Genomic DNA, 57,671 nt, shown 5'->3' on the forward strand with positions numbered 1-57,671 from the left:
ATGATATTGCCCGCTGGTCAACTATCACGGTTGAACGTGGACTGGATTATCCTTTCGCCCGGAACTTCACCATGAATATCAGTACCTCTTTTTAATTAATTGAAATGTATCATCGATGAAAAATACATATATTTTATTCGCTCTCCTGACCATCCTCCTTATTACACAGGGAGGTTGCAAAAAATGGCTGGATGTGAGCCCGAAAACACAGGTACGGGAAACGGAAATGCTGAAAGATGAACAAGGCTTTAAAGACGCCATTACCGGGCTGTATATGAAGATGACAGATGCTTCTATATATGGTCAGACACTGACCATGGGATTCACGGACATCCTGGCTCAGCGCTACAATACGGCCACCACTACCAGCCCATACTATAACATATCATCTTACAATTATACCAGCGCAACTCCTAAAGCCATCATTGCCTCTATATGGACCAATATGTATGGCGCCATTGCAAATGCCAATAATATTCTGAAAGTAATAGACAGCAAAAAAGAAGTCTTCTCCGGCAACAATTATGCAAGAGTAAAAGGAGAAGCACTGGGATTAAGGGCGTTGATGCACTTTGACCTGTTGCGCATGTTCGGCGCAGCACCCGTAATATCAACACAAAAAAAATCTATTCCCTACATCACCACCTTTAGTGTACAGGTATCTCCCTTGCTCTCTGTACAAAATGTAATAGATAGCTGTATGAGAGATTTACGCGCGGCCGAAGCATTACTATCTACAGACAAAACTATCCGGGAAGCCTATGACCAGGACGCCTTTCAGTCATATACCAGGAATCATATGAACTACTGGGCTGTAAAAGGACTCGAAGCCCGCATATTACTATACAACAATGATAAAGTAAATGCCATGGCGGCAGCGCTGGAGGTCATTAATAATCATGAGCAAAACTTCCCATTTACAGACAAGGCCAGTGCAGCGGCAACATCGAACAGAGACCGCTCCTATGCCCGGGAACAGTTGTTTGCCCTCAGTGTATATAAAATAAAAACGTATGCGGATGCTTATTTTGTTTCTGATGGCGCAGGCGCTCCGGCGCTTTCTATCACCAGCAAAACTTTCAACACCCTTTACGAAACTGCCCAGGGTGGTAGCTCTGATATCCGGTTCAATTACCAGTTTACCACTATTGGCGGTGCTGTAGCTACTTCCAAATATTCATTGGATAATATCTTCGCCAACTTCCTGATGTATAATATGCCGGTGATCCGGTTGTCTGAAATGTATTACATCGCAGCGGAAGCAGCAACATTGCCCGAAACAGGTGTTGCCTATCTGAATGAAGTTCGCACCCATCGGGGCCTGATGGCCCTTCCGGCAAACATCTCAGCGGATATACTGCAAGCGGAAATACTAAAAGAATATAAAAAAGAATTTTATGCAGAAGGTCAATTGTTCTACTACTACAAAAGGTTAAATGCTGCGAAAATAGGGGGTAGTTCAATGATTACTAATGACGCCATTTATATTTTCCCATTACCGGATAATGAAATTGAATTCGGAAATCACTAATTATTAAATCATTACTGATGAAACAACTACTCAAATATATCGGTGGATTACTACTGGCCGTATGTAGTTTATCTGCCTGCAAAAAAAGTAATCCACTTTCGTTTAGTGCGGCAGATATGGTATATATCTACAAAGCACCATATACGCTCAATACTGATTCAATCGTATATTCTTTTGCAATACGGCCGGATAGTTTAATCCAGGATACCATAAAAATCCCTGTTCGCATTATTGGCATGGCCTCATCCAAAGACAGAGCAGTTGCTATCAGGGTGGTAGCAGATAGTACTACTGCTACAGCCGGTATCGACTACAAATTGCTGCCCTGCAATATTCCGGCTGGCACTTATTCGACCAATCAGCCGGTAGTAATATATCGCACCGCCGGCATAAAAACCAAATCAATCAATATACTGCTGGAAGTAGTGGCTTCCCCGGATTTTCTGCCAGGGGTACCAAATTCCAAAGGAAGTACAACAGTGGCAGGAGGTACCACACATTACCGGATAAGGATCAACGACTATCTCACCAAACCAGATAACTGGGATACCTGGCTGACCTACTTCTTTGGCACTTACAGTGCAGTAAAATTTAAGTTTATCATCAACGCTACCGGTCTGAGTGTCATCCCCTCTGATCTTCCGTATGGCATATATTCCGTTTACAGTACGTTGTGTAAACAACAGCTGGAAATATATGAAGCGGCCCATGGTCCGTTGATAGATGAAAACGGAGACCCCGTTTCTTTTGATTAATTCAATTCATTATTGCTCTTCAAAATCAGTATATGCGCACAATAATAATTCCAGCCATCCTGCTAACCGTATGCTGGGGGATGCTAACAGGCTGTTACAAAGACAAAGGAAATTATCAGTATCATGATCTGAATAATATAAGCACCGATTTATCAGACACCACCATCTCCGTATTTCAACTGGATACCTTGCGTATCCATCCCGATGTAAAACAATCTATTCCGGACAAGGAAGGACTGTCTTATGAATGGGTAATGTACGCGAAGATAGGAGCTCCACTTACAAGGCGTACACTGGGCAACAGCCGCAACCTGGATGCACAGATTATTGAAGGTCCCGGCCCTTACATACTGAACCTCTTTATCACAGATAAAAGCACCGGGGTTACCACCACCATTGAGCAACATATAAAAGTAGTGAGTGCGCTGAATGAAGGATGGTTGATATTGGAAGATAGTACCACGCAGGCAGATATCTCCATCATTACACCAGTGGATGTTGCTTTTCATCACATTTATTCACGCGTCAATCCCAACATACCACTGCCACCAGGCACACACCATCTATATGTATTCAACAGACGGAATAGTCAGATCATCTATATACTTTCACCCGCTGGCGGTACACAGGTAGACTATTCCACTTTTATGGTCATTGGAAGCTTTAAAGACTGGTTCTTTATAACCCCTGCTGCCAGGCCCCAGCTATACCTGCCTTTTATGGGCGGTGAAGTGCTGCTCAACGATGGCCACCCATTTGGCATGTCGCTCATGGTGCCACCACCTTATAAGCTCAGCCTGGCTCCTTCCGGTAATTACTATATGGCGCCGTTTGACCTGACTTCGCCATATGGGCCGATATTCTACGATACCATTTCACAACGATTTATCGCCCAGGACTCCTATACTTTTGATCTGATACCATTTCCCAATAGCGAGGCTACAGATGCGTTCAATATGAATAAAGTAAATAAACACCTGCAGTATGCGGAAAATGGACCCGGATTTGATCAGAGTTACGCTTTCTTCAAAAACAATAACAATGACTCGATGTTCGTGTACACCTTCACCAACAGTGGTCCTTACAGTACCCCAGGCACAGCAGCTCCAATAGGTTTTGCTCCGGGAATAAAAGATGCCGGCGTTTTCCGGATGTCGAAACTACTCCCGCATCTGTATTATGTCAGCAACAATAAAATATACCTGTATGATATTCCTGCGGCAACAGCAAGGATAGTATACTCCTTTCCGGCAGGAACGGTTGTACGTAGCATGAAGACAAGTAAAGATAACGGTCAGCTTGTAGTAGCTACACATGAAAATGCAGAAGGCAAGGTATACTACTTCACCATAGGCGCCACGGGCGATTTTGAGGGAAATACCTACCACAAAGTGTTCGGAGGTTTTGGTATTATTAATGACATCATTTATAAAGCTGCCCCCTGATAACCCTATATAAATAAGCTGCCCGGAATTTATATTCCGGGCAGGTTTCTATTCTGAAAATGCTGCAGTCAAACAGCATTCGTAACGCATCAGGTTTTTGCATCCTGGTATTTTTTACCTGCATCTCCGGTATGGAAATCAAGTATAATCACAGGTGGCAAATCATATAATTTCAGTGGTATATGCAAATGATATTGGTTTTTGGACACTTCTTCCAATTGTAGTGTCTGACCATCACCACCCATAAAAGCAGCTTTATCCAGCACCATTCCTTTAGGTGCGGTAATTTTCAGCAACCCATTAATAGGTGTATTAAAAACAATCATGTTCAGTTGATTCGTATTCTTCTTCCCTGTAAAATAGCCCCAGTCCTGCTTATTCATTTCTACATAGTCGCAATCGTAAATAGATTTACCATAGCGTGCCATCCATTTACCGATGGTAGTAGCAATGTCCTGTTCCTGCTGACGGAAAGTACCATCTGCTGCAGGTCCGAAGTTCAACAGGAAGTTACCTCCCATAGAAGTGGCGTTGGCCAGCATTTCCAGCAATTCCACCGGTGTTTTAATATGACTGATGGTCCAGTCTTTATGATATCCCCATTGGTTTTCCGGGATCGTCATACAGGCTTCCCAGTCCCATTTTGTAACAGCCAGGTCATTAACAGGATCTGGTAAGCGGCGCTCATATCCGGATTCATAATCACCCATCAGTTGTCCATTGGAATCTTTGTGGCGTTTACCAAAATCATCTGCACGCAGGCGGCTGTTAACGATCACGCCTGGCCTTACTTCCTTCAGCATCTTTTCTATTTCGTATGTCCAGCGGCCATTCTTTTTCACGGAATTATCCCATGTACCATCAAACCAGAAGGCTTTTACGGTTGGATAATTAATGGCCAGCTCCTTTAACTGGCTGCCGGCAAACGTCAGGTAACGGCTGAAAGCAATACTATCTTCCGGCGTTTTAATATCATAACGCCAGTCGGGATGATGCCAGTCCAGCACCGAATAATAAAAATTCACGTCTATCCCTTCTGCGTTATAAGCGGTCACCAGTTCTTTCAGGAGGTCCTTTTTATAAGGAGAGTTCCCCACATTAAAATCAGTGTACTTGCTGGGCCACATGCAAAATCCTTCATGGTGCTTGGTAGTAATGGTCATGTATTTCACCCCCATATTTTTGGCCATACGCGCCCATTTTTTTGCATCAAACTGCACCGGGTTAAACTGGTACATCAGTGAATCCCATACCACGTCAGGCACATTGGCACTGGATTTCAGGAACTCCGCTGCGTAGTTGTATGTTTTGCCATTCCATACACCACCTGGAATAGCATACAGGCCCCAGTGAATAAATTGTCCGAAACGATTGCTGCGCCATTTGTTCATGGCATCATCCGTGCGCTTGCTGGTGTACTGTGCACCATACTTCAACGGTATTGCGCGCCCGTTACTCTCCTGTGCGCTCACCTTCAACAGAGGCAGCAACAGGGCTATGCCCAATAATATTTTCTTCATGTTCATAAATTTTCACAATAATGCCTACCAGCCCGGATTTTGCAATAACAGGCTACTCTTATTCACCTCGTCATAAGGGAACGGACAGAAATACATTTTTGGATATAGAAATACTGCATTCAGCGCAGTAATGCGTTGATAACTCCAACTGTTATTCTGTTCCCKGGTAACCATTACACCCTGAATAGGTATATTCTCCGTAGATTCCGCTGTTTTCCAACGGCGTGTATCATAATACCAGTGGCCTTCGTAGGCGAATTCCACTTCATACTCACTGCGGATGATCCTCCGCATTTCCAACTGGCTTAAGCCTGTGGCAAGACCATAGTTGTTGTCTGCCCCTGCTTCAATACCTGCTCTTTTTCGGATCCGTTTCACGATGTCATAAACTTCCGTTACCGGGCCGCTAACTTCGTTCATGGCTTCTGCATAACCCAGCAAAATTTCTGCATAGCGGATCACCGGGTATACCCTGCTTTGTGTGCTATAGCTGCCTGTACTATCATTGCTCATTTTACGCGAATAGTAGCCCGTTTTGGTAGAATAGGCCTGCAATCCATCGCCGGTAAGTGTTCCTTGCCATGTTTTATAAATATCTACCGGATCCATTTTCTTGGTGCTGTTGCTATACACCAATGCCTGGTTGTAAATAATTGTATTATAAAATCGCGGATCCCTGTTATCATAAGGAAAACGGGCATCATAACCAGAAGCAGGATCACTGGTGCTTTTCCCGTTTTTCATGCCAAAAGCATCTACCAGGTTCTGACTTGGATTACTCCATCCCGATCCACCTCTTGATTTTGGGAACCAGGCGCCTTCGAGATTTGTATTGTTGCCCATCATATAAGGCATGATATACTCATTATTTTTACGCAGCAGGAACAGTTTCCAGAACCCATATCCCGGGCGGGATTCAGGGCTATTATTTTCATAGATACCATAAAGGCCCTGATCCATCAGTACCTTACACGCAGCTGCTGCTTTCTGCCACAGATTTACATCATAGGTAGCACTGTAACAAATCAAAGGCTGCAATGCGGCATCTGTAGTAATGGGCTGCCCATTGTATAACGGACTAGCAGCCGTTACCAGCATACGCGCTTTCAGCGCCAGGCACATACCGCTGGTAATACGACCATAGTCTGCCGGCAACTGATCCACTACTGATGGCAGATCTACTGCAGCCTTATCGCATTCTGACACAATGTAATTGATACAATCTTTGTAGCTGTTTCGCTGATATTGTATGGGTGCATTAAGATCGCTGAAGATAGTATCACCTACCAGCATCACACCGCCATAATAACGTACCAGCTGAGCATAATACCAGGCACGTAAATAACGCGCTTCTGCCTTTGTGCGCTGTTGCAGGCCAGCGGAGAGCGGCGAGCCACTTACCTTTTTCAGATACTGATTGGCGGCTCTGATTTTGGTGTAATAGGTTTTATAATAGTTATTGCTGAAATAATTCCTGGAAGTACTGGCGCCGGTAATAAACGATGCCTGCGGATCACTGTAATAAGACACGGAGTGCGAGGTCATATCTTCCATACAGGCATAATCATTACCAACGGGCGAAGTAATCAATGTGTAGCGGTTATGGATCAGGTCCATACCGGTATAAGCATACAAGTCATTCAGGAAGTTAAGCGTCTTCACACTATCTGCAAATACAATTTGTTCTGTTAAACTTTCTGTTTGTCTTTTATCAAGAAAGCTATCTGACTTTTTGCAGGCGGCAAACAATCCCATTAGCAAACCCGCTGTCACCATATATTTAAAAACTTTCATCATCGTCATAATTTTTAGTAGAGGTGATAATAATCTGCTTACAATCCCACCTGCAGGCCCAGGTTATAAATCCGTTGCTGAGGATACTCTCCCACAGAAGACGACATCGCCGACTCCGGATCTATGGCTACTGGCAGCCCGGTATATACGAGTGCCATGTTGTAACCATTGGCATAGATCCGGATACTTTTCAGCACTTTATTTCTCAACCGGGAAGCAGGAACGGCGTAGCCAATTTCAAAATTTTTCCACCTGATATAATCTCCTTTTCTGTACCAGTAGGTAGAAGACTGTGGACTGCCTTGTCCATCAGCAAGCGCAGGGAATACATTGTCTGTACTGTTCCATGGTACCCAGCGTCCGAGGTTATAAGGCGTGGTTTGTCTTTCAGGACGGCTATACGCTAAACTACCCCGTTGTATATTGATCACATAATCAAATGAACCCTGGAACAAGGTGCTTACGTCAAATCCTTTCCAGGAAAAGCCGAAGCCCAATCCAGCCACATATCTTGGTTGATTTACACCCATCGCAATTTTATCGTCATCGTTAATAATGCCATCGCCATTCTGATCTGCAAACTTCATGGCGCCGGGGAAGAGGTTTTGCATAGGTACGCTGGTGATCAGCTTCGGGCTTTTCATCACGTCTTCTATATCCGTGTAATAGCCGTTAAACTGGTAGCCAAACGCCTGCCCGATTGATTTACCGGTGCTGGCCAGCCATGGATAACGAACGTTGGGCTCATCGCGGAAAAGGATTTTATTTTTGGCAAAACTTACCTGTCCTCTGACAAAATATTGTAGTTTATTAATGCGGTCTTTATATTCTACTTCCAGCTCATACCCCTTGTTACTCACACGTCCGAGGTTCATGGGTGGCAATCCCACACCCCAGGGCTGCGGTACTGTACCGCGGGTAGAGAGGATATCATGACGGTAGTTATCAAAATAATCAGCCACAATGCCCAGTTTACCATGCAGCATTTTGATGTCTACCCCAATATCTGCTTTCCGTTCTTTTTCCCAGGTAACTTCACTATTACCCAGATCACCTTCTACGATACCACTTACGCCGGTAGGTACTTCTCCGAAGTTGTAGCCCTTGCCTCCATTGTAAATTTGCTCATACAGGTACTTATACGCCCCGATTCTATCGCTGCCCACTACACCATAGGAGCCACGCAACTTGAAGGCATCAATGAACCGGATATTGTCTTTAAAGAACGACTCTTCGCTGATGTTCCAGCCCACCCCCACAGCAGGGAATAAACCATATTTTTTACTGCTGGCAAAACGATCAGACCCATTATAGCCGGCGTTTACATCCAACAGGTACTTCAGTTTATAATTGTATCCTATCCTGCCGGTAACACCACGGAAATTATTGGGAATACCCGCATTTACCACGCTGGCACTATTGTCCCAGTCATTACTGGTATTGGTAATCTGGTTCACCAGTAACAGGGCGCTGAGGTTATGATCCCCAAAGCTACGTGCATAGTTCAGAGATGCCTGGATATTAACTTTCCTGGCGCTACCACGATACCCGCCACTGCTGCTAAGTTTGCCCATTCTATACAGGTTGTTCACCACTGGCTTATAGGCTTCTGCCACCTGGTCGTAATAGTAAGTGAGTATTTCATTATTGGAACGGGTCAGCGATCTGGCAAAGTCATAATCACTGGCTACCGATAACAGCACATTCGCAGACAATCCTTTTGTAAGCGCATCCAGCTGTTGTGTTGCGGACGTAACAATATTAAAATTATTTTCGTAGGAACGTTGGTAGCCGGAGTACTGTAAAATAGCCAGTGGGTTACCTTTGGTACCGGAAGACAGTGTACCGCCCAATGATCCGTTTTCATTATAAATAGGATACCCGAAAGAAGACAACTCTCCATTCCACAAATATTGGAATGTATTACCACCCCCGTTAAAAGCTTTGTCATTAGGCTCATTGGTAGTACCAAAACGGCCGGATAAATCTACACGGATATGCAGGCTTTTGCTGGGATCTATATCAATATTAGAACGGAAGTTATAACGGTTATAGAAGTAGTTGCTGTTATATCCTTCACCGGAAGAAAAGTTTTTATAGATTCCCCCTTGCGTAATATATCCCAGGGAGATAAAATATTTGATGAGATCTGATCCCCCGCTGATATCAAAATTGGTTCTGTTCTGCAGACTATAATCCCTCATCAATACCTTCCACCAGTTTACATTCGGGTGGTTGTAAGGATCGCTGTTATCCTTGTAATAATCAAGGTTATTATTGGCAAAAAACTGCGGATACTTCACGGCAGGATCCCGCAGACTGGTAGTTTCATATTCACGTAACAATCGTAAAGTAGTATATCCGTCATTCATTTCAGGTGGGCGGGTAGGCGATAGCATACCTGTTTCATTACGCACCGTTAACAGCGGTTTACCTGACTTACCACGGCGGGTAGTAATTACCAGTACACCGTTTGCACCACGGATACCGTATACTGCTGTAGTAGATGCATCTTTCAGGATAGACACACTCTCTATTTCGTTGGGATCCAGCTGGTTTACCTGATCATAGGTAAACTCAATATCATCTACAATGATCAATGGATTGTTGGCTGAGTTATTATCCGTATTATTATAGGAACTGATGCCCCTGATCTGAAAGGCGGCACCATCTTTACCAGGTTGTCCGCTGCGTTGTTGCGTGAACAAGCCTGGCAGGCGTCCTGCGAGTGAATTCTGCAAACTCGCAGAGGGGCTTTGCCGGATCTGTTCACCGGAAATAGAACTTACTGCGCCGGTGGAAGTGATTTTTTTCTTGGTACCAAAGCCTACTATTACTACTTCTTCAAGCCCCTTTGTATCCTGTTGTAATATTACATTGGAAGATAGCTTACTGATAGCTATTTCTTTTTTCAGATAACCAACAAAAGAGAATATCAATATACCTGACTTTCCTTTCGGCGTAAGTATATAATTGCCGCTTTCATCTGTAGTAGCGCCATTTGCAGGAAGATCTTTTTCATAGATGGTCACGCCAGGTAATGGCTGTATTCCATCTGTAACAGTACCTTTTATAGTAGTCCTTTGCTGTGCTTTACCGGGTATAACGCTACACAACAGGAGCAGCAACAGCAGGTAGTTTAATATTTTTTTCATGAGATGCTGTTAATGAGTTTTACCAATTGGGATTCTGACGCATGTTGTTATTCGATAACATTTCCTTGTAAGGAATCGGGAACAGGTACATACGATCGGGTAAAAACTTCGTCCCACTTACTTCTACACGTTTGTAGGTCATCGTATTATCTGTTGACTTTATCACCTGTACTCCATGCAGCGGACGGTTTAATACCTGCTCTGCTATTTTCCAGCGGCGGATATCCCAGAAACGTTGTTCTTCAAAAGCCATTTCTACCCTGCGTTCATGTTGTATATGTGTACGCATTTGTTCTTTGGAAAGTCCAGCGGGAAGTTGATATGGATTAAGTTTTGCTCTTTTCCGGATCAGTTCCAATGCATCGTATACTTCCTTTACGGGGCCATCAGCTTCATTGCGCGACTCTGCATAGTTGAGTAATATTTCGGCATAGCGGAAAACCGGAAAGCTATGTTCTGCATTGGAATAACTGGCAGCGGTACCTGCGGTGCTGAGGAACTTCCGCATATAGTAACCGGTACGTGTTTCAGCACCATTGGAATTGCCGAAGCCGGCAGGCCTATCCAGGCCACCATCAAAAGTTTCTACTGTTCTGCCCAGCCATGACATACCGTTATGAAAGATGGTCAGATAAAAACGGGGATCACGGTTAGCATAAGGTTTTTGTGCATCATAACCGGCGCCCGTTTCGGTAATCATTTTTCCATTGGACATTTCAAACTCGTCCACCAGCTCCTGTGTTGGATTTGTTTTGCCCTGATCTCCACGTTTGGATCCAACCGGGCCGTTAAGTGCTTCTACACTACTATTGGGCGATGACATATACGCCAGGATGACCTCTGAATTTTTACGTTTCATAAATGGGTCATCTATAGCGCTTGTCAACGAATAAATACCCAGGTCCATTACATCTTTTGCAGCCTGCACTGCTGCCAGCCACTTTTCACGGTTGCCTGCCGGGTTGTTTATTGGACTGGCTGCATACAGTAGCAGCCTGGACTTCAGTGCCAATGCAGCGCCGCGGGTGGCACGACCAAAATAGGCAGTGGCATAGCTGGCCGGTAAATATTTCTGAACAGTATCTGCTTCCTGTTGGATATACTGTACACATGCTTCATAACTATTACGGGCAAACGAAATATTATCGTTCAGCGTAAACACCTTATCACCAATTAACGGTACACCACCCCATCTTTTTATTAATTCAAAATAAAAGACAGCACGTAACAGGCGGGCCTCAGATTTCCATTGTTCCTTAAGGCCCGCTGTTTTTAATGGTACCTGGTCTATTTTTGAGAGAAAAATATTGGCTTTGCGGATGCCACCGTACAGGGCATCCCATCGATCATCCGGCAACACATAAGGGCTCCACTGTCCCACAGAAAAGTATTGTACCTGGTCGTCTGTATTGGAAGGAACGGCATCATCTGTACCAGCATCCAGGATATTCGATCCAATACGGTTATACCCTTGCGGTAAATCACTATAGGTGTTGTAAAGAAATTGTTCTGCATAAACGCCCAGCGAATCGAGTTTGTCAAACACCAGGTCTTCGTTCACATATTCCAGCGGTGCTTTCTCTACCACATTCTTCTGACAGGCTACAAGCCCTGCCATCGCTACAACAAGAAGCAGGAGGATACATTTTTTCATCATGAAAATAGCTTTAAGGTTTACAGGCCAAGGGAAATTCCCCCGTTAATGATTCTCTGATTGCTAAATGCACTCATGCCTGATTCAGGATCAAACCAGTCCACCTTTTTCCAGGTAAACAGGTTGTAGGCATTTACAAATAATCGCAGGTGACTCACGCTGCTGTGGGATAGAAATACTTTTTTGAAGTCATATCCCAATTCTACATTTTTCAGCCGGAGATAATTTCCATTGCGCATCCAGAAGGTGGAAGCCTGACTGTTATTGACATTAGTACCAATAGTAAGTCGCGGAAATGCTGCATTCACGGAGTTCTCTGTTGTCCAGCGATTGTTGTGCATATCCATTACGTTGCCATAGCTGTTGTTGAAAGCACTTACGGTCGTTGCACTCAACACCATATTACGGTTCATCACGCCCTGCAGCAGCAGTTTAAAATCAAATCCTTTCCAGCTGAAACCGCCACCCATGCCGAAGAATATCATCGGGCGCTGATTGCCTATGGGCTGCATATCCAGTACATTGATAACACCGTCTCCATTCAGGTCTTTATAACGGATATCTCCTGGTGTCGGCGTATAGCCCTGCCAGTTAGCCGTTTTGCTCACATCCGTTCCGGTCTGATAAAATCCGTCGGCCACCAGCCCAAATGCCTGTCCTATGGGCAAACCGGTTTTGTTCTGCCAGGCATAAGGATAAATAGGATCTCCATTGTACAATAACTTGCTGGCAGCAATGCTTACATTGCCATCCAGGTAATATTTAAAAGCATGTGTAGTTACCGGGCTGTAATCCACACTGGCCTCTAATCCAGAATACCTGCTGCGGCCAATATTCTCCAACGGATAGCTATGTCCCAGGATACCGGAGTTACGACCACGTGTTTGTAGCTGGTCATAATATTTGTTACGGTAATAATCCAGTGATATGGACAACTGGCTGTGAAACAGCGCCGCTTCCAGTCCTACATCTACTTTCCAGGCTTTTTCCCAGGTAATATCCGGATTGGCTAACTGCGATTCTATGGTGCCACTTACACCCGAAGATGTTTCGCCTACATTGTAACCGGTGCTGCCGGTTACATAATTAGGGAGGTAGAGGAAATAGTTATTAGGATCTCCCCAGGCTGTTTGTCCGGCAGTAGTCCTTATTTTCAGGCGGTCAAAAATGTTGCTGGAGAAAAAATCTTCATTGCTGATTACCCAGGCCAATCCTGCCGATGGCAGGAAGCTACCGCGTTTACCTGGTGTATACCTGTTTAAGGTACCATATACCAGGCCCAGTTCTGCCAGGTAGGTTTTATGCCAGTCGTAAGAAGCAGTAAGCCCTGCATTGCTATACAGTGTATTCAGTTGGGTAAAACTACGGATGGTATTATCTACATTATAGGTGGCCAGCAACCGGAGTGACTGCCCGTTCCAGGTGTGGTCGTAGCCTGCCATGATATTATAATAATTCTGTCGTACCTGGCTGTTTACTTTTGCCTGTCCGCCTGCTACCAGCCCGTCAGTCCCATATTGAATATAGCTGTTGGGAATAGCGCCGGCAGTAGTATCCGGCTCATATACCGCCACTCCTTTGGAGCGGTCAATGGTTTCCATGTAATAGTTGTTCATAGACAACTGTCCTTTTATCCACAAACCCTTTAACAGGTCGTCCAGCTTATATTGCAGCGTCATATCGGCGCTGATGGTACGTTCTGTTGTTTGCTGATAGCCGGAAGAGATGGCGCCCGCGTATGGGTTGGTACGCCAAAGATTAGTACCCCCAAAGGAGCCGTTGGCATTAAATACGGGAAAAGCAACGGGAGGAGTGGCCCCTGTCAGGGACATCAAACCTGCTGTACCGATGCCGGGTTGGTTACCGGAGGCAACAGAGCCAAATACGTTCAGCCCCAGTTCTATATTTTTATTAAAATTCACCAGTGCGTTGGTGCGGATATTATAACGCTTGTAATCGTTGTTGGTGTTATAGCTGTTAGCCGGAGAAGTAATAAAATTACCGGACTGTGCGAAGTGTTCCAGGGAAGCATAATAGTGATAGTTGCTGGCGTTACCTGCCAGATCTATGTTATAGCGTTGCTGACTGGTGGTATTGCGCATGATTTCATTGTACCAGTTTACGTTCGGTTGTTTATAGGGATCGTTCGTGCGGTTCTTCCAGGCGTTCATCATATCATCTGAATAACGGGGAGTGGCCGCGGCATTCATGTTATGCTGTGCTTCGTTATACAATTGCGCATAATGAAATGCATCTGCATATTGTGGTTTATATAATGATTCCAGCAGGCCATATTGTGCGGAAGCGTTGATTTCAAAAGCTTTGCGTCCTTTTTCCCGCGTGGTCACCATCAATACCCCGTTGGAAGAGCGTTGCCCATACATAGCTGTGGCCAGTGCATCCTTCAGTAGTGTTACACTTTCAATATCATTGGGATTGAAGCCGGTAAAGTCGCGTACCACACCATCGATAACAATGAGTGGCGTTTTTCCGCGCAGAGAAAAAGAGGCGCCGTCTGCTCCGTTCATGCCGGAGAGTTGCAGGGTATAAAGTCCGGCCATCCGACCGGCCAGTACATTGGTGATATCGGCTACGGGTGTACTGCCCACTTCCCGGCTGTAAACGGAAGATGTAGCGGCGACCATATTTGCCCGGGAGCTGTTTCTGTTCCACAACCAGGTGGTATGGGAGAACCATGAACTGTCTTTTACCGGTTTTATATGCTGTGCAGTAGTGTCCTTTGTGAATGCCATAGCGGGAGTAGATAATATCATGGCAGGTATAACGGAAAGGCACCAACGAAATAGTTTATCGGACAGGCACCTGCCGTGGGTAGGTGTGAAATGCATCATGATGAAACAGGTTTATGGAATAAGGAAGAGTTGTATCAGCGTAGCGTCCCCCGGAGGAGCCCTGCCGGTGCCAGCGTACTGTGAATATCCAGGTAGAGTGGGTCTTGCTGCAGCGCCCTCAGTGCCTCACCGGTAACAGATGTATTAAGCGGCTGCGTGTAGTCGGTAGCGGTAGTCGCCAGCTTTAACAGCACCGAACCACCTGCGTTATGCACATGCGCTTCCATCAACTGATCGTTGGCCGGCAGGCCTTTGACATCGATTGCATAAAACAGCGTATTATCGTCTGTCATCCGCAGATAAATTTTTGCGGTAGCAACTGTATTTACCGGTGGCTGCACCTGATCTCCTGTTAAAGACACGTCTTTCGCCAGTAGAATTTTCCTGTCCAACTGACCACGTACCAATCCACCCGGTGCCGTTTTGGAAGCAATAACCAGGTAGCCCGGATTTTTCAGCAGGCTATCCGCCACTTCTCTGGGCATCGCTACATCCCCTTTCATTTTGCGACCGGTGAAATTGCCGCTCAGCTGCAACACCGCCGTATTTCCGTTTTGCAGCGGATTACCCATCCGGATTTCTACTGTTTCCGGAGTAAGTCCCACCAGGGAATCAAAATAAATATCATAATACAAACGGTAATCATCGCGCAGGTACAGCGTTGCGTAGGCGCTGGAGCCATTGCCGGGAAGTGCAGGAACAACATTGGCTGCATTCAATCTAACATTCCAGAACTTTAATACAAACTCATCTGAGTGTTGTTTTTTCTTACAGCCAGACAGGCCGTAAGCTGCGAATAGCATGCAGCATAAGAATACGTGATTCAGGCGCATTTTAAATAGATTTTGATTTGACTGACCTTGCAACTGCTGTTGCAACAGCATGCAATTGTGGAGCTGACAGGCAGCAGTTTTTCATTATTCACTAATAAGAGATAAAGGAATTGTTCACTTTATTATGGCTGACTGGTTGATAAATTTGCTACGATTCGTTCTTTACCTCTTTATTTGGCAACAGGGTAAAATTAGGTTCTTCACAGAATCGGATACCCCACATATCCGTCTGAATTACCCCTATTTTGTTTCATTAAAATACCGGTCAATTGTTGCAATTGACATAACAGGAGCTAAGTTATTATTGATAATTAATGGGTTATGTGATTTTCTTTCACATACTCGGTAGGCGTCTTACCAAATTCTTTTTTAAACCATTTCCGGAAATAATCAGGATCAGAGAAGCCGGTCATATAGGCAACTTCATTTACATTATACTGTTGGGTGGCCAGTAAACGGGCCGCTTTTTTTAACCGGATGATCCGGATAAATTCAACAATGGTTTGGTTGGTGAGGGCTTTTAATTTCCGGTAAAGGGTAACCCGGCTCATGTTAACCGCKCCGGCCAGTTCTTCTACATTCAGACTCGGCTCGGCAATATTTTCTTCAATAAATGCAATCACCGCTTTCAGGAAAATATCGTCTGGCCCCGTGATAGGATCATTATCTGATGCCAGGGTAAAATTGCGGCTATAGCGCTCCCGTAGCAACTTCCTGGAGTCAAGCAGGTTTTTCACACGGCTGGTAAGCAACGAGATGCTGAATGGTTTGGTAATGTAATCATCGGCGCCGGTTTCATATCCCTCCCGGATAAACGAAACCGTAGAGCGGGCAGACAACAATATCACCGGGATATGGCTGGTACGGCTATCATTTTTCAAAGCATGGCATAATTCCACACCATTCATGCCCGGCATCATCACATCGCTGATAATAATATCCGGCAGGTGGCGGGTGGCCAGCTCCAGCCCCGACACACCATCTGCTGCCAGTTGCAGCGTATATCTTTCTTTAAACACTTCTGCCAGGTATTGCTGCACCTCCTCATTATCTTCTATGATCAGCAGCAACGGCTTGTCAGACTCATCTCCCGGAATCTCCGATGAAAAATCAGGTAAAGGAGCAGGAACTAAAAAGGTATTGGTAGTCCGCTTTATTTCTGTGGGTTTAAGATGGTTATTACCTGAAGGAATGCGGATGCTAAAGCAGGTATACCCTTCAGCCGCCTCCGATGCCTGCCGGCTGTTGACGGTAATAATGCCGTAATGTCTGCTCACCAGCCCTTTTACCAAAGCCAGCCCAATACCCGTACCACCCGCCTGCAGATTATTGAAATCATAATGCCGGAATTGTCCGAAGATCTCTTCGAAATGCGTTGCCGGAATGCCAATGCCATTATCTTCTACGGTGAGCAGCAGTATATCGTTATCCTCCATACGTATGCTGATTCTTACCAGGCCGCCTGCTAAAGTGAATTTCAGGGCATTGGACAACAGGTTGAAAAGGATTTTTTCAAATTTATCTTTATCAAACCATACCATGATGGTATCCGCGGCAGGTATTACCTCCAGGGTAATGTCACGGCGTTTGGCCAGACTTTCAAAGGCACCAGCTATATCCCGGCAGAAGTGTACCATATCTGTGTGTTCCGCCTGCATGGGGACACCACCTTCTTCCAATAAACGAAAATCCAGCAGCTGATCCATTAACCGCATCAGTCTTTCCCCGTTTTGCTGTATCAGCTGTAACTGGTACTGCACGGCCTTTTCAGCAGTAGTCGTTTGCAATAGCTTTTCCACCGGTGCCATAATGAGCGTCAATGGTGTTTTTATATCATGAGAGATGTTGGTAAAAAAGTCCAGTTTGCTCTGCGCCAGCTCCCGGTCTTTTTCCCTGAATAACTGTTGTTTCGTAATCTCATGCTTTAACTGGATGGTACGGGAAGAATAGTAATAATACCACCATAACAGGGCAATAGCTATCGCCACATAAAACAGATAGGCATACCATGTTTTCCAGACAGGCGGCAGTACGCGTATTTCTAAACTGGTAGCAGCATCACTCCACACACCTTCATTATTGGTAGCCTTTACACGGAAAATATAATCGCCGGGATCCAGGTTGGTGAAAGTAGCCGCCGTCTGATGTCCTACATAGTGCCATTTATTATCACTGTGTAGCCCTTCCATCATGTAGGCAAATTTGTTGGAGCCTGGATTAATATAATTCAGCGCCGCAAAATGCAGTGTAAAGTAAGCCTGATCATGATCCAGGGTGATTTTATCCGTATAAGTAATGGATTCCTTTAAAGGAGAATGTGGGCCGCCAATATCTACCGGGATATTTTTAATCAGCATCCCCGTCAGCACTACTTTTGGGCTCAGCGTATTAAGGATAATTCTGTTCGGGTTAAAACCTACGATACCATTAATTCCCCCAAACATAATTTCACCGGCGGCCGTTTTGAATGCAGGGTTCAGGTATTCGTTACTGCCAGGCCAGGCGGCCCCCGCATATGGCGTCACCTTTATGCTTTGTGGTGCCGCGGATTGTTTTTGGGCGATGATGCTGATCCTCACAATATTATTCTGTCCACTCAGCCAGAGATCTCCTTTATTATCCTCCACTATCCCGCGGATGATTTTCTCCGCAGTGATATGTTCAGTATCCGGTGCCCGCAAGCTGTTGCTGCCTTTATCCACATATTGCAGGCCATGCTCATGAGTACCCACCCAAATAATACCACGACTGTCTTCTTTCACACAGTGTACATTGCTGGTCCGGTTAAAAGCATAAGCGGCGGTATAGTGTACGAATTGAAAATGAGTACCGTTATATGGCAAATAACAAAGCCCTTCGAGCGTACCTACCCAGAGCGTGCCTTTACTGTCTTCATGTAAACAATTAATTTCTCCGGCCATGAGGCTACCGGGATCATCATTTTTGTGACGTAACTCCCGCACCACAACACCTTTTTGATTCAGAAAAAAAAGACCATTATGTGTGCCTACCCACCAGCCATCGGTTCCTTTCTCCAACGCATAAACAGCGTATACCCATGCAGGATGGTTTCTTGATAATGGCACCCGTGTAAACGTACCAGTAGGGATATTAAACAGGTATAACCCATCCAGACTGCCTATCCACAGGTTATCTTTGTCTTTAAACAACAGGGATTTGATGATATCCTTACTGGTTTGTTCCTCCGCACCGGGAATGTGATAGTAAAGGAAGGTATTGGTGGTCCGGTTATAAAAATTCAACCCGGCTCCGGTAGCCAGCCAGAGGTTATGGGCGGCATCTTCCTGTATTCCCATGATGGTTCGGCTGTTAGTACCTACGCCATCTTTCATAAGGCTGGAAATAAAGCTGAGGTTGCGGCTACCGGGATACACCTGGCTGATGCCGCCCCAATAGGTACCAATCCAGACAGTACCTGCATTGTCTTCCATTACTGCACAAACCGAGTTATGCGAAAGCGTAGCCGGATCAAACTTATCATTGGTGTAGTGTGCGATTACTTTTCTGTCCTGGAAAATATATAACCCTTTACGGGTGCCTACCCAATATTTCCCTTTGATAAATCTGATGGCTTTTACCATTTCATTGGTAATGCTGTTGGTATCGTTGCCGGCATGGTAGTTAAAGCACTGCTGCTTAGGTATATCCAGCATAACCACTCCGCTGGATTGCGTACCCACCCACAGTTCGCCCTCATGATAAGTAATGGCATGAATAGGACTTTTTCCATAATATGGATTAGTAGTCAATGCGGCAGGTAGTGGTAATATGCGCCCATTTCGGGTATCATAGCGGATGATACGTGCACCGGCTCCGATCCATAACACGCCGGTACTGTCTTCTGCAATGGAGCGGATGGTAGATAAATTCTGCCCTGCCAGGTTAACGCTGTTGAGCTTTTCCCCGGCCGGCTCATAATGGTAGAAGCGACGGGAGGCGGCTACCCAGATGTTGCCCTGGGAGTCTCTGTAAACACACGTAACATCTGCGATCGGTTCTCCTGCGTCTGCCAGCCGGAACTGTTCTTTCCGTGCATCATAAATATTCAGTCCATTATCTGTTCCTACCAGGATATTCCCCATGCTATCTTCCGCCAGCGCCTGCACGTAGTTACTGCTGATGCTGTTGTTGGTACTATTATCGTACCTGAAGATTTTTATTTCATCATCACTGTAACGGCAAAGTCCATTATCCGTACCTATCCAGATAAATCCTTTGCTATCCTGTAAGATACAGTGAACAGTATTTTGCGGTAATCCCTGCTCAATTCCCAGGCGGGAAAAACGAAGCGGTGTATCCTGCGCCCAAAGCGTACAAAGTGGGAAAACACAGCATATCATCAATAAAATATGGCAAATCATTTTGTTGACCGGCCATACTTTTCCTGGACAAATCATAACGCTACTGATTTTGGTTGACCCTATAAATGGTTTAAGTTAAAGCTGGCTACCGTATTAAAACCCGGAGAGTGAATAAAATATCAGCATATGGTAAAATATCAGCAGGAGGAAATAATCGATTTAGCCTGGATTACCCTGGAATTATACCAACCGTTTATCCTGAAATTTTACCGTCCGGGCCGGGCATTAACACTTCATTTAAGAAGTAAAACAGAACATTGGCAGCCGGAATAAAAATTTTCAGGAAAATTGCGTGTCATCCATACAAAAAGATGGAAATATGCAAATACTTTTTATAAATTTAAAGGTTTAATAGCCGTTTTTAACTTTTACACAAATATCCACGTTTATGGCAAATGTAATTCAGCCACAGAAATTGTTCGTAGCCAGCTGCATGGCGCTGCTGGTAACATCATTGTCCTTTGGCATCCGCGCCGGTATATTGGGCGGTCTTGGCGTTGAGTTCCACCTGGATACAAAGCAACTGAGCATCATTGCTGGTACTGCTTTCTGGGGCTTTCCGCTGGCAGTAATAATAGGCGGTTTTATAGTAGATATAATAGGCATGAAACGATTGCTGCTTGCAGCTTTCATTCTGCATCTGCTGGGAATTGTACTGACGGTATTTGCGTCCGGTTTCTGGTCCCTGTTTATTTCCACCTTGTTTATCGGTATGGCCAACGGTACCGTAGAAGCGGCCTGTAACCCACTGGTAGCCACCATTTTCCCTGACAACAAAACCACCAAATTAAACCACTTTCACCTGTGGTTCCCTGGCGGTATCGTAGTAGGTACCCTGCTGGTATTCTTATTATCTAAGCTGGGCCTCAGCTGGCAGTTGCAGGTAGCCACCATGGTCATCCCCACCCTTATCTATGGTTATCTCTTTTTGAAACTTGATTTCCCTGTTACAGAGAGGGTAGCATCCGGCGTTTCTTCCTCCCAGATGTACAAATCAGTTTTAAGTCCCCTGTTCATTGTGATGTTTATCCTGATGTTTGGCACCGCCATCACAGAGCTCTTCACCGGACAGTGGATTGAAGTATTGTTAAAAAATGTGACAGAAAATTCTATCCTCATTCTCGCATTAACAGCAGGAGTGCAAACATTGGGCAGAGGTGTAGCTGGTCCGGTGGTACACAAAATATCTCCTACCGGCGTTTTACTTTTTTCCGCGATCTTTTCCGCTTTGGGCTTATATTTACTTTCCCATGTATCTGGTAATATGATCTTTGTAGCTGCCGTTATTTTTGGTATGGGCGTTACTTATTTCTGGCCTACCATGCTGGGTTTTGTATCAGAAAACATTCCTCAGTCAGGCGCTTTAGGTATGAACCTGATGGGGGGTGCCGGTATGTTTGCCGTATCGGTATACATGTATTTCATGGGTGGTTTTTATGATCGCATCATTGTAAAACAACTCCCTGCCGGTGCTTCCCTGGATGCTTACCGTTCTGCGGCAGCAGGCAGTGCAGAAGCCACCGCCTTCAGTCAGGCCACCGCAGTAGCCGGACCTGAAATCATCAATGCCACACTGATCATACCTGTAATGCTGGTCGTAGCTTTTGCAGGACTTTTCTTTTTTATGCGCAACCGAAAAAAAGTAGAAAAAGCACAGGTTCAAATAGTATAACTTATAAAAGATAATTGTAAATATGACACGGAAACTAAGAATGGGAATGATAGGAGGCGGTAAAGATGCCTTCATTGGTGCAATTCATCGTATTGCAGCCAATATGGACGGACTGATTGAGCTGGTGGCAGGTGCCCTCAGCATCAATAACGACATTGCAGTGGAATCCGGTAAAATGCTGTTCCTCGATCCGGAACGCACTTACCTCGATTTCAAAACCATGCTGGAAAATGAAGCGAAGATGCCGACAGATAAACGTATGGACTTTGTGACCATCGTTACACCTAACTTCGCCCACTTTGAACCAGCTATGATGGCGCTCGATCTTGGTTTCAACGTAGTTATAGAAAAACCCATCACTTTTTCTCTCGATGAGGCCAAACAATTACAGGCAAAAGTAGAAGCCACCGGCTTAACACTGTTGCTCACACATACCTACACCGGCTATCCAATGGTGAAACAAGCCAGACAGATGGTAAAAGATGGGGCACTCGGCAAGATCCGCAAAGTATGGGTAGAATACCCGCAAGGCTGGCTCAGCAAACTGAGTGAAAGAGAAGGTAATGCACAGGCAGCCTGGAGAACAGACCCTAAAAAATCAGGCAAAAGCGGCTGTATGGGCGATATCGGTACTCATGCTGCTAACCTGGCAGAATATATCAGCGGCGCCAAAATTGAAAAATTATGCGCTGACCTGAACATCATGGTACCGGGCCGTGCACTGGATGATGACGGCGCTGTATTGCTCCGCTTTGACAATGGCGCTGCCGGTGTGCTGATGGCATCACAGGTAGCTGCTGGTGAAGAAAATGCGCTGAAAATCCGTGTGTACGGAGAAAAAGGCGGTCTCGAATGGGCACAGCACGAACCCAATACCCTCCTCGTAAAATGGCTGGATAAACCTACTGAAATCTACCGCGCAGGTGGTGGCTATTCTTTCCAGTCCAGCTACATGACACATAATACCCGCACTCCAGGCGGCCATCCGGAAGGATACCTGGAAGCATTCGGTAACCTGTATCGCAACTTCGCACAAACTTTATCTGCTAAAATTGATGGTGTACAACCATCTCCGGAATCCCTGGATTTCCCGGGCACGGCAGAAGGTGTTCGCGGTATGGCTTTCATTGATAACGTAGTACGTTCTTCTCAGAGCGATGCTAAATGGACAAACTTCGAGATATAGTATTTCATCACTAGAACGAGCGTATGAAAACGATAAAAGGACCCGGTATTTTTCTGGCGCAATTCATGGGAGATGAAGCGCCTTTCAATAGTCTGAAATCTATCTGTGAATGGGCGGCCTCCATTGGTTTTAAAGGAGTGCAGATCCCCAGCTGGGATACCCGTTTGATAGACCTGCAAAAAGCAGCGGAAAGCAAAACCTATGCAGATGAAATCAAGGGCATTGTAAATGCCGCAGGACTGGAAATAACAGAACTGAGTACACATCTGCAGGGACAACTGGTAGCTGTAAATCCTGCATTCTCTGAAATGTTTGACGGATTTGCGCCTGCACAATATCACAATAACATTAACGCACGTACGGAGTGGGCCGTAAACCAACTGAAATATGCAGCTAAAGCCAGCCGTAACCTGGGCCTTAATGTCCACGCTACTTTCAGTGGTGCACTGTTATGGGCGCCTGCCATGTATCCATGGCCACAGCGTCCGGCAGGACTGGTAGAAACAGGTTTTGCTGAACTGGCAAAACGCTGGCTCCCCATCCTCAATGAATTTGACGCCAACGGCGTAGACGTTTGTTATGAAATTCATCCGGGAGAAGACCTGCATGATGGTATCACCTTTGAACGTTTCCTGGAAGCTACCGGCAACCACACCCGTGCAAACCTCCTGTATGATCCGAGCCATCTGCTGTTGCAATGCCTCGACTACCTGGAGTATATCGATATCTATCATGAAAGGATCAAAGCATTCCACGTAAAAGATGCGGAATTCAATCCTACCGGCCGCTCCGGCGTTTATGGCGGATACCAGTCGTGGATAGATCGTCCCGGCCGTTTCCGCTCTCTGGGCGACGGGCAGGTAGACTTTAAATCCATCTTCAGCAAAATGGCGCAATACGATTTTGCCGGCTGGGCCGTTATGGAGTGGGAATGTTGTATCAAACATCCGGAAGATGGCGCTAAAGAAGGCGCACCATTTATTAAGGATCACATTATCCGTGTCACCGAAAAAGCATTCGATGACTTCGCAGGTGCCGGCACAGATGATGCTTTCAACAAAAGAATATTAGGTATTTAATTAATTATCCACCGATCGTTATAGTAAACAATAACCAAATAAAAAATCAACAAATGAGAAAGAGATATCTGGCGCCGCTCGTATTAAGTGTTTTATTCTTTGCAGCATGCGGAGGAGGTGAAAAAAAACAAGAAAATGCTGATAGTGCAAGCACTCATGAAAGCGCGCCAGCAGCAGATAATTCCATGGTGTCGCCAAGTGCCAGCAAACCAGTAAGCAAAGGCGAAACCCTGATGGCACAAAGCGATTGCAAAACCTGCCATAAAGAAGAAATGAAAGTGGTAGGACCCGCACTGAAAGACATTGCAGGTAAATATCCAAACACACCGGAAAACATAGATAAACTGGCCGACAAAGTAATCAAAGGCGGTTCTGGTAACTGGGGTGAAGTAGCGATGTTACCGCATCCACAGATTTCAAAAGAAGATGCCAAAGAGATGGTAACATATATCCTGTCTATTGGCAAATAGTTGCTGTTTTAACATAAATTCAATCATCTGTAATGAAAAAAATAATCCTGGGGGCATTCATGGCAAGCGCTATACTCGGCACTTCTGCAGTGAAAGCCCAGCAATTAAATACCCTGTCGGCTAAGGAAAAGAAACAAGGATGGGTATTGCTGTTCGATGGTACTTCTACCAAAGGCTGGCATACATATCTGAAGTCTACCGCCAGCCCTGCATGGGGCGTGGCAGATGGTGCAATTGCACTGGATCAGGCAGCAAAAAAGAATGGCGCACCCGGTGGCGACCTCGTTACAGACGCAGAATATGAAAACTATGAACTGAGCTACGAATGGAAAATTTCTCCAGGCGGCAACAGCGGTCTTATCTTCAGCGTTCACGAAGATCCTTCCTTAAGCCAGACTTACCTGTCAGGTCCTGAAATGCAGGTAATCGATGATGCCGGCCATCCGGATGGCAAAAACCCAAAACACAATGCGGGTGAATTGTACGACCTGATCAAAGCTACTAACAGACCCGTTAAACCTGTTGGACAATGGAATTCCGCCAAAATATCCAAGAAAGATGGTCATCTGACCCTCTGGCTCAATGGCGTAAAAACTGCAGAAACTACTATGGGTACCCCTGAATGGGATGCACTGGTGGCCAAGAGCAAATTCCATGACTGGAAAGACTTCGGCAAATATGCCAAAGGTCATATTGCCCTGCAGGACCATGGTGATGATGTATGGTATCGCAATATCAAAATAAGAGTTCTCTAATCAGGAATTACGAATTTCAAATTACGGATTTACAGGTAGATCTAAGCGAAAGATGATCTTCGCGTTTATAATCTACCTGTAAATCCGTAATTCGTAATTTGAAATTCGTAATTCCCACTAAAATCCCACGAAAAATAAGATGAAAGCACTAACCGCGTTTATTACACTCTTGCTCCTCGCCGGTACAATTTCTGTGCAGGCAAAGAATAAACACAAGGCCAAAAGGGTATTGGTTTTTTCTAAAACAAAAGGCTTCCGCCACGATTGCATTCCTGCTGCTAAAACAGCTATCATGCAACTGGGAAAAGACAATGGCTTTGAAGTAGATACTACTGAAGATGCCAGCGCATTTACCCCTAAGAACCTGAAAAAATATGCGGCCGTTATTTTCAGCTGCACCACCGGCGATGTACTCGACAGCGCACAACAGGTGGCTTTTGAAAACTACATCCACAAAGGCGGCGCCTGGATGGGTATCCATGCAGCAACAGATACGGAATACGATTGGCCGTGGTATAACAAACTCGCCGGTGCCTGGTTTCTGAGTCACCCGAATCAGCAAACAGCCACCCTGAAAGTAGTGGATCATAATCATCCTGCTACCAAAGACCTGCCAGATGAATGGATCCGTAAAGATGAATGGTACAATTTCAAAAACCTCAACCCCGATGTACACGTGCTGATCAAAATTGATGAAAGCAGCTACACCGGTGGCAAAAACGGCGACAACCACCCCATGTGCTGGTATCACGATTTTGAAGGAGGACGTGCTTTCTATACTGAAATGGGACATATCAAAGAATCATACCAGGATCCCGTATACCTGAAACATTTGCTGGGCGGCATCGAGTATGCTATCGGTAATTGGAAACCCAAAAACTAATCCGCTATAATGAAACATACCATCAAGCTTATTTTGCTGCTCGCCCTTGTGGGCATGGCAGCCTGTAAAAAATCACGTCCGGGTAAACCGAAAGTACTTGTGTTTACCAAAACAGCCGGCTTTCACCACGCCTCCATCCCTGCAGGCATTGCTGCCGTGCAGAAACTCGGCACCGAAAACGGCTTTGACGTAGATACCACCACCGATGCTACCAAATTCAATGAGGATACCCTCCAGAACTACTCTGCGGTGATCTTCCTCAGCACCACCGGTGATGTACTCAACAACTACCAGGAAGCAGACTTCGAAAGATATATTCAGGCAGGCGGCGGTTACGTAGGCATACACGCTGCGGCCGATACAGAATACGAATGGGGCTGGTATAACCACCTCGCCGGCGCATGGTTCCAGAGCCATCCTCCGGGCGTTCACAAAGCTATAGTTGACGTAATTGTAAAATCATTTCCCGCTACGGAAGGTCTCCCCGAAAAATGGGAACATATCGATGAGTGGTATAACTACAAAAATGTGGATACCACCACCACCGTCCTGTTGAAATTAGATGAGAAATCTTACCAGGGGGGGACCATGGGCGGTAATCACCCAATCAGCTGGTATCATGACTACGATGGTGGCCGCGCGTTCTACACAGGACTCGGACATACCGAGGAATCTTATACAGACAGCCTATTCCTGAAACATCTCTCCGGCGGTATCAAATATGCAATCGGTAAAAACCAGGTACTGGATTACAGCCTGGCTAAAACCCTGCGTGTACCGGAAGAAGATCGTTTCACTAAAAACGTACTGGTATCCGGAGAGTTCTTTGAACCAACGGAAATGGCTATACTCCCTAACCTGGACATCCTGGTGGCACAACGTCGTGGAGAACTGATGCTATACAACGCAGCAGAAAAGAAACTCTCACAGGCAGGTTTCCTGAATGTATATCACCATACCAATGTACCGAATGTAAATGCGGAAGAAGGTTTCCTCGGCCTCGCCGCTGACCCCGACTTTAAAAATAACCACTTCATCTACGCGATGTATTCCCCCGCGGATACTTCCGTGAACCGTTTGTCACGTTTCAAATTTGAAAACAACAAACTGGATATGTCTTCCGAAAAAGTAATCCTGCAGTTTTACTCCCAACGTGATATCTGCTGCCATACCGGTGGCTCTATTGCATTCGGACCAGGTGGACTGCTGTATTTATCTACCGGCGACAATACCACTCCGTTTGATGAACCCGGACAGAAATATGTAAGTAAAGGTTATGGCCCTACAGATGACCGCCCGGGTCACCTGCAGTACGATGACCGCCGCGGTTCTGCCAACACCAACGATCTGCGCGGAAAAATCCTGCGCATCAAAGTACAGGCAGACGGATCTTATACCATTCCTGATGGTAACCTGTTCCCTAAAGATACCAAAGGCGCCCGTCCTGAAATTTTTGCCATGGGTACACGTAACCCGTATCGTATGTCTGTAGATCAGAAAACAGGCTATGTATACTGGGGAGAAGTAGGACCCGATGCAAATAACGATGACTCTACCCGCGGACCAAGAGGATATGATGAAATAAACCAGGCGAAAAAACCCGGTAACTTCGGTTATCCAATGTTCATTGCCAACAACAAACCATACCGCAAATACAATTATGAAACAGGCGAAAGCGGTCCTTACTTCGATCCGCTGAAACCTATCAATGATTCCCGTAACAATACCGGCCTGAAAGAACTGCCTCCGGCAACTTCCGCATTCATCTGGTATCCTTACGCCAAATCAGAAGAGTTCCCGATTGTAGGTAGTGGCGGCCGTAACGCAGAAGCAGGCCCGGTTTATTACAGCGAATTCTATCCGAAAGAAACACGTTTCCCCGATTACTATAACGATAAACTGTTTATCTACGACTGGATCCGCGGTTGGGTAATGGCAGTAACCATGGATAAGAACGGCGACTTCTCCAAAATGGAAAGATTCATGCCTAATACCAAACTGAATGCACCGATCGATATGGAAATGGGTCCGGACGGTCGTTTGTACATCCTGGAATATGGCAATGGATGGTTCAGCAAAAACGTAGATGCAGGCCTCTCCCGGATCGATTTTAACGGTGGTAACCGTGCGCCGAAGGCTAACATCCACGCGGACCGTTTAACCGGCGGATTGCCCTTTAAAGTGAAAGTAAGCGCAGAAGGTTCTGTTGACCCCGATGGCGACAAAATCACCTACCTCTGGAATTTTGGTAATGGCACCAAAAAAGAAACCACAGAGCCCACCATTGAATTCACCTACACCACACCAGGTGAATACCAGGTATTTGTAGAAGTAGCGGATGACAAAGGCGCTAAAACGAAAAGTAAATCCATAGATGTTTACGCAGGTAATGAAACGCCTGATGTGAAAATTGCCATCACCGGTAACCAGATGTTCTATTTCCCGGGCAAACCCGTACAGTATACCGTAAACATCAATGATAAAGAAGATGGTAATTCAGCTGATGGTAAACTCGATGCCAACAACATTTTCGTAAAGGCAGATTACATCCAGGGCCGTGATAAAGCAGCAGCTCCGCAGGGCCACCAGGTGATTACCGGCGCTATTGCAGGTAAAAACATCATGGAAGTATCTGACTGTAAAACCTGTCACAAACCGGATGAAAAATCAATCGGGCCTTCTTTCAAACAGGTAACAGAAAAGTATAAAAACGACCCTGCTGCTCCTGAAATGCTGGCTAAAAAGATCATCAGCGGTGGTGGTGGCGTATGGGGCGAAACAGCCATGGCTGCTCACCCGGGCCTTTCTGTAGGAGAAGCCAAACAACTGGTAGAATATATTTATTCTATCGGCGGCAATGCTCCTAAAATAGCCTCCCTGCCCGTTTCCGGCACCATTAATCCAACTATGGGTGGTGAAGCGAAAGATAACGGGGTATTGTATATGCTCGCCAGCTATACCGATAAAGGTGGTCCCGGCATTAAGCCCATCACCGGTACAGCACAGGCCGAACTGATCAGCCCTGTACTCGCAGCGGCAGACTACAACAAAGCAGACGGCGTATCTACCTTCGCTGTAGACGGTATGAAGTTCCTGATTCCTTCCAACTCAGAAGGCTGGGTAGTATATAGCAAACTGGATCTTACAGATGTAAAAGGAATAGAACTGGCCTACATGGTACAGGAAACACCACAACAGGGTTATGTAGTGGAAGCCTTCCTGGACGATGCCAACGGTACCCGCTTAGGCGAAGTGACCATTGGACCGGGCGCCTTGCCTAAAACCGCCAACAAGGTGAACTTCAACTTCACCCCGGTAGCAGATGGTAAGAAACATAGTCTTTATTTCCGCTTCAAAGCAACAGATGCTACTCAAAAAGTACAGTTAGGTATTTTGGCCTTTACGCTACATATATAATTGAGAGCAGAAAGCTAAAAGCTAAAAGCTATTAAAGCGAATGACCCAAGCGAAGGAATAATATCCGCTTGGGTCATTCGCTTTAATAGCTTTTAGCTTTTAGCTTTTAGTTTAATTCTCGTCCCACCACACACGGTCGCTTACCGACACTTTCTGATCGGGTTGCGGGTTAGTGAGCATCTCGTTGGCCGGGTAAGGCCATCTGCGCGGAATGCTTTTAACTATTTCATCCTGGTAAGGTTTCAGTTGTGGATAACCGGTGCGTCTCCAGTCGTTGTATGTTTCGGGAGATAGGAAACCGGCTACATACTTCTCAGTGATGATCTGCGCCAGTGCATTCGTGGCGGTCAATGCCGGCCTGGAAGCGATGTAGGTTTGCTGTGCCACAACAGGAATACCCAGCATCGTCATATGTGCAGTAATAGCAGCGGTGTATACCGGCGCAGCTGCAGCAGCGCCCTGCTTAATAAAGGTAGCTTCCGCTTTTATAAATAACGCTTCGCTGTAAGTAGACAAATAAAGATTGGCATCATTACCTGCATAAAATTTATTCACCAGGGAAAAAGAATCCGGATCAGCAGCAGGCGTATCGCCTACTCTTCTGCCTGCATAATTTCCTTTATTCCCTTGGGTAGCAAAGATGGCTAACCGTGGATCTTTTCTCGACACCAGCGAGTCTATAAAAGATTGTGCCATCACCACACCACCAGATGCATCGCCGGTATTCATGTACCAGGGATTTTCTGCCTGACCGGTGCCCGGATAGGATACCAACGCATTATCCTGGTTATTGCCAAATCCCTGTTGCAAAGCAAGCAAGGCGTTGTCTGCCTGCTGCGCAGCAGTATGGCCGGGCGCTTTGCTCAAACGCAGGTAATACCGCGCCTTGAGGGTATAAACAAATTTCTTCCACAAGCCCATATCGCCTTTGTAAATGTAATCATCATCACCGGGTTGTATTTTGGACGCAGGCTGCCCCATGTAATACAACGAGCTATCCAGCATCTGTTGAATGATAGTATAAATCGCCTCCTGTTTGTCGTAACCTGGTTGCATGACCGTTGGTATTTTGAACGCCTGTGAATAAGGAATATTCCCCCACAGATCAGCCGCTATAGCCAGATTATAGGCAAACAATGCTTTACCAATCGCCGCATACTCGTGGTGCTTTTGTTGCTCTGCCTCATCAATCATCATATTCAGGTTCTGGAAAACATTGGGGTACAAATAAGAGCTCCAGGTGTTATTCGCATCGACAGGGGTAATGGTATACGACTCTATACTGGGAGATGCCTGGTTAAGTGATAACTGTTGCATCCAGTAAGCGGTAACAGTTCCGTATAACCCACCCACAACAGTGGTAGAAGTAGTAACCTCCACTGGTCCCAGTACCTGTGCTTCTTTTACTTTTAACGGATTATTAGGATCAGTATTTATATCCAGGAACTTTTTACAGCCGGCACCCAATAAGGTATAACCGGCCACCAGGAAGATGATTAGTTTATTTTTCATGTCGAACTCTTTTGATGTTGTTTAAAACGTAACCTTTACTCCGGCAATAATACTCCTGTTGGAAGGCACGGGAAAGTTAGAAAAACCTTGCCCGTTGCCACTTCCATTCAGGCTTACTTCAGGGTCAGAGCCGGTATAGTTTTTATGCAGGATGAAATTGGTACCGGTGAGCGTGATAACGGCTGATTTAAAAAATGAATTTTTCAATACACTGGCGCCTAAATTATATCCCAGTGATACCTGGCGCAACTTCAGATAAGATCCATCTTCCACACTGTTTTCATCAGCGGCAGAATAGTAGGATTTGTAATAGTTTTCATTTAATACAATTGCTTTGGTATTAGGTGCATTTGTTTTTTCATTTACGCCCTGGAGCACCACGGAAGTACCTCTGTTTTCTGTTGCCTTGGCTGTTCCATAGTAAAAGAGTGATCCGTTATCCAGGTTGATCACATCACCACCATGTTTATGATCCAGCACAAAAGAGAACGTAAATCCTTTATACGTCAGATTACTGTTGATGCCGCCAGTCCATTTGGGTGTGGAGTTACCAATAGGGCCAAAGTCCGTACTTACAATAGGATAACCATTGTCTGTCAACACCAGCTGATGTTGTTCATTACGTACATAGTGATCTCCATAAATAACACCATAAGGCTGATTGGCGTAAGCGAAAATACCCGGAGCCGTAAAACCTGCCAGTTGTATATAAGGGACACCGTTCGCCAGGCTCAGCACCTTATTATCGATTTTCGTATAGTTGACACCGATAGTCCAGTTCACATTTTTTGTTTTCACAGGGGTGAAGCCCAGTGTTACTTCAATACCTTTATTCAACATATCGCCGGCATTCAAAGAAGCGGCATTAAACCCGGTAGCAGCGGAGATAGGAGAACCAGGTGTTAACAAATCACTGCTGCGTTTATTGAACCAGGAAATTTCCAGTGAACCTCTGTTCTTCAGGAATCTTGTTTCCAGTCCTATTTCAAATTCTTTCAGGGTTTCATTCTTTAATGGGAAACCATAAGTCGTAGTCAGCTGATATCCATTTGCACCACGGAAAGGAAAAGTAATATTACCTATATTGGCCTGGTACCAGGGGTTACTGAGAGAATAGGAGGCCACGTTATCATTACCCACAACAGAGTAAGACACCCGAACTTTACCAAAATTCAGGATCGGATTATCCTGCATATGCAATGCTTCTGTAAAGATAAAACCTGCGCTGGCAGAGCCATAAGGATAAAACTGGTTATCCTTCGACAATACGGAACTACCATCATAACGGCCTGTGAGGGCTATCGTCAGCATACGTTTATATTCCAGGTTGGCTTGTCCGTAAAAGCCTACTTTCCGGCTTCTGTAATAACTATAATTAGAAGATACTTTGGAGAAGTTACCGATGTTATACAGCTTATCTACTGATATCCCTACTCCTTGTACGAAAGAATAATCATTGTAATTACTGAGGATATTATTTCCTACGAGTACACTTGTAAACCAGTCTTTACCAAACTCTTTCCTGGCTTCCACCATCACATCATTATTGAATTGCTGGTACTTGATATTCCGCTGGTATAACTGACCTATCACGGGTGTAGGACCGGTATTGCCCCAGCCTATAGCGCCAGGTGCTTCATGATAATCAGTGGAGTTTACATACATATCTGCACCGGCCCGTTCTGTGATCGTTAGCCAGGGCAGCGGATTATAGCTCAATGTTACCACTGGGATAATGCGGTTATTTTTATCCTGCAAACCGGTGTTATCCAGGATCCAGTAAGGATTATTACGCGCTGCACGGAACAGGCGCTGCGAACCATCTTCATTCACAGAAGGATGCGGGTCCCAGGAAACAGGTGCACCGTACACTGTCCATAATGGATTGACGAAGTTATTGCCTTCCAGGTAGCGATGATTATTTGACTGAACATAATTGAACTGAGCGCTGAGTTGCAGGTTGTTCAGCAACTTCACACCATAGCGGGTGAAAAAGGCATGCCTGGAATAATCGGTGTTGGGAATAGTACCGGTTGTTTTCAGATAAGAATAAGAAACGAGGTAATTAGATTTATCTGAATAGCCACTAACATTCACGTTATTATCCGAGGTATGTCCTGTTTTAAAAAACTCTTTGGCAGGATTATGCTTCGGTACCGCTACACCATTTACTTTCAGGGTATCCATCAGCGGCCCCCAGGAAGAAGAACTGATGCCGCCGTTGTTACCATCTACATACACACCACCGGTGCCTTGTGCAAATTTATCCTGCAATTCAGGCAGTATAGGGGTTTGAAAAGAGTAGCTGCTGCTCACGGATACACTGGGTGCGCCTTTGCTTCCCGCACCTGTACCATTTTTGGTAGTAATGATTACCGCACCTCTTGCGGCTGCAGAACCATAAAGTGCTGTAGCTGCGGCACCTTTCAGCACCGTAATACTTTCAATAATGTTGGGATCTATATCACTCGCCCTGTTGGCGGTACCACCTGAATACTCCGGCCTGTTGGGATTACCGGCTTCATTGTTATCCATTGGAATACCATCTACTACAAACAATGCCTGGTTATTACCTACCAGGGAAGTATTACCGCGGATCACAATCCTGGCAGAACTACCCGGAATACCACTGGAATTAGTGATTTGTACGCCGGCTACCTTTCCTGCAATAGCGTTGACAAGGTTATCCTGCTTGGCTTCTATCAGGGTAGCACCTTTTACTTCCTGCACACTATAAGTGAGCATTCTCTTATCGCGCTTAATACCCAGTGCGGTTACTACTACTTCATTAATTTCTTTGGAATTTTCTGTCATGGATATCATCAGCGGAGCAGTGGTGCTGGCCTTTATGGTCGCCGTAGTGAATCCTATCGCGGTAATCAACAGGAGGTCGCCATCTTTTGCATCTATTTTAAAGCTCCCATCTGCCGCTGCTGCTACACCAGTGTTGCGGCCTTGTACATGAATAGACGCGCCAGGTATGGCCGCCCCTTCTTTAGTCAACACCTTCCCGGAAACAGCCGGTGATTGGGCGTAGGCAAAAGCTACCGCTAACAGCAGCCATGCTGCCATTGCAATTGTTTTTTTCATAAGAGATAAATTGTTGAGATTAAACAGCCGGCATCACGCTTGCAAACGCAGGCCAGCCAGCGTTGTAAGCAACGCGGAAAAATGATTAATGAATAATAGTAAAGATTTTGTGTCCGGTATTTAAGATTTTGTGACTGGTGATTTTTATTTGCCTAAAGGCAGTTTCATAACATGTGCTATTGGCCGATTCGTTCTGCATACCAATATGCATCCTCCTTTCAACTGAAATAAGACGTATAAATTACATTTGATATAAAAGTAAAATTAGGTCACATTCACCGATGTGGTCACACCAGAATTAACCAATTTTGTGCAGATATTAACTTCGGGTAAAAAAGTAAACAGGAAGATAATTTCGTTAATACAGGTATCTCCAGAATCCTTATCCCATATATTCAAACATGAATTAAATGTCCTACAGACACTAATATTAAAGATAACAGACCCTCATTAAACGCAGTAAATCCGGGGTGAAAAAATGTGAGGTGACGTAATAGCGCCTGCTTTCCGGTGGGTTAAAATCCGTTCATATCGCCAATTTATTGCGATATTGTTTAGGTCAGCTATGTCTGCCAACACAGCTGACCATATACTCACGAAAGCAAAGTGTAATTTTTAATCAGGAACTGATCTTCAAAACCCATTTTCAGGTAAATACCCGCGCCCATTTTAGACGCCTGCAAAGTGGCGTAAGTCGCATTTAAATCAATAGATTGGTTTAAGACAAACTCCATGATCTCATTGGCAAAACCTTTCTTTCGCATATCAGGAATTACCCCTACACCATGAATACCTGCAATACCATTTGTACAATGCAATATAGCGGTGCCTATAGGCTGATCCTGGTAATAAGCCAGGTAAAACCTGACATCATTATACAGTTTCTTTAATATGGCTGCGCTGATCCTGTATCCGAAAGACTGCGGATATAACATCGCCCATATCTCGGCCTGCGCATCGTTAGTCACCTGCAAATAAGACAGATTACGTGCTCCCGTAAACGGCCGGTCCAGTTTTAAAGACATGCCTGCCTGCTCAAACGCTTTCACCCCGCCTTTGGCAGCAATATACTCATCGGCGTTACTGTCATAGATATCCCAGTAAGGAATAGTCATTTTCCCCGCAGGAAGTATTTCCAGCGCAGCTTCCAACGCCTCCGGCGTTACATCTTCTTTAAACCACAATCGGTTAGGCCAATCAGAATCTTCGATCCTGCAATAATTAAATGCCGGTGTTTCTACATAAGCGTTAAAAGGGATACCTGCTGTTTTCCACAGGGAAGTGAGATTGTCTAAATTCGTTCTTATAATATCGAAGGGTTGTTTCATATTATTTGCTATTAGATAATAGCCGCAAGATATAGCATATCTCATTTCAAATAATAACACCTGCTTACACTGCCTGTTAAACGGCTCTTTTACCGACAAAAAAACAGGCTGCCCCTGTATTCCAGCGGCAGCCTGTTCATCATTAAATGATCTTTATTTCTTTGGCTTAGCACCCATATAAAACGTAATGGTACCTCCATTCATGATATCTGCATGTGTAATGTACAAACGATTCAACGGTGCACCGTTCAGTAACACCTTCTGCACATACACGTTTTTATCACTTTGATTTTTCACATCTACCACAAATGATTTACCGTTTTCCAGTTGCAAAGTAGCCTTGTCTATCGCCGGACTTCCCAGTGAATACTGATCAGAACCCGGGCACACAGGATAGAAGCCCAGTGTAGTGAAAATGTACCAGGCACTCATTTGTCCACAGTCATCATTACCACCTAGGCCATCTGGTCCGGGATGGTACATTTTTTTCAGGATCATACGTACGCGTTCCTGCGTTTTCCACGGATAGCCGGTCCAGTTATACAGGTAGGCTATGTGGTGTGAAGGCTCGTTACCATGTACGTAATTTCCAATGATACCGTCGCGGGTAATATCTTCCGTTTCCGCAAAATATTTATCCGGCAGCTCCATGGTGAACAGGGAATCCAGGTGAGCAGTAAACTGCTTCTTTCCTCCCATCATGGCAATCATTTCATTGGGATCATGCGGTACATACAAACTGTAGTTCCAGGCGTTACCTTCAATAAACCCCTGGTCGTGCGTTTGCAGTGCATCGAAGCTGGCTTTAAAGGTACCATCATTCAGTTTTGGTCGCATAAATCCGGTATTGCTATCATATACGTTCTTATAATTCACAGAACGCTTAATGAATTCTTCGTAAATATCTGTTCTGCCTAATTTCTTCGCTACCTGTGCAATACACCAGTCGTCATACGCATACTCCAGTACTTTGGAAACAGAAGATCCGTTTTTATCCTCTGGTATATAACCCCGGTCTATATAGTACTCCAGGCCGTCATAAGTACGGTGACGGGCAGTGGCAACACAGGCATCCAGTGCCGTGTTTACATCGAAAGGCGCATTGCCTTTCATGATGGCATCAGCAATAACGGATACACTGTGATAACCGATCATACACCAGTTTTCATTGGCATAATGCGCCCAGACAGGCAGCATATGCTGGGCACTTTGTTCATAGTGGTTCAGCATAGACTGGATCATATCGGCATTGCGCTGCGGCTGAATCATGTTAAACAGCGGATGCAGTGCACGATAGGTATCCCACAAAGAAAAAGTAGTATAGTTCGTATAACCGTTAGCGGTATGAATGTTCATATCCAGTCCGCGGTATTGCCCATCCACATCCATATAGGTAGTAGGATTAATGAACGCATGATACATCGCTGTATAAAAGTTTTCCTTTTCTTCCCTGCTGCCGGATTCAATATGTATTTTATTCAGTTCTTTTGTCCACAGTGCCTGTCCATCGCGTTTCACCTGTTCAAAATCCCAGCCCGGAATTTCTGCACGCAGATTTTTCAGGGCGCCTTCAGTGCTGACAGGAGACAACGCCATTTTTATTTTGATCTTCTCACCGGGTACTGTTTTAAAATCGAAATAGGCGCGGATCTGTCTGCCGGCCATTTCAGGGAAGTTCTTTGTCTGGTCAAACTTTCTCCAGAAGCCTTTGTACACGTCTCTGGCATTGTTTTGCTGTCCGTACGCCACAAATGGTTTGGAGAAGGTCATGGCAAAATATTCTATTCTCGTACGTGCCCAACCGTTAGTTTGGCGGAAACCGGTAATAAGGGTATCATTTTCCACCCTTATAAAGGTCCACACGTTTTTATTGTCGTAGTTGTAAATGCCGGACATCATATCCAGGATGATATGTGCCTGATCTGTGCCGGGGAAAGTATACTGGTGAAATCCAACACGAGTACTGGCAGTGAGTTCCGCCAGGATGTTATCATCTTCCAGCTTTACTTTATAGTAAGCGGGTTCCGCTACCTCTGTACTATGGGAAAAAGCGGAACGATAGCCACTTTCCGGGTGATCTGCTGTACCGGGGTTCAGCTGTAATTTACCAACAGTGGGCATAATTAAAAAGTCACCCAGGTCGGAGTGGCCGGTACCACTGAAATGCGTATGACTGAAACCTACAATGGTTTTATCTTCATACTGATAACCCGCACAGTACTTGTATACATCGGGGTTGTACTTCCCATTCATTTCGTAGGGGATGGTATCTGTTTCAGGACTGAGTTGCACCATCCCGAAAGGCACCGTAGCACCGGGATAGGTGTGTCCCATTCTTTGTGTGCCGGTAATCGGCTTCACATATTGGATAACGTTCTCCTGTGCCATTACTGACAGAGAAGAAAAGAGGATAATGGGTAATAGAAATTTTCTCATGCCGGTTGATTTAAGTATTTAGCTGTAGGTGTTAGCCATCCGCTGCATTTCCTAAAAGCTAACAGCTAACCCCTAAAAGCTAAAAGAAGTACATCCCGAAGAGTCGGGACGAAATATTTCAGTGAACAATGAAAAATCGTTTACAGGTCTACTTATTCGCTGTTGGCGAGTAAGAGTATGGAAAAGCAGCAGGACTGGTACCTCTTGATTTCTCAGGAGTAGCTCCCATTCTGAATTCCAGGGTACCGCCTTTTTGCAGGTCCTGGTGACTGATCCAGTTTTTGGAATAAGGCTGTCCGTTTAAAGACGCACTTTGAACGTACAGATTCGTATCACTGTTGCCTGGTGCGTTGATCACCATTTTTTTACCGTCTTCCAATGTCATTGTCAGTTTGGAAAACAGGGGCGTACCCAGTACATACTGTTGTGTACCCGGGCATACAGGATAGAATCCCATCGCTGAAAATACGTACCAGGCGCTGGTTTGACCGTTATCTTCATCGCCACAGTATCCATCCGGCGTGGCTTTGTACAAACGGCTCATTACCTGGCGAACCCAGTATTGTGTTTTCCATGGCTGACCTGCATAGTTATATAAATAGATCATGTGTTGAATGGGCTGGTTGCCATGTGCATACTGGCCCATGTTCATGATCTGCATTTCGCGTATTTCGTGGATAACGGTTCCATAGTAGCTTTCATCAAATACCGGTGGCATGTTGAAAACAGAATCCAGCATTTGAGAAAACATTTGTTGTCCACCCATCAGCTTAGCAAGGCCCTGCACATCGTGGAATACAGACCATGTATAGTGCCAACTGTTTCCTTCGGTGAAAGCATCGCCCCATTTGAATGGATTAAAGGGTACCTGGAATTTACCATCCTTGTTTTTGCCTCGCATCAGTTTTGTTTCCGGATCAAAGAGATTACGGTAGTTCTGGGAGCGTTTCTCAAAGAGGTCTATTTCGCTTTTAGGACGGTTTAGCGCTTTTGCCAGTTGGAAAATGGTGAAGTCGTCATATGCGTATTCCAGTGTACGTGCCGCGTTTTCATTTACGTTTACATCGTAAGGTACATAACCCAGGGAGTTGTAGTATTTCACACCCAGTCTGCCTACAGAGCTGAGCGGACCTTCGTTTTCTGTATTTTTCAATATTGCCTTATACAGGTTATTGATATCATACCCGCGGATCCCTTTCAGATAGGCATCAGCGATAAGGGAAGCAGAGTTGGAACCCACCATACAGTCGCGGTGACCGGGGCTGGCCCACTCAGGTAACCATCCGCTTTCATTGTAGGCGTTGGATAATCCTTCCATGATATGTGAACTCAGGGTAGGGTACATCAGGGTAAAGAAAGGATGTACTGCGCGGAAAGTATCCCAGAATCCGTTATCAGTAAACATGTAACCGGGTAATACCTGGCCGTTGAACGGGCTATAGTGTACGATTTCGTTCTTCGCATTGATTTCATAAAACTTGCGTGGGAACAGCATGGTACGATACAGGGAGGAGTAGAAAGTACTTACCTGTTCGCTGGATCCGCCCTCTACAGACAGTCTGCCGAGTTCCTTGTTCCAGATATCTTTTGCTTTTTTGCAGGTAGCATCGAAGCTATCGCCACCGATTTCGCGCTGCAGGTTTAATTCTGCCTGTTCAAAGCTGATAAACGAAGATGCAGTTTTGATTCCTATCTTTTCTCCCTTCTTTGTTTTGAAGCCTACCACAGCACCGGTATGATCTGCCTGTAATTCAAGCTGACCTTTCACCAGTACGGAGTCGTGCCAGGTGTTAGTGGCGGTAAACGGCTTATCAAAAGTGATGATGAAATAGTTTTTAAAATTGGAAGGAACGCCTCCACTGTTTTTAGTGGTATACCCAATGATCTTCCGTTGTTCCGGTAATATCTTAATATAAGACCCGTGATCAAATGCATCTACAATGATAAAGGCGCTGTCGGTAGCCGGATAGGTAAAACGCAGCTGGGCAGCTCTTTCTGTAGGGGTGATTTCTGTAGTTACATCCGGATCAGCGAGGTAAACGCTGTAATAATAAGGTCTGGCCACTTCCGATTTATGGGAAAACCAGCTGGCGCGTGCATGCTGGTCAAACTTAATGGCTCCCGTCACCGGCATAATGGCAAACTGTCCATAATCATTTATCCACGGAGAGGGTTGGTGTGTTTGTTTGAATCCCCTGATCTTATCAGCGGTATATTGATAAGCCCAACCATTACCCATGGTATTGGTTTGTGGCATCCAGAAATTCATTCCCCAGGGCAGGGCAATAGCAGGATAAGTATTACCATTTGATAAGCTCACCTTGGAATCGGAGCCCATCAGGGTGTTTACCCATTCCGCCGGTTCAGCTACTTTATTTACTGTTTGGCTATACGCACCATGCAGACATAATAAAGCGGCTGCTAACAGTCCAACTTTTTTCATGATTAGATATTATAAACAACAAAAATGATCCTTTCGCTAATTAACAAGCAAAGCTTGCGTAAGTTAACGTGAAATTTTAACAAAATCGATTTAGCATAGGCATAGAAAAAAAAGATTCCACGAATCCTTTTTTCTCGTCACTCGAAAGCCGGTACTAAAAGTATAAATATTTTTCCAGCATTTGCAAGTATTTTACGCTTTTTTCACAAGACAAGACCGGGCCGTGCAGGTATCCTGCCAGCTGCAAGGATACCTGCACGGCGCCATCAGGCCGAGCCCCTCAAAATGAATTTCCCTGGCAATTCTATGGCGGTTTTCTTCAACGGGCCGCTGTTTTTGTCCAACTGGTGCATCAGCAGGTCTATGGCTGTTTTGGCAATTCCTTCAATGGGCTGTTCGATCACTGAAATTCCCGGTGGATATAGACGGAAGATGTCATGATCATCAAAACAGAGCACGGAAATATCATCCGGCATCTTCAATCCCATGCGGGCAATGACCTCCAGCCCCAGGATACCGAGGTAGTTGGTAGAGAAAAAGATAGCATCCAGCTCAGGATTGGCCTCCATAAAGTCCTGCAGCTCCTTCAGCGAATCTTCCCGCTGCTTGTGATACTGCAGTTGCAGGATGTATTTTTTCCTGACGGGTATCTTATGTTCTTTGAGGGCGGTCATATAGCCGCGTAAGCGTTCTTCTATCTGTATCAGCTTTACATCTACCATTACAAAGGCTATTTTGGTAAATCCTTTGCTGATCAGGTGTTTCATGCCCTGTTGTACCCCGTCAAAATTATTGATCAGTACATACGGCGTTTTGATAGACGGGAAGTAGCTATCCATCAGCACTACCGGTTTATGTTGCTGTACCAGGTGCTGTATCTCCTTTTCCATACCGGGAGCAGGGGTGATCAGGTAGCCGTCTACCATTTGCCGACCCAGCATGCGAATCAGCTCTCCACCTTTCTGGGCGTTATTTTCGGTACTACAGTATACTACATTATAGCCCCTCCGCTCTGCTTCGGTTTCAATGGTTTTAGCCAAACTGGCAAAAAAGCTTCCGGAGATGCTTTCTACAATCAGCCCCAGCGTTTTGGATTGCCCGGTGCGAAGATTCACCGCCATACGGTGGGGTTCATAACCCGACTTCTCCGCCACCTGCATAATCCTGGTGGCCACCTCATCGCGGATACGCATTTGTTTCCCCTTTCCGTTCAGTACGAACGAAACAGTGGAAGGCGCTACTCCGGCCATTTTTGCAACATCTTTAAGGGTTAATCTCTTCATGTATAGTGATTGGTTTTGGCATATATATGAAATGGATATTACAGGAACATCTCACATCACCCGACAGTTATAATATTCGAGTGTTCCTCCATCTGATAGATACACACTGGAACGGAAATTACAAAAATACCCGTAATTACTACCAGGGAAGAAAAAAATGGTTATCTTTCAGTTAACCTGCACGGAATAATATATCTCCCTGGGGCACGTTATAGTAATTCACCGGCTCCTTTTTTGCCAACATTATTACAACTGTAGTAAACACAATAAGTGCGTATGAAGTCTCTTTCACAACTAACAGATCCAGTTTACGTAAAGCCTAACCATGAAACTTCACTTGATCGTCTTTTTAAAAGCTGGATCAGAGATGAACGCGATCTTCCTTTCGTATACCTGACCTTTAAAATTACCCTGACGCTCTGGCCACTGGCTATCATCATGTATATCCCAGGTATGAACAACTGGATATGGTGGACTGCTGCCATCGCCTATCAGTTTCTCAATAACCTTACTTTCAAAGGTCCCTTTGGGCTGATGCTGCATTGCACCAGTCACCGGGTGTTCTTTATAAAAAAATACCAGTTCTGGAATAATTACCTGCCCTGGTTTATTGGCCCCCTGTTCGGACAAACACCCGAAGGCTACTATTCCCATCATATCGGCATGCACCATCCGGAAAACAATATGCCGGACGATGACAGCTGTACCATGATGTATCAACGCGACTCACTCCGTAGTTTCCTTTTATACCTGTTTAACTTTGTAACACAGGGTGTGTATGATACCGCCCGTTATCACCTGCAGAGAAAAAGAACAAAGCTGATGGTGAAGCTGGTAAGGGGAGAAGTACTTTTTATTGCCGCCTGCGTAGGATTATCCTTTATTAATTTCCCTGCCACTTTTGTGGTATTTATATTACCCTTCCTTATTTCCCGTGTTATTATGATGGTGGGCAACTGGGCCCAGCACGCTTTTGTCGATGCGGAAGATCCGGAAAACTCCTATAAAAACAGTATTACCTGTATCAATACAAAATATAACCACAAGTGCTGGAACGATGGCTATCATATCAGTCATCACATAAAACCCAGCATGCACTGGACAGAACATCCTGTATATTTCACCAAAACACTGGATGAATATATCACCAACGATGCCATCGTATTTGACAGCATTCACTTTCTCCATGTATGGGCTTACCTGATGGGCAAACGCTATGATCTGCTGGCAAAACACTTTGTGAACATCGGAGGACGCTTCCAGACAGATGCCGAAATTATCTCCTTCTTAAAACAACGTACCCGCAAAATTACCTCGCTGCCGGAACCGGTGGTCGTAGCAGCCGCATAATAAAAAATTACGAATCAGGAATTACGGATTTATGGGTAGATAATAGCAGATGATCAACATTTGCCTTATCTACCCACAAATCTGTAATTCCTAATTCTCCTTTACAATTCTGTTGCAGAAAGACGTTTTAATTAAATAAATGTTTCCAAATTGGTAAGAGAACTGTCAGATCCCGCCTATACATACGCACAAACCCTTACCCACACTGGGTTTTAACGCAAGATCATAAAAGTTATATTATATTATCTTAATGAATATGCTTAATCATAACAATAAGTAACTAAATTTGCGCTCTAACTTTTTTTATTAAAGTAAAAAATATGCGTACTGTTACACTGAAAAGGGTTGTGGTTACCGGCTTGGGAGCATTAACACCTATCGGGAATGATGTAAATACTTTTTGGAACAATATGAAGGCAGGCGTTAGTGGCGCCGGCCCCATCACTAAATTTGACACCACAGAGTTTAAGACAAAATTCGCCTGTGAAGTGAAAGGATTTGAGGTGGAAAAATATATGGAAAAGAAGGAAGCCCGCAAAATGGATTGTTTCACTCAGTACGCTATGGCGGCTGCGCAGGAAGCAGTACAGGATGCTGGTCTTGACAATGCAGAAATTGACAAAACTAAAATAGGTGTGATCTGGGCTTCCGGTAATGGAGGCATGCTCACGTTCGAAGAACAGATCGTTGAATTTACTCAGGCTAACTTTGTACCTAAGTTCAACCCTTTCTTTATACCTAAATTAATATGTGACATTGCAGCAGGTCAGATAGCTATGAAATACGGTTTCATGGGTGTTAACTTCTGTACTGTTTCCGCCTGTGCCTCTTCTACAAGTGCACTGGTAGATGCTTTCAATTACATTCGTCTCGGTAAAGCCAATGCTATTGTAGCAGGTGGTTCTGAAGCTCCGGTTACCCGTGCAGGTATTGCTGGCTTCAATGCCCTCAAAGCATTGTCTACCCGCAACCAGGACCCCACCCACGCATCCCGTCCGTTTGACATTGAACGCGATGGTTTCGTAATGGGCGAAGGTGCTGGTGCCATCATCCTGGAAGAATATGAACACGCTATTGCCAGAGGTGCTACCATCTATGGCGAAATGATTGGCGGCGCTATGACCTGTGATGCTTACCACCTCACTGCTACCCATCCGGAAGGAATGGGCGCACGCTTAGGGATGGAACAGGCACTGGAAGACGCTGAAATAGCTACTACAGATGTAGACTATATCAACTCCCACACTACTTCTACTCCGGTAGGTGATCTCAGCGAACTGAAAGCAATCGTAACCGCTTTCGGTGACCATGCACCAAAACTCAATATCAGTGCTACCAAATCCATGACAGGTCACCTGCTTGGAGCTGCCGGCGCTATTGAAGCCATTGCCTGCATCAAAGCCACCCAGGAAGATATCATTCCTCCTACCATCAACACCTCCATACTGGGCGAAGGTATCCCTACCAATCTGAACCTGACCCTCGGTACAGCACAGAAACGTGTGGTAAATGTGGCGATGAGCAATACTTTCGGTTTTGGTGGACATAATGCGATCGTAGTATTCAAAAAATATAAAGCTTAATAATAAATGGTAATACCGGGGATTTTGTCTTTCCCCGGATAAAAGAGATTACCTGATTATTTTTTAAGATTTTAAAAAAAGATGAGCGAAGATTGAAGCACTTAACCTGCTTTGATCTTCGCTAATTTTTTTAGCTAAAAAAGCGGAATAAGGGCTATCCCTTTCATCCGGGGAAAGACAAAATTCGCAATTATGGCGTAGCTTAGTAGTTTAATATTATGGCAAAGAAAAAAGAGAATGTACCCGCTACTTCCGTTGCGCAAGCCCCGGCAGATGAACAAATAGCCATCTTTGGCGCACGGGAGCATAACCTGAAAAACCTGGACCTGGAGTTGCCCAAAAATAAACTGGTAGTCATCACCGGCATCAGCGGCAGTGGTAAATCATCCCTGGCATTTGATACCATTTATGCAGAAGGACAACGCCGTTACATGGAAAGCTTTTCCGCTTATGCCCGTCAGTTTATTGGCGATATGGAAAGGCCCGATGTGGATAAAATCACCGGTCTTTCACCCGTTATTTCTATAGAACAGAAAACTACCAATAAAAACCCGCGATCTACAGTTGGTACCATTACGGAGATCTATGACTTCCTGCGCCTGTTATATGCACGCGCCGGCACAGCCTACTCCTACAACACCAATAAACCCATGACGCGCTTCTCCGAAGAAGAAATACTGGCGCACCTTTTCAAAAACTATAAAAATAAAAAACTGGCCGTCCTCGCCCCACTCGTTCGTGGACGTAAAGGCCATTACCGGGAACTGTTTGAACAGGTACGCAAACAAGGCTACCTCAAAGTGCGCATAGACGGAGAAATACAGGACCTGAAAGAAAGAATGCAGGTGGATCGTTACAAAATCCACGACATTGAACTGGTAATAGACCGTATACAAGTGCAGGAAGATGCCCGCACCCGTATCAGTCAGAGTGTACAAAAAGCACTCACCATGGGTAAAGGACTCCTGTTTATCATGGACCACGACACCAATAAGGTAAGCCAGTACAGTAAACAACTGATGTGTGAAGACACCGGCCTTTCCTACGAAGAGCCCAGTCCCAACACCTTCTCCTTTAACTCACCCTATGGTGCCTGCCCGCGCTGTAAAGGTCTTGGTACCATTTACCAGATCAATATGGATGAAATCATTCCTGATTACAGCATATCCATTACGGATGGTGGCCTCAAACCACTGGGGGAAGCCCGCGATACCTTTACCTTTAAACAGGTACAGCAACTCGCCAAAAAATATAAGTTCTCCTTAACCGCTCCTATTTCCGCTATCCCGCAGAAAGCCCTCAACGTATTGTTGTTTGGCGATGAAAACGGTAAGCTGGAAGTAGACATGGCCTATGATGAAGGCAGCGGCAATACAGAATATGCTACTGAATACGAAGGAGTGGTGAACATGGTACGCCGTTATTTTAACGATACATCTTCCGATCACGTACGCAGCTGGGCAGAAGGCTTTATGCAACTGAGCACCTGTCCGGAATGTAACGGCGCCCGCCTCAAAAAGGAAAGCCTGTTCTTTAAGATCGATGAAAAAAATATCTCCGAACTTGGTAACATGGACCTGGATAAGCTCCTGGCCTGGTTTGGTAATATCGAAGACCGCCTCGAGAAAAAACAGAATGCCATCGCCAAAGATATCCTGAAGGAAATCCGCGAACGACTGGGATTCCTGCTCAACGTAGGGCTTAATTATCTTACACTGAACCGGCCTACGCGTAGTTTGAGTGGTGGCGAATCCCAACGCATACGACTCGCCACACAGATCGGATCCCAACTGATGGGGATCACCTACATACTGGATGAACCCAGTATAGGACTGCATCAGCGAGATAATATGCAACTGATAGATGCCCTCCGCAACCTGAAAGAAATGGGTAACACCGTGATTGTAGTGGAGCATGATAAAGATATCATGCTGCATGCCGATCACCTGGTAGATATTGGCCCCGGCGCCGGTATTCACGGCGGACAAATCATTGCACAAGGTACGCCCGCTGCCATCCTTAAACTCAATACACCTACTGCCGGATACCTGAATGGCAAAACAGCCTCGGAAATACCCGCCCAGCGCCGTAAAGGCAATGGCAACTCCCTGGAACTGAAAGGTGCTACCGGCAATAACCTGAAGAATGTAAACCTGAAACTGCCACTAGGCACTTTCATTTGTGTAACCGGCGTTTCTGGCAGCGGTAAGTCTACCCTGATCAACGAAACCCTGTATCCCATTCTTTCCAAACATGCCTACGACTCCAAGATGGTGCCGATGCCATATAAGAGCATCAAAGGACTGGAGTTTATAGATAAGGTAATAGAAATAGATCAGTCACCCATTGGCCGTACACCACGCAGCAACCCGGCCACTTACTGTGGCTTTTTCACCGATATCAGAACCCTGTTTGCCTCCGTACCGGAAGCCAAAATCAGGGGATATAACGCCGGCCGCTTTTCGTTCAACGTAAAAACCGGTCGCTGTGATGTTTGTGAAGGCGGTGGTATGCGCGTAATAGAAATGAACTTCCTCCCGGATGTATATGTGCATTGCGAAAAATGTAACGGTCGCCGTTATAACCGCGAAACATTGGAAATACGCTACAAAGGCAAGTCCATTTCTGATGTGCTGGATATGACCGTGGATGAAGCCGTGGAATTTTTCCAGCCGGTACCATGGATCTACCGTAAAATAAAAACCCTGCAGGACGTAGGACTTGGCTATATCACACTCGGTCAATCGGCGGTAACCCTCTCCGGAGGCGAAGCCCAAAGGGTAAAACTGGCAACCGAACTTTCCAAGAAAGATACCGGTAAAACCATTTACATCCTCGATGAACCCACTACAGGCCTGCATTTCCAGGATATACAACTACTCCTGAAAGTACTGTATAAACTGGTAGACCGTGGTAACACCGTACTGGTCATAGAACACAACCTGGATGTAATCAAAATGGCAGACTACGTGGTAGACCTGGGGCCGGAAGGTGGCGGAGGTGGCGGTACCATTTTATGTACCGGTACACCGGAACAGGTAAGTGCCTGTAAAGAGAGCCATACCGCCCGATTCCTCAAAAAGGAGCTGGGAATTTAATATCTTGCCAACTTGTAAGCAATCAATGAAAAGCATTTACCAGATATTACTCACCTGTTTCATTTTCGCCGGCATCGTTGCCTGCGAAAATGAAACAAAAGTATGCGATCAAACCTTGCGTAACGATCTGCATACCCATTTTAAGCGCGACAGTCTCAATATTTTCCGGGATACCGTTATGCCTAAAGTAACGGCGTACGCACTTGGCAGGGATACCATCTATAAAAGTCAGCCACTATCGGATATGTTCTTTCAGTTGTCTCCGGTAGCCGACAGTGCCCGGTTTTATGTGAAAGTAGATTCTGCGGCCGTAGCAGATACCATCACGTTCCGGTATTCCCGCGTGAAACATTTTATATCTCCCGGCTGTGGATTTGGTACCTACTTTAACCTGGATACCGTAATCACTACCATGCATACCATCGATTCACTTTCGATTAATAATAAGTCCGTAACCAGCAGCAATGACACGCATCTTTTGTTATATTTCTTTGTTAATTAGTATCCTGCTCTCCGCTGCTGCTATGGCCCAAAACAAGCCAACAGCTGCGAAACCGGATAGCTTACACAAAACAATCAAAGCAGATACCACCCATAAAATGGTGGCAGATACTGCTAAGAAATTAATCGTCCCCCATATAGACAGCTCCTGGTATATTCCCGGCGGCATTCGGGTAGGCCTGGACCTCAGCCGGATCGTTTCCGCCATCTATTATCCATATAGAAAAGAAGTCACCGTAGTAGCAGATGCCCGTATCAACAGCAATCTGTATGCAGCCTTTGAAGGCGGATTTGCCAGCACACCGTATAGCGATACCAGTTACAGCTATAAAGGCAGCGGCGTATTTGTAACACTGGGCGTAGACTATAACTTCCTGAAAAGACAATACCCCTCCGAGAAAAATATGTTCTATACCGGGATCCGTTATGGATTCTCCCATTTCAGCTATGAGGTACCATCTTACAGCATCAAGAATACCTACTGGGGAGATCATCTCACCGGCAGTCTTCCTAAAACAAATGTAAATGCACATTGGATAGAACTTGTGGTAGGCCTGAAAGCAGAAATTTTCAAGAACTTCTTTATGGGCTGGAATTTACGGGAACGTATCCTGATCAACAATGTAAAAACTGCTGAGATGACCCCACTGGTCATCCCCGGCTTTGGCAACGGCTCCAAAGGAGCCGTGTTTGACGTACAATACACTGTTTCCTATGTCATTCCTTTTTATCGCTTAAAGGAACATACGCCTAAGGTGGAAGTGAAACAGAAAAAAATACCTAAACGATAACGGAGTTTGTCTTACTCAGGATGACGCTGATTTTGATAATGATCAGCCTAACCCTGAGTAAGCTACATGTGTATCATAAGCGAAGCATTTCAATGTGAGGAATTCCATCCTCCAGGTAAGTATCGCTGGTTTGTTCAAAACCCAATGAAGTATAAAAACGCTGTAAATATTGCTGAGCGCCTATTTTGATAGGTATTTTGCCATAATGTTGCTGCAGCTCCAGTATAGAACGTTCCATCAGCTCCCTGCCAGCACCCTTCCCCCTCACCAAAGGAGAAGTAACCACCCTGCCAATAGATGCCTCTGTAAACTTAATACCAGGCGCAAAAATACGGGTATAAGCCAGCAGCTGACCACTATCATCTGTGCCCATTAAATGCAACGCTTTCTGATCCGAATTGTCCAGATCCTGGTACGCACAATTTTGCTCTATGATAAACACCTCGCTTCTCAAACGCAGGATGGCATAGAGTTCTGCTACAGTAAGTTCCTCAAAGGATTTTATCTTCCAAATCATACCCTCTTATTTGTCATAAATTTACTGGATGCTTTCAATAATACTGCTAATTTTATCCCTGACAGATGAATATTTAGCCCAATCGTCCAAATTATGACAGATAAGCAAACACCGTTCCTCTCCATGGAACATATTACCGTAAGGTATCTCGACAAAACATTATTTGATACCCTTAGCTGGCAGATTAATAAAGGGGAACAATGGGCGATTACCGGCACCAGTGGCTCAGGTAAAACCGCCCTGCTGAATACTATACTCGGTAAATTCAATATCATTAATGGAAGTATTCATTACCATTTTTATGACGAGTATTGCAGCCGGCATACCATCACCGACCCATGGTTTAACTATCGCAACCTCATAGCCATGGTAGGACATCATCATACCTTCCGGAACCTTTCCAACACCACTACCGACTTCTATTATCAGCAACGCTTCAACAGCATGGATGCCGATAATTCCCCCACTGTGATGGAATACCTGGAAATCACAGCCGTGCCTGCACTCGTGCAACCTCTTCGTATTGCCCCCCTGATGGAGAAACGCCTCATCAAATTATCCAATGGCGAAACCCGCCGGGTAATGATTGCACGCGCCCTCCTCCAGCAACCACAGCTGCTCATACTGGATAACCCCTATATAGGACTGGATATACAGGCCCGTAAAGATTTCAGCCATATGATCAATGAAATCATTGCCGGCGGCACCACCGTATTACTGGCCACTGCTCCCAATGAAATACCTGACCATATTACACATGTACTGACCTTAGAAAATGCCGCTATAACAGGGAAGTATACACGTAGCGAATTTATCGGGCTCCCCTTACCAGCTCCGGTGGATATTGCTCTGCCGGAAATGGAAACAGATAAAATAGCGGCACTGGTGCAAAACAGCCAGAGTAGCCAGTTCGACACCATCGTTCGCATGGAAGATATCCATATCAAATATGGCGAAAACACTATTCTAAACGGCATCAACTGGACGGTAAAGCCTAACGACAAGTGGGCGTTGCTGGGGCCTAACGGCGCCGGTAAATCTACTCTACTCAGCCTGGTAAACGGCGATAACCCACAGGCTTATGCCAACAAGCTATGGCTCTTCGACCGCAAACGCGGCACCGGAGAAAGCATCTGGGATATCAAGAAAAAAATAGGCTTCATATCGCCCGAACTACATCAGTATTTCACCTCTCGTGACAACTGCCTGCAGGTAGTATGCTCCGGCTTCTCCGATGTAATAGGCAGCACTAAACCGGCTACCCCGGCACAGCAACAGATCGCCCGCGACTGGATGAGTGTACTCAATATATCCGCACACGAAAACAGCCCGTTCAAACAGGTATCAGAAAGCGCACAACGCCTTACCCTGCTGGCCCGGGCTCTGGTGAAAAATCCGCCCCTCCTGATTTTTGATGAACCCTGCCAGGGACTGGACGCACAACAAAAGCTACATTTCAAAAAAGTAATAGAACAACTCTGTGCACATATGCCTGTTACCCTCATCTTTGTAACACATTATGAAGATGAACTCCCTGATTGCGTGGATAAATTCATACGCCTGAATAAAGGCGAAATGGTATAGCCGATTTTATCTTACCCGCGATGATACTGATTCTGAAAATTCGCCTTTGATTTCAAAGTCAAAAAATGGAAATCATTGTAATCAGTACCATCGCGGGTAAGACAAAATCCCCATAAAACCCCCAATTCAATAAATTTCCCGACATTCGCACCTAATAGTTAATCACCCTAATCACCATTCCTGATGCACCCATCAAAACGGCTTATTGCTGTAGCAGCGTTATTTTTTTTCATGACCGCCCTGTTTGTGATCAGTGGTTGCCGTACCACCCGAAAAGAAATGAACCCGGAATTTGCCAGATACATTGAGGCATATACCGCAGGTATCATTTCCAAACAGAGCGCTGTCCGCGTTCACCTGACCGGACAAACAAATGTAACGCACACCCAGAACGAGCCCCTGGATAAGGAAGTATTCGAATTCTCACCTTCCATCAAGGGTAAGTCGTACTGGATAGACGCTACCACCATTGAGTTCAGACCAGACGAAAATCTGCAACCCGGTAAAACCTACCAGGCCACTTTTAAACTGGGCAAAATCCTCGATGTTCCCAAAGAACTGAAAGCCTTTGATTTCGAATTCAAAATCATTAAGCCCTCTTTTTCTATAGAAAATTTCGGACTGAAATCCAGTACCAACAACACCCTGGACCGCATGACCTGCACCGGCGCCATCTATACCGCCGATGTGGAAGATCCGCAGGCCATTGAAAAAATACTGACCGCACAATATGCCGGTAAAGGACTACCCATTACCTGGCAACATAATGCCACCGAACGCACCTCACGGTTTACCATCGCTAATATTGCCCGTTCCAACATCGCCCGCAACCTGGAGCTGAACTGGAATGGTACCTCTCTTAAAGTAGACAATACCGGTAAAAGCACCACCGAAGTTCCTGCTATCGGCGACTTTAAAGTATTGGACGTTAAAGCCCTTTCTGATCCGGAACAACACCTGCTGGTACAGTTCTCCGATCCTATCAGTATGGCACAAACACTCGAAGGCCTGATTGGTATCAGCGGACAAAGTGATCTGCGTTATACCGTAGATGGTAGTGAAGTAWGCGTATATACCCCTACCAGGCTGGAAGGAAATTATAATGTAATTGTGAATGAAGGCGTGATCAACATCACGGATAAACGTTTAGGCAAAACATTCAGTGCCAACGTAAATTTTGAAAACACCCTGCCATCTGTCAGCATCCCGGGCAAAGGAGTGATCCTGCCGGAAAGTAACAAACTGGTGATGCCGTTTGAAGCCGTAAACCTCAACGCAGTAGATGTTACCATCATCAAAATTTATGAAAACAATGTGCCACAATACCTGCAACGCAACGACCTCGATGGCAACCAGGAGTTACGTCGTGTAGGCAAGCCCGTAGTAGAAAAAACAATTCGTCTCGATGTGGATAAATCGGTGAACCTGCATAAGAAAAACCGCTTCTTCCTGGATCTTGATAAAATGTTACGTACGGAACCGGGCGCTATTTACCGTATCACCATAGGTTTCCGTAAGTCGTACGCCATGACCGCCTGCTCTGCAGATACCACCAAAGATGGAGATAAAGTATCTTCAGATGGAGAAGAAGGCGAGGAAGAATATTATGGCGGAGAAAAAATTGACGATGACGACTCCTTCTGGCAGCGCTACGATAGCTACTATCCATACGGATATAACTGGGACCGCCGCAATGATGCCTGCTCTAATTCTTACTATAGCAAAGACAAATGGGCTTCCCGCAATATTATTTCTTCCAACATTGGCCTCATTGCCAAAAGAGGAAATGACAACAGCATGGTAGTAGCGGTAACGGATATACGCGATACCAAACCCATGATAGGCGTGGAATTGGAGCTGCTCGACTACCAGAACCAGGTGATCTTTAAAACTAAAAGTGATGGTGAAGGCTTAGCTTCCTTTGACCTGAAACGTAAACCTTACCTGCTCATTGCCAAAAAAGAAAATGAAAGAGGCTACCTCAAACTGGATGATGGAAGTTCATTGCCATTAAGCCGCTTCGACGTAAAAGGAGAAGAAGTACAAAACGGTATCAAAGGCTTCCTGTATGGCGAACGTGGCGTATGGCGCCCCGGCGATTCTGTTTATCTCACCTTTATACTGGAAGACAAAGGACAGAAACTCCCTGCTGATCACCCGGTAACACTGGAATTATACAATCCAAAAGGACAGCTATACAAGCGTATTAATCAGCATGAAGGATTGAATGGCTTCTACAGCTTTGCTACTGCTACCGCACCGGATGATCCTACCGGCAGCTGGGTAGCCAAAGTAAAAGTAGGTGGCGCCACCTTCCAGAAAAATGTACGCATAGAAACCGTAAAACCTAACCGCCTTAAAATAAAAATGGATTTCGGCAATAATATATCCTTGTCGAAAGGTAGTTCTACCGGTAACCTCTCGGCCATGTGGCTATTTGGCGCCACCGCCCAGCATCTCAAAGCAAAAGTGGATGTATCACTAGTACAGGGAACCACCAGTTTCAAAAACTTTGGTGACTACTCCTTTGACGATCCGGTAACACATTTTGATGCAGAAAATAAAACCATTTTTGAAGGTCCGCTGAACGAGAATGGCACAGCGCCTGTCAATGCCGATATACAGTTAGGCAAAGTAGCACCGGGACAACTGAAAGCTAATTTCGAAGTAAAAGTATTTGAGCCGGGAGGCGATTTCAGTATCGATCATTTTTCCATGCCTTATAACCCCTTTACTTCCTACGCTGGTTTACGTATGCCTGCCGGCGATCGTACCACCGGTATGTTGCTCACCGACAGACCTCATACTATTGACCTGGTAGATGTGGATGGCAACGGCAACCTCACCAAAGGCAGTCGTGAAGTACAGGTAGAAGTATACAAAATAAAATGGAGATGGTGGTGGGATGAAGGGGAAGAAGATGATTACTCCAACTTCACACAAGACAGCTACAATCAACTGCTGAGCAAAGAAACCGTTACCCTGCAGGATGGCAAGGGTAAGTGGAATCTCCAGGTAAATTCGCCAGACTGGGGCAGATACCTGGTAAGGGTGAAAGATCTGCAAAGCGGACATACTGCCGGTAAATCGGTATATATCGATTGGCCAGGCTGGGCAGAAAGAATGCAGAAAGATAACCCTGCAGAAGCATCTATGCTGGTGTTCACTTCTGACAAACAACAATATAAAACAGGTGATGATATTACCCTGACGATCCCCAGCAGTGAAGGCGGACGCGGACTGGTAAGTATTGAATCTGGTAGCAAAGTATTAAAGACCTACTGGATCACTACCAAACAGGGACAAACAACTTTCAAATTCAAGGCGGAGAAAAACATGACGCCTAATATATACGTGAACGTTAGTTTGCTGCAAAAACATGCGCAAACATTGAACGATCTGCCAATCCGTATGTATGGCACTATTCCGATTTCAGTAGAAGATCCTGGCACCATTCTGAAGCCGGTGATCACCATGTCGGATAAGCTGAAGCCTGAAACAGAAGCCAGTATATCCGTGAGCGAAAGCAACGGTAAACCGATGACGTACACCATCGCGATTGTAGATGAAGGCTTGCTGGATCTTACCCGCTTTAAAACACCGGATCCACATAGCGCCTTCTATGCCAGAGAAGCATTGGGCGTAAAAACCTGGGATCTGTACGACTTTGTAATAGGCGCCTGGGGCGCAGATATGGATCGTATCCTGAGCATAGGTGGTGATGAAGGACTGGATAAAAATGCTGGTAGCGCCAAAGCCAACCGCTTCAAGCCCGTAGTGAAATATATGGGGCCTTTCTACCTGAAAACAGGACAAAAACAAACACATAAATTCAAACTGCCGCCATATATCGGCTCTGTAAAAGCAATGGTAGTAGCCGGACAGGACGGCGCCTATGGCTTTGCAGAAAAAGCAGTAGCAGTTAAGAAACCGTTGATGTTGCTCACCACAGCGCCGCGTGTACTGGGACCATCAGAAACCATACAGGTGCCTGTCACCGTATTTGGCCTGGAACCCAATATCCGTAGTGCCAGCGTTACCATCAGCACCAGTCCTTTGCTGGAAATAGTGGGTGAGCGTACTAAAACAGTCACCTTCACACAACCGGGAGAACAGCTGGTTTACTTTGATGTAAAAGTAAGACCACAAACAGGCGTTGCTAAAATAAAAGTAGTGGCCAGCAGTGGCGCAGAAAGAGCAGAAGAAAATATAGAACTGAATGTGCGTAATCCAAATCCGGTGATTACCAATATCATTGAAAATACACTGGAAGGCAACAGGAGCTGGGAATCGGCCTTCAGCCCCGTTGGCATGGCAGGTACCAACAGCGGCGTACTGGAAGTATCCACTATCCCATCGCTCAACCTGGGCAAGCGTTTACGCTACCTCATAGAATATCCGCATGGCTGTATTGAACAAACTACTTCGGGCGTATTCCCGCAGCTGGTGTTGAATCAGCTGATGGATGTAAAAGAAGGTCAGCTGGCAGAAATAGACCGTAATGTAAAAGCAGGTATCAATCGCCTGAAGAGCTTCCAGACTTCTGACGGTGGTTTCAGCTACTGGCCGGGAGAAGGTAACTCTGATGAGTGGGGTACCAACTACGGCGGCCATTTCCTCATAGAGGCGCAGGCTAAGGGTTATACATTACCTCCGGGACTGTTGGATCAGTGGAAAAAATACCAGCGCAATAAAGCCGGTACCTGGGCGCCGAGTACACTAAACTTCTACGGCGGTGACCTTACACAGGCTTATCGTTTGTACCTGCTGGCACTGGCTAAGTCGCCGGAGTTAGGTGCGATGAACCGCTTAAAGGAATTCAAATATTTATCCGCTCCTGCCAAATGGAGACTGGCGGCGGCCTACAAGCTATCCGGACAACCGGAAGTAGCAAATTCGCTGGTACAGAATCTGCCCACAGACGTAAAACCATACACCCAATTAGGAGGTACCTTCGGTTCCGACCTGCGTGATAAGGCGATGATACTGGAAACGATTACCATCCTCGGCCAACGCAACCGTGCCGGTGAAATGGTAAAACAAATTGCAGCGCAGTTGTCTCAAAACGACCAGTGGTACAGCACACAAACCACCGCCTATTCCCTGATTGCCATCGCCAGATACTGTGGAGAAAATAAAGGTGGCAGCAAAATAAGCTTTGGCTATACGTTAAACGGCGTTAAAGGCACCGTAAACGGCCAATCTTTCGTTACTCAGATACCAATTACCTTCAGCGGTACTGCGGGCAATGTCAGCATCCAGAATAACGGACAGAACTTACTGTATGTAAGACTCATTCTCCAGGGACAACCGGATGCGGGTCAGGAACCGGTAGCCAGCAACAACCCGGATGTATTGGGTATGCAGGTAAGCTACAGCACCCGTGATGGTAAACCAATTGACCCGGCTACGCTCAGACAAGGCAGCGACTTCATGGCTACGGTGACCATCAATAACCCGGGTAAACGTGGTTACTACGAACAGATGGCGTTATCACAAATCTTCCCGTCCGGATGGGAAATCCTCAATACCCGGTTAATGGATAATGATAGCGCTTTCCATTCTTCCCCATCTACGTATATGGATATCCGTGATGACAGGGTATATACTTACTTCAACATTGAAGAAAACAAACGGCGTACTTATAATGTACTGCTGAACGCCGCTTACCTGGGCAGGTACTATCTGCCGGCTACCTCCTGCGAAGCGATGTATGATAATACCATTCACGCTTTCCAGCCAGGTAAATGGGTGGAAGTAGTGAAGTAGCTTTTAGCTGTTAACCATTAGCTTTTAGCAAAAATGCAGCGGAGAACATACTATGTTCCTCGCTGCATTTTTTTTGCCAACAGCTAAAAGCTAATGGCTAAAAGCTCCCCGATATACCTTACGGTCCTTGCCAACTGCGATACATAACTCATCTCATTATCATACCAGCTCACTACTCTCACAATCTGTTGGTCTCCGGCTGATAATACTTTTGTTTGTGTAGCATCAAAGAGAGAACCATAATTAATACCAATCACATCACTGCTCACTATCTCATCGATGTTATACCCGAAGCTCTCATTGGCGGCGGCTTTCATGGCGGCATTCACTTCGTCCACCGTTACCTTTTTGTTAAGGGTAACTGTTAATTCAGTGAGTGATCCGGCTATCACCGGTACCCGTTGTGAAGTACCATCCAGTTTACCTTTTAAGCCGGGCAATACCAAACCGATTGCTTTCGCTGCGCCGGTACTGGTAGGAATAATACTTTGTGCCGCTGCTCTGGCGCGTCTCAGATCTCCTTTGGCATGAGGGGCATCCTGAATATTCTGATCGTTCGTATAGGCGTGTATGGTAGTCATCAACCCATTTACGATACCAAATGTATCATCCAGCACCTGTGCCATGGGAGCCAGGCAGTTGGTGGTGCAGGAAKCACAGCTGATAATTGTTTCTGTACCATCAAGGGTAGCGTGGTTAACATTATACACAATGGTTTTCATATCACCTGTAGCTGGTGCAGAGATGACCACCTTTTTGGCGCCTGCTTCGATATGAGCCGCCGCCGTATTTTTATCTGTAAAGAAACCGGTACTTTCCAGGACTACATCTACGGCATGTTGTCCCCAGGGTATTTCAGCAGGGTTTCTTTTTGCATAAATCTTTATTTCTTTTCCGTTTACCTGTATCGCATCTGCAGTTGCGGTTACTGTTGCCTCAAATCTGCCCTGGGCAGTATCATATTTCAGGAGGTGTGCTAATACAGCAGGACTCGTTAAATCGT

Annotated in this window: 34 protein-coding genes (2 of these 34 cut by a window edge); 19 read left to right on the plus strand and 15 right to left on the minus strand. The window is 45.4% G+C overall.

Annotated features, from left to right (window positions below):
• The 4 genes in view from AC1DCV_RS11420 to AC1DCV_RS11435 are tightly spaced (at most 32 nt apart) and all read left to right on the plus strand, a layout consistent with a single transcriptional unit that may run on beyond the window.
• Positions 1-95, plus strand: the final stretch of a protein-coding gene (locus AC1DCV_RS11420) for a SusC/RagA family TonB-linked outer membrane protein (protein ID WP_477023300.1). The gene continues 3,289 nt to the left of window position 1, outside the view; the window shows 95 of its 3,384 coding nt (coding positions 3,290-3,384); its start codon lies beyond the left edge, outside the window; it ends in the stop codon at positions 93-95.
• Between the two features lie 20 nt (positions 96-115).
• Entirely contained in the window at positions 116-1,531 is a 1,416-nt protein-coding gene (locus AC1DCV_RS11425; protein ID WP_477023301.1) for a RagB/SusD family nutrient uptake outer membrane protein, read from the plus strand.
• Positions 1,532-1,548: 17 nt separating this feature from the next.
• Positions 1,549-2,286, plus strand: coding sequence for a DUF4843 domain-containing protein (locus AC1DCV_RS11430; protein WP_477023302.1), 738 nt, complete (start codon positions 1,549-1,551; stop codon positions 2,284-2,286).
• Between the two features lie 32 nt (positions 2,287-2,318).
• Positions 2,319-3,731 (plus strand): PKD-like family lipoprotein, encoded by a 1,413-nt coding sequence (locus tag AC1DCV_RS11435; protein ID WP_477023303.1) that lies wholly within the window; start codon positions 2,319-2,321, stop codon positions 3,729-3,731.
• A gap of 89 nt (positions 3,732-3,820) precedes the next feature.
• On the opposite strand, the gene AC1DCV_RS11440 is transcribed toward AC1DCV_RS11435, so the two are convergent.
• From AC1DCV_RS11440 to AC1DCV_RS11470, 7 genes are all read right to left on the minus strand, one after another.
• On the minus strand, positions 3,821-5,251 hold the full coding sequence (locus tag AC1DCV_RS11440) for an alpha-L-fucosidase (RefSeq protein ID WP_477023304.1): 1,431 nt from the start codon (positions 5,249-5,251) through the stop codon (positions 3,821-3,823).
• 24 nt (positions 5,252-5,275) lie between these two features.
• Positions 5,276-7,048: a RagB/SusD family nutrient uptake outer membrane protein gene (locus AC1DCV_RS11445; RefSeq protein ID WP_477023305.1), complete on the minus strand. Its 1,773-nt coding sequence runs from the start codon at positions 7,046-7,048 to the stop codon at positions 5,276-5,278.
• 35 nt (positions 7,049-7,083) lie between these two features.
• Positions 7,084-10,200 carry a SusC/RagA family TonB-linked outer membrane protein gene (locus AC1DCV_RS11450; protein WP_477023306.1) on the minus strand — a complete coding sequence of 1,039 codons (3,117 nt, stop codon included), beginning with the start codon at positions 10,198-10,200 and terminating at the stop codon, positions 7,084-7,086.
• A gap of 19 nt (positions 10,201-10,219) precedes the next feature.
• Positions 10,220-11,857, minus strand: a complete 1,638-nt coding sequence (locus AC1DCV_RS11455; RefSeq protein WP_477023307.1) for a RagB/SusD family nutrient uptake outer membrane protein — start codon at positions 11,855-11,857, stop codon at positions 10,220-10,222.
• 17 nt (positions 11,858-11,874) lie between these two features.
• Entirely contained in the window at positions 11,875-14,706 is a 2,832-nt protein-coding gene (locus tag AC1DCV_RS11460; protein ID WP_477023308.1) for a SusC/RagA family TonB-linked outer membrane protein, read from the minus strand.
• 35 nt (positions 14,707-14,741) lie between these two features.
• A complete protein-coding gene (locus AC1DCV_RS11465; protein WP_477023309.1) occupies positions 14,742-15,539 on the minus strand; it encodes a CHRD domain-containing protein in 798 nt (265 codons plus the stop codon).
• Between the two features lie 311 nt (positions 15,540-15,850).
• Positions 15,851-19,957 (minus strand): two-component regulator propeller domain-containing protein, encoded by a 4,107-nt coding sequence (locus tag AC1DCV_RS11470; protein WP_477023310.1) that lies wholly within the window; start codon positions 19,955-19,957, stop codon positions 15,851-15,853.
• Between the two features lie 90 nt (positions 19,958-20,047).
• Here AC1DCV_RS11470 and AC1DCV_RS11475 point away from each other — a divergent pair, with 90 nt between their 5' ends.
• From AC1DCV_RS11475 to AC1DCV_RS11510, 8 genes are all read left to right on the plus strand, one after another.
• Positions 20,048-20,194 (plus strand): hypothetical protein, encoded by a 147-nt coding sequence (locus AC1DCV_RS11475; RefSeq protein ID WP_477023311.1) that lies wholly within the window; start codon positions 20,048-20,050, stop codon positions 20,192-20,194.
• Between the two features lie 115 nt (positions 20,195-20,309).
• Positions 20,310-21,593, plus strand: a complete 1,284-nt coding sequence (locus AC1DCV_RS11480; RefSeq protein WP_477023312.1) for an MFS transporter — start codon at positions 20,310-20,312, stop codon at positions 21,591-21,593.
• Between the two features lie 22 nt (positions 21,594-21,615).
• Positions 21,616-22,779: a Gfo/Idh/MocA family protein gene (locus tag AC1DCV_RS11485; protein ID WP_477023313.1), complete on the plus strand. Its 1,164-nt coding sequence runs from the start codon at positions 21,616-21,618 to the stop codon at positions 22,777-22,779.
• 23 nt (positions 22,780-22,802) lie between these two features.
• The gene (locus AC1DCV_RS11490; RefSeq protein ID WP_477023314.1) at positions 22,803-23,858 is read left to right on the plus strand and encodes a sugar phosphate isomerase/epimerase family protein; all 1,056 of its coding nucleotides are present in this window, start codon (positions 22,803-22,805) and stop codon (positions 23,856-23,858) included.
• Positions 23,859-23,911: 53 nt separating this feature from the next.
• A complete protein-coding gene (locus AC1DCV_RS11495) occupies positions 23,912-24,328 on the plus strand; it encodes a c-type cytochrome (protein ID WP_441573290.1) in 417 nt (138 codons plus the stop codon).
• Positions 24,329-24,360: 32 nt separating this feature from the next.
• Positions 24,361-25,083 carry a 3-keto-disaccharide hydrolase gene (locus tag AC1DCV_RS11500; protein ID WP_477023315.1) on the plus strand — a complete coding sequence of 241 codons (723 nt, stop codon included), beginning with the start codon at positions 24,361-24,363 and terminating at the stop codon, positions 25,081-25,083.
• A 139-nt stretch (positions 25,084-25,222) separates the two neighbouring features.
• Positions 25,223-25,966, plus strand: coding sequence for a ThuA domain-containing protein (locus tag AC1DCV_RS11505; protein WP_477023316.1), 744 nt, complete (start codon positions 25,223-25,225; stop codon positions 25,964-25,966).
• Positions 25,967-25,975: 9 nt separating this feature from the next.
• Entirely contained in the window at positions 25,976-29,383 is a 3,408-nt protein-coding gene (locus tag AC1DCV_RS11510) for a ThuA domain-containing protein (protein ID WP_477023317.1), read from the plus strand.
• A 111-nt stretch (positions 29,384-29,494) separates the two neighbouring features.
• Here AC1DCV_RS11510 and AC1DCV_RS11515 read toward each other — a convergent pair whose 3' ends face one another.
• The 6 genes from AC1DCV_RS11515 to AC1DCV_RS11540 all read right to left on the minus strand — a co-directional run bounded on the left by AC1DCV_RS11515 (position 29,495) and on the right by AC1DCV_RS11540 (position 41,475).
• A complete protein-coding gene (locus AC1DCV_RS11515) occupies positions 29,495-30,895 on the minus strand; it encodes a SusD/RagB family nutrient-binding outer membrane lipoprotein (protein WP_477023318.1) in 1,401 nt (466 codons plus the stop codon).
• Between the two features lie 21 nt (positions 30,896-30,916).
• Positions 30,917-33,985: a SusC/RagA family TonB-linked outer membrane protein gene (locus tag AC1DCV_RS11520; RefSeq protein ID WP_477023319.1), complete on the minus strand. Its 3,069-nt coding sequence runs from the start codon at positions 33,983-33,985 to the stop codon at positions 30,917-30,919.
• Between the two features lie 593 nt (positions 33,986-34,578).
• Positions 34,579-35,313 (minus strand): GNAT family N-acetyltransferase, encoded by a 735-nt coding sequence (locus AC1DCV_RS11525; RefSeq protein WP_477023320.1) that lies wholly within the window; start codon positions 35,311-35,313, stop codon positions 34,579-34,581.
• A 153-nt stretch (positions 35,314-35,466) separates the two neighbouring features.
• Positions 35,467-37,749 (minus strand): GH92 family glycosyl hydrolase, encoded by a 2,283-nt coding sequence (locus tag AC1DCV_RS11530; RefSeq protein WP_477023321.1) that lies wholly within the window; start codon positions 37,747-37,749, stop codon positions 35,467-35,469.
• A gap of 148 nt (positions 37,750-37,897) precedes the next feature.
• The gene (locus AC1DCV_RS11535; RefSeq protein WP_477023322.1) at positions 37,898-40,192 is read right to left on the minus strand and encodes a GH92 family glycosyl hydrolase; all 2,295 of its coding nucleotides are present in this window, start codon (positions 40,190-40,192) and stop codon (positions 37,898-37,900) included.
• 266 nt (positions 40,193-40,458) lie between these two features.
• A complete protein-coding gene (locus AC1DCV_RS11540) occupies positions 40,459-41,475 on the minus strand; it encodes a LacI family DNA-binding transcriptional regulator (protein WP_477023323.1) in 1,017 nt (338 codons plus the stop codon).
• Between the two features lie 276 nt (positions 41,476-41,751).
• On the opposite strand from AC1DCV_RS11540, the gene AC1DCV_RS11545 reads away from it, so the two are divergent.
• The 5 genes from AC1DCV_RS11545 to AC1DCV_RS11565 all read left to right on the plus strand — a co-directional run bounded on the left by AC1DCV_RS11545 (position 41,752) and on the right by AC1DCV_RS11565 (position 48,798).
• Positions 41,752-42,825, plus strand: a complete 1,074-nt coding sequence (locus AC1DCV_RS11545; protein ID WP_477023324.1) for a fatty acid desaturase family protein — start codon at positions 41,752-41,754, stop codon at positions 42,823-42,825.
• A 320-nt stretch (positions 42,826-43,145) separates the two neighbouring features.
• The gene (fabF, locus tag AC1DCV_RS11550; RefSeq protein ID WP_441573279.1) at positions 43,146-44,408 is read left to right on the plus strand and encodes a beta-ketoacyl-ACP synthase II; all 1,263 of its coding nucleotides are present in this window, start codon (positions 43,146-43,148) and stop codon (positions 44,406-44,408) included.
• A 218-nt stretch (positions 44,409-44,626) separates the two neighbouring features.
• Entirely contained in the window at positions 44,627-47,506 is a 2,880-nt protein-coding gene (uvrA, locus tag AC1DCV_RS11555) for an excinuclease ABC subunit UvrA (protein WP_477023325.1), read from the plus strand.
• A gap of 25 nt (positions 47,507-47,531) precedes the next feature.
• Positions 47,532-48,008, plus strand: a complete 477-nt coding sequence (locus AC1DCV_RS11560; RefSeq protein WP_477023326.1) for a DUF6452 family protein — start codon at positions 47,532-47,534, stop codon at positions 48,006-48,008.
• Positions 47,971-48,798 carry a DUF6048 family protein gene (locus AC1DCV_RS11565; protein WP_477023327.1) on the plus strand — a complete coding sequence of 276 codons (828 nt, stop codon included), beginning with the start codon at positions 47,971-47,973 and terminating at the stop codon, positions 48,796-48,798. Before AC1DCV_RS11560 ends, AC1DCV_RS11565 begins: the two co-directional genes overlap by 38 nt.
• Positions 48,799-48,871: 73 nt before the next feature.
• Here AC1DCV_RS11565 and AC1DCV_RS11570 read toward each other — a convergent pair whose 3' ends face one another.
• Positions 48,872-49,315: a GNAT family N-acetyltransferase gene (locus AC1DCV_RS11570; RefSeq protein ID WP_477023328.1), complete on the minus strand. Its 444-nt coding sequence runs from the start codon at positions 49,313-49,315 to the stop codon at positions 48,872-48,874.
• A 93-nt stretch (positions 49,316-49,408) separates the two neighbouring features.
• Between AC1DCV_RS11570 and AC1DCV_RS11575 the strand changes: the two genes are divergently transcribed.
• Together AC1DCV_RS11575 and AC1DCV_RS11580 are read left to right on the plus strand one after the other, a co-directional pair.
• Positions 49,409-50,899 (plus strand): ATP-binding cassette domain-containing protein, encoded by a 1,491-nt coding sequence (locus AC1DCV_RS11575; RefSeq protein WP_477023329.1) that lies wholly within the window; start codon positions 49,409-49,411, stop codon positions 50,897-50,899.
• Between the two features lie 183 nt (positions 50,900-51,082).
• On the plus strand, positions 51,083-56,668 hold the full coding sequence (locus AC1DCV_RS11580) for an alpha-2-macroglobulin family protein (protein WP_477023330.1): 5,586 nt from the start codon (positions 51,083-51,085) through the stop codon (positions 56,666-56,668).
• 83 nt (positions 56,669-56,751) lie between these two features.
• Here AC1DCV_RS11580 and gap read toward each other — a convergent pair whose 3' ends face one another.
• Positions 56,752-57,671 carry the 3' portion of a type I glyceraldehyde-3-phosphate dehydrogenase gene (gene gap, locus AC1DCV_RS11585; RefSeq protein WP_477023331.1) on the minus strand. Its footprint extends 100 nt past the window's final position, so only the last 920 of its 1,020 coding nucleotides appear in the window; its start codon lies off the right edge, out of view; it ends in the stop codon at positions 56,752-56,754.

The organism is Chitinophaga sp. 10T418, from assembly GCF_056394125.1.

Coding starts and splice junctions, on each gene's coding strand:
- AC1DCV_RS11425 (WP_477023301.1), top strand. CDS start 116: ATGAAAAATACATATATTTTATTCGCTCTCCTGACCATCCTCCTTATT.
- AC1DCV_RS11430 (WP_477023302.1), top strand. CDS start 1,549: ATGAAACAACTACTCAAATATATCGGTGGATTACTACTGGCCGTATGT.
- AC1DCV_RS11435 (WP_477023303.1), top strand. CDS start 2,319: ATGCGCACAATAATAATTCCAGCCATCCTGCTAACCGTATGCTGGGGG.
- AC1DCV_RS11440 (WP_477023304.1), bottom strand. CDS start 5,251: ATGAAGAAAATATTATTGGGCATAGCCCTGTTGCTGCCTCTGTTGAAG.
- AC1DCV_RS11450 (WP_477023306.1), bottom strand. CDS start 10,200: ATGAAAAAAATATTAAACTACCTGCTGTTGCTGCTCCTGTTGTGTAGC.
- AC1DCV_RS11455 (WP_477023307.1), bottom strand. CDS start 11,857: ATGATGAAAAAATGTATCCTCCTGCTTCTTGTTGTAGCGATGGCAGGG.
- AC1DCV_RS11460 (WP_477023308.1), bottom strand. CDS start 14,706: ATGATGCATTTCACACCTACCCACGGCAGGTGCCTGTCCGATAAACTA.
- AC1DCV_RS11465 (WP_477023309.1), bottom strand. CDS start 15,539: ATGCGCCTGAATCACGTATTCTTATGCTGCATGCTATTCGCAGCTTAC.
- AC1DCV_RS11475 (WP_477023311.1), top strand. CDS start 20,048: ATGGTAAAATATCAGCAGGAGGAAATAATCGATTTAGCCTGGATTACC.
- AC1DCV_RS11480 (WP_477023312.1), top strand. CDS start 20,310: ATGGCAAATGTAATTCAGCCACAGAAATTGTTCGTAGCCAGCTGCATG.
- AC1DCV_RS11485 (WP_477023313.1), top strand. CDS start 21,616: ATGACACGGAAACTAAGAATGGGAATGATAGGAGGCGGTAAAGATGCC.
- AC1DCV_RS11490 (WP_477023314.1), top strand. CDS start 22,803: ATGAAAACGATAAAAGGACCCGGTATTTTTCTGGCGCAATTCATGGGA.
- AC1DCV_RS11495 (WP_441573290.1), top strand. CDS start 23,912: ATGAGAAAGAGATATCTGGCGCCGCTCGTATTAAGTGTTTTATTCTTT.
- AC1DCV_RS11500 (WP_477023315.1), top strand. CDS start 24,361: ATGAAAAAAATAATCCTGGGGGCATTCATGGCAAGCGCTATACTCGGC.
- AC1DCV_RS11505 (WP_477023316.1), top strand. CDS start 25,223: ATGAAAGCACTAACCGCGTTTATTACACTCTTGCTCCTCGCCGGTACA.
- AC1DCV_RS11510 (WP_477023317.1), top strand. CDS start 25,976: ATGAAACATACCATCAAGCTTATTTTGCTGCTCGCCCTTGTGGGCATG.
- AC1DCV_RS11515 (WP_477023318.1), bottom strand. CDS start 30,895: ATGAAAAATAAACTAATCATCTTCCTGGTGGCCGGTTATACCTTATTG.
- AC1DCV_RS11520 (WP_477023319.1), bottom strand. CDS start 33,985: ATGAAAAAAACAATTGCAATGGCAGCATGGCTGCTGTTAGCGGTAGCT.
- AC1DCV_RS11525 (WP_477023320.1), bottom strand. CDS start 35,313: ATGAAACAACCCTTCGATATTATAAGAACGAATTTAGACAATCTCACT.
- AC1DCV_RS11530 (WP_477023321.1), bottom strand. CDS start 37,749: ATGAGAAAATTTCTATTACCCATTATCCTCTTTTCTTCTCTGTCAGTA.
- AC1DCV_RS11535 (WP_477023322.1), bottom strand. CDS start 40,192: ATGAAAAAAGTTGGACTGTTAGCAGCCGCTTTATTATGTCTGCATGGT.
- AC1DCV_RS11540 (WP_477023323.1), bottom strand. CDS start 41,475: ATGAAGAGATTAACCCTTAAAGATGTTGCAAAAATGGCCGGAGTAGCG.
- AC1DCV_RS11545 (WP_477023324.1), top strand. CDS start 41,752: ATGAAGTCTCTTTCACAACTAACAGATCCAGTTTACGTAAAGCCTAAC.
- fabF (WP_441573279.1), top strand. CDS start 43,146: ATGCGTACTGTTACACTGAAAAGGGTTGTGGTTACCGGCTTGGGAGCA.
- uvrA (WP_477023325.1), top strand. CDS start 44,627: ATGGCAAAGAAAAAAGAGAATGTACCCGCTACTTCCGTTGCGCAAGCC.
- AC1DCV_RS11560 (WP_477023326.1), top strand. CDS start 47,532: ATGAAAAGCATTTACCAGATATTACTCACCTGTTTCATTTTCGCCGGC.
- AC1DCV_RS11565 (WP_477023327.1), top strand. CDS start 47,971: ATGACACGCATCTTTTGTTATATTTCTTTGTTAATTAGTATCCTGCTC.
- AC1DCV_RS11570 (WP_477023328.1), bottom strand. CDS start 49,315: ATGATTTGGAAGATAAAATCCTTTGAGGAACTTACTGTAGCAGAACTC.
- AC1DCV_RS11575 (WP_477023329.1), top strand. CDS start 49,409: ATGACAGATAAGCAAACACCGTTCCTCTCCATGGAACATATTACCGTA.